A 57,671-nucleotide genomic window follows, 5' to 3' on the forward strand; every position below is an offset into this window, starting at 1 on the left:
CTCCTGATCTACGGATTACGCAAATCCTATGCGCTGCAATTTTTTTAAAAGAGACTGAGCCGCGTCTTATTTAGTGATGTCTTTTTCTTCGACTGCCAGCTTTCTAATTTTCATGGTAGTTCAACGTACAACGGCAGCCATCAATTTTCGGTTGCCGTCATATTGTGATTGAACAACTGTTCTCTCGCTAGCGTAATTCCGAGATCTCTCGAGCAGACCGAGAGGTATAGCCCTAATGTTTTAATATGGTGTTGTATGATGCCACAGTCCTCTTCAATAAACCTCTTAAAATCTAATCATTCCACATTCTTGTTACTTCTTCTAATTCTAATTCCTCGAATTGCATTTTATAGATATCTGGTTTCTTTAATTGGTTCAAAAAATCAAAGCCAAAAGCTGGATCAAAATAATTCATCATCAAAGTCATTACAAGACCATGAGTCCCGATTGCTATTTTCTTCCCTCTGTGCTCTTTTATTATGGGTTTTAGAACTGAGATTGATCTTTTCTGACAATCAGCATTAGACTCTCCGCCCGGCAAGGTATGATTAAGGTCATTAAAACTTTCTCTGATACTAGACATTAACTCTGCATTTTCAATAATATTAGATGCAAAATGACGTTCTCTAAGATCTTCAAATACATTAATATGTAAATTTAAGTGCTCGGCCAATCCCTCAACACTAAGAATTGCTCGAGTATAAGGACTTGATATAATCATGTCAATTCCTTCACCTATAAGTAACTTCGTTGCTTTTTCAATATCAATCTTTCCTTTTGGGGTAAGCCCTCTTGTTCTTTCATTTCCTTCATTGTATGGTGATTCTCCATGCCTAATCATATAGATAATTGTCTTCATACAGGGCTCCTTTAAATGCTTTCATTAAGTATCACACTGTGATTTCACATAACGTTATATTCACAAAGTTTATAAAATTATCCAACTCAGAAAATATTCAAGAAACAGTTTTCCTTTAGCTCAACGCTTATCTAGTACCCCTAATTAGTACCAATTCGGCCAATTAGCATAACCACAAGCTCTATAAGTACGGGACAATAGTTTTTATCCTATAGTAGCCACTCCGTTTATTAATCCCGAAGCTTGAGAAGCCCCAATGCTATATTGCCCAGGCAAAAATGTTGCATATAAAGCTGCCAATACGCCTACAGTATAAATAGCGGTCACAAAACAGTTGATAATCATTAAACGTTTTGGGAGACCACCTGTACGGAGACGCTGAACCATCTCCCACTTCGGCAATCGAAAATGATAGAAAGAATGCTGAATGACGTCAACTCGGAGTGCGTTTTGAATCAATTTCGGGACTGATCCGGCTTTCTCCAGATGTGCTACCATACGTCCAGATAATGCTACAAAAGTAGGAAATAATGCAATTGCAAGTAGAGTACCAAGGGAAGCAGCAGATAATATAATCCTAAAATTCCCAACAAGGTTAAACTCTAAATGCTTTTTAGCAAAATCAACGACTTTTCCGGTCATCGTTCCCTGAGCAATATTTGACGTTCTTGAAATAAGAACAATCATACCCGTTAAAGAAAGTGCAATTGCTAACTTTCCTGATCGAATTTCCGCCATTCTCACAGCGTATGAGAGTGTTTCAGCTGAATGGATAATCAACGTAAGTAACGATATTAAAATGATACGCTCAGTCATTGAGAACAGGAACAGCCTCCAGTTTGTTGCTTTTTTTATAAATCTCTCTCAACATTAACTTCCCTTACATATAATAACTTAGCTATTTCTTCCAAAAAAGAGAAACTCGCTTAATATTTTTTTCTTATTTTGATCTTAACGCCAACAATGTTATCTAGGGTCTTGTATTATGAGGTCTCCGCATCTTTTTATTAGATCTTAAACTTCGATAAAAAAAGCAGGATACCGTGGCACCTGCTCATTGATAGTCTTATTAAACAAACTTCTTTCGTTAGCTCAACAATTGATTTCTACATATTGCTTACCTTAACTTCTTGAACAAGATAAGGTAAGACATTATGTTGATTGAGCTTCTCAATCGTGGGTTCAATCCAATAAAACTCAAGATGCGATTCCAGGGAAACTTACGGACGGAAGGGTTCTGGTTAATTCGTAGCTGTGAAAGTTGAGTTAATAACTAAAATGGAGCCACACATGTTTCGCGGGCTCCGTTTCTATTTGCATGCTTTAGGATTTCTTAACTTCTGTAACGCCCTTCTGAAGAACATTCAGCAGAAACTTAATCGTTTCGGCACGAGTTAAAGTGTCCCCGCCTTGATAACCTTCAATGGTAGCGGACGTCTTCCCATCGGAATAGTGCCTATTTAGCAGATACGCAATCGCATCGTCGCCTGTAAGAGACTGGCCATCGATCGCTGCAATAATCTCTGCTACGCGAGTTCTCGTAAGTTTGGTTTCTCTCGCTGACTGATTGGAATACCCCAAGAGCGGGAGATTATACTTCTTACTAATGACATATAAACCGTCAGCCCAATGGTTATTTTGTTGCAAATCAAGACCTGTTTTGTCCGTTTTCAAGGCCCGAAGCGCGAATGCAATAAACTCGGCTTCTGTTACGTCACGGTTGGGCTGGAATGTTTTATCCTCATACCCTTGAACCAAATTTTGACTGATCGCCCATGCAATCTCTTTCTCTGCCCAATGACCGCTCAAATCTTTCATTTGTCGGCTGATTGTTTGATAGTCGGACGGAATCTCTGTGCTGCTGATACCGTCTCCGTTTACATCTTGTGCTTGCTTCAAGTTAGGATTCGCAGGATCAATGGCAGATAGACTGACCGTCGTTGAGGCGCCTCGATAGGTAATTGTGATGGTTACATTGCTTACTGCCCCAGATGCTGTCACAGTCCCATTTTGCACCGAGATATGACTGTCTGAAGATTGATATTGAGCTTGAGACGTTACCTCTTGATTGCCGTTCACATCCGATACCGCCCAAACACGAAGCGACTGAGACTTCCCTACCTGTAAACTCAACTTTGAAGGAGATGCTGTCAGCGAACTGAGCGTTTCGGATCTCGTTGTAAATGTCCATTCTTTCTGGATCGTAGTGCCGCCCGTCAAACTGCCTTCAAAATGTACCGTATACGTTGTACTCGGGTTAAGAGGTGTTTTGGGCGTGAGTACGACGATGCCTTTCGACGAATTCGAAGCGTCTGTTTTGTAGTAGTCAGTGTTGTTGCCGGAACTATCTGTAATGGTAGCTGAACTGAAATTGACGTTTTTGAATTCAGTAGCGGATATTGTAATCGGATAGCCTACTAGAGCGCCTTCTTTTCCAAAAGGGGCTAGAGGATTCGGTGTCTCTGCTGCATACCAGCTTGTCGGTACATTCGTTTGTCCGGAATAAGGGTAGTAGTATGCCGTCGGGGTGTTTGAACTAGCCTTATAACCAATATTAGAAACTGTTATTTTCGGCGCACTTGAGGCTATTCCAATTCCGAACTCAATCGCAGTAGGGTCAAGCATAAGACTTCTATGATAGGGAGCATCGATAAGACCTTGAATTCCACTATTATTCGTGTTATCAACATAGTTTACGACTTCGCCATACCCTGAGATTTTATAACCCACATAGGTCAGACGATCAGCAATACTTTGACCTGTAAACCCCACTTCACCTGGGAGTTCAACGTGCCCTCTAGATGATGCGGCTTGTGAGGAGCCTGTGCCATGCAGATAGTTCGCATGATTCTATGCTGCTCTTGTCAGTAATTGATTTTCAGTTAGCGGAGATGAACCCATGGCCGTCCGTATATTGTTCCAAAGCATATAACCGCTCGACCGCTGTGGAATCGCCTGCGGGTCATCTGTTCCGGAAACGACAGCGGCATTCACAACATTCACCGTAGACATCGCTGTGACTGAGCCAAAGGAAGCTGAAATGATCGCGGATCCAGATTTCAACGCTTTGATACCGCTTTTGTCGACTTGAACAATATCCGGTGCGCTGGACGAATACGTGACTCTTGAACTGTAGTCGAGGTCGTCGCCAAAATAAGCTTGTCCAGTCAATGTAAAGGACCTTTTTTCCCCCTGATTTAGCGCGTATTGATACGAATCGAATTTAAGGTGATAAGGAGGATTGACTTGGACGTTTAACGTCTTCGTCACCCCGCCGTAGGTGGCAGTCAGCACAGTTGTGCCTAAACTCAAGGTGGAAAAAACGCCTTGTGAACTTACCGAGCCTATCCCAGTATTTGAGGATGAAAAGATTGGATTGGGAGCGACGGATGACGTATTGTCACTAAGCATAATCCTCATTCGAAGATTAACTTCCTGACCTAACGTTAGGGTGGTTATCGTTCGCTCTTGATTGTCAGTTATATACGACTCGACGACACTCACGGCGTTTACTGCGGGCATAAGCATAAGGGATAAGACCATGAACAACAGCATGATTTTCAATTTGGATTGCATACATGTTCTCCTCTTCCATCTGATATATTCCTATTCAGCTTACCACATTCTTCTTTTTTCGACAAAAATTTTGGGAATAATAAAAGTAATCGAAGACGCAAAAAAAGAAGCCCCAGGAAGAGAAACTTTAACAAGAAGAAAACATAGCAAATTGCACTAGGCTCTTTTTCTTGCTGAAAATTCCGTCCATAGGACTTCTAACTTGCGGATAATTTAGTAATACACTATCACGCAGGAACGCTTATATTAAATATAACGCCGAAAATGGTCGCGCCGACATTCTTTAATTTGTTGGCGCGGCCGCAGCGCTACGTTATACAAATCGCCTACCATGTTATCTCAAAACGTAGGATATCTTCTTGCGCCAGTTCATTCCCAATCAGCACCTCCATCAGTTCAAGCGGAGTAACCGCTTTGATGCCATGCTTGACGCCGGCAGGAATTTGTAAAACATCCCCTGGAAGAAGTGTGTGCCGTTTATCATCCATGAAAATTTCAGCGGTGCCTGACGCAATCGTTACGATTTCTTGCCGGTGGAGATGCTGATGATAACTCGTACAGTTCCCTTGCGAGAGTTGTACTTTCTTGACCATGACTTCAAACCCGAATTCATTTTCCCAATGATTCAGGACCTCATACGTACCCCACCTTTTCTCTCCATACCTTGGGAATAGGGCTCCCTGTGGGAGCCTTTCCTTGATTAAATTGGCTTTCTCCTTGTGAGCGATCAAGATGCCGTCGGAACTTGCCGCCACGATCATATCTGAAATGCCAATAACTTCAATAGGGTAGGGAAGCTCGTTAATGAGATGGGTGTTGGCAGAATCATCTGATATTCGGCCTGATCCAATAACGTTATCCTCAAAATGCTCGGTAAGCGCACTCCAGCTCCCCAAATCATTCCATAAGCCATCATACCCAATAACAATTACAGGCTGCGTATGCTCGACGATTTCTCGATCAAAGCTTGTATTGGCAAGTTGTACGTATTGATCAAGCCATGATGCCACTTTGACAGGGTGCCCTTTATCCTTCAAACAGGACAGCATGAATCTCAAAGGGAATGCAAACACACCGCAGTTCCATAAAGCTTGGTCCTCCATTAAACGACTAGCGGTTTGCTCATCAGGCTTTTCGATGAATTGACGGACGAAAGCGTAATCCTCATTTTCCTTGGGCAGAACGGGAACAATATAACCGAACTGATCAGACGGCCCAGCAGGCTTCGTTCCGAGGAGCGCAAGCTCCGCTTTCGATTCTGAAAGGACATCGGTAAAGCGATGAAGCAGCCGGAAAAAGGCGGTATCTACATAAGTATCCACAGGGAGTATACAAATGGTTTCATTTGGATCCACTTGCATCCTCTCATGGAGATAACTGGCAGCTAAAGCGACGGCTGTGAAAGTTCCTCTTTTATAAGGTTCGGAGATGATCGGGATGTGTTCGCCGACATAGCTGCGTGTGATTTCAACTTGGCTGTGATGAGTGACAATACAGGTAGAGTGAAGCAGCCCGACTTCATCTAATTGTCGACATATTCGTTGAATCATCGCTTCTCTGCCGCCACTCGGGGATTTCAACAGCTTAAGAAACACCTTGGAGCGAATTTCATTGGATAAGGGCCATAGCCTTTTTCCCGATCCCCCGCACAATAGTACAATACGCAAGCCTAATACTCCTTTCTTGGAGAACGTCACCCAGACCCTTTCTTCTTCGCAAGAATAACTTTTTCAATCGCCTGCTTCATACGCATTCCTGCACGATCCCACGATAAATGCGTCATATCTCTTCTGCCTTGGCGTCCCTTCTGTTTGCACAGTTCGGGCTGCTCATACGCTTTCCTCATGATCTTCCTCAAGCTATGCAAATCCGGTTCCGCCCACTGCTGCCCCTTCTGCGCAAACAGATTGCTGAACTTTCGGGAGATGGCATGCTGACTGTTCATGCTTACGGAAGGGTTCTTTAATTTATATGGAATCAGGAATGAATTTTTGGTCGTAAGAAAATCCATTTGTCCGCCCCAGCCTGTTGCAATAACCGGTATGCCGCTTGCCAGCGATTCTAAAAATGGCAGTCCTACGCCTTCGCCACGCGTGGGAAGAACGAAGGCATCCCCAAGCGTATACAACCCTTTTAGCTGGCTTTCGCTGAGTCGGCGGCCGATGATGACAACGGGGGCAGTATCCTTGCCAATGCCGAGTCTTTTTTTGTATTGAGAGATTTTTTGCCTAATCCATTTCTCATTCTCATAAGCTGCGTATCCGTTTGTTTTAATGACGAGAATAACGTTATCTTTAGAGGAAAATTCTTCCCAATATGCTCTTAACAAGCCTTCCGGGTTTTTGCGATGCTGGAAGCCGAATACAGATACGAAAGTAAATTTGCCAGCGGCATTTGGCATATGCAGCTTCTTATTGTTTGGATGAAACTCCTTGGTGTTGACCCCATGAGGAGCAATGAAGATAGGGACTGTTACACCACTATTTCTCAGTGCCTTTTTATTATGCTGAGAGGGTACACAAATCGCATCAAATTTGTTCATGTTGGCAAGCCAGCCCTTGGGCGTCTTACTTGTTTCCCAAACGGTATTTAAAATAACGGGATCGTAAACACTCCGTTCCTTTGTCATGTGAATGCGGCTCGGAAGATAGTGATAAATAAGCACCTTTTTCCCACTGACCGGACTTCGGCCATGATTCGAAGCACCTATGCGGATGGTTACACCTTGCCGCTTTAGCGCACGAGCATACGCTTTACTTGCGCGCCCAAGACCGGTTGCGTTGTGGATAGGTCCTTTCCAGACCACATGATAGGGTTTCATCTAGCTATCACCTTGACGGATTTATGATAGTCTTTGCGTTTGTGAAGAGAGATGGACCTGTATGTCTTCGCCAGGGAAGACATCTTTGACTGTGAAATCTGGGAATTGCTCCAATTCAAGCTCTTATTTCTTGCAGGTTTCAAGATCATCCTGTCAGGCGACGACGAATACAGGAAATTGCCATACGTTTCAAATTCAGAGAAAGCAAACTGTTTGGTTCTATTCATGCTCCTCATAATCGCTGAGTACCAATTTCTGTTATGTTTGGTCTCAATCGTTTGTTTCAGCTGCTTTACCTTTGATTTTTCGAGCAGCATATAATGGGTAACGAAGGATAAGCGAGCCTTGCGGTCTTTGCCCATCAATTTTTTATACGTATTGAAATATTCGCCTTGACTCCAGTTCCTGCAATAAAATACAGTTTTGTTGCCTACTTTGAAGACGTGTGGACGAATGAGCACTGTATCTGCATCAATGACCATATAATATTCTGAAGAGCATAGCGTATCACCGCTCAGCTTAAGCAACTGCTGGTAGAGCCACCCGGACCGATTCCACGTCTTGGATTGATAATGGATGTCCTTCTTCGTTATAGGGAGAACGGTATCTTCATGAACGAACCTGCATCCTTTTTTCGAGCAAAGATCAAGAATTCTTTGCTTCTTAGGAGCCACAATGATGATTTCCTTAATAGGGTGCTTCACATATTTCCTCACGGCATCAATGACAAGGGGAAGTGTCCCCAGATCCTTCTCAATCGCCGGGATTAGCACATCAATTGGTGTTCTGCTGCCAGACTCCGCTTTTATTTGCATGGACATTTGCTCATCTCCATTAATGTAAGGTATGGAATAGTATATGTCAGGCGAATGAAAGGGAATGGGTTTAATGCGTATGAAAAATGTACAAAAGAGGGAGGGGGTCTGAGCAAGTGGGGCGAGGCTGTTCTAATAGGTTAAAAAGACCGTGAGGAAAGCCCCTTTTTTGTGGCATATGCAAATTCATGTGGTCACTCGGAAATTAATAGACTTTTAGCAGCCGATTATTTGTTCTCACGGTTCCAATCTCCTTGTTACTCACTTCAGTTTGCACTGAGCCAGGTCGCCTGTGCCTTAATAGTATCCCTTTAACTCAATAAATAGGTGAATAAATTTTATCTGTATCAGTGTCTATTACAAAATCAACCTCAACATCGCTATCACTCGTGATCCGTTCAAAGTTGTGAAGCCTACAAAATACATTAGCAATATCACTTATTTCATATGTTATTTCTTTGGCTTTAAGATACTTTTCCTTTAATTGTTGTTTAGAACACTTTTTACCCGTTAGTAAAACATTCAATGTATAACCGTCAATTTCTATTATCATTATCTTCACTCCTGGTCGCTAATCAGTCATATAGCTTAGAATTTGTTAGCTGAATGCCTAAAAGTATATATTTTGGTCTTGTCGGCAATCGGACTATATTCTTGTCACTCGACAACTTTGACTAACTTTAGGGATAGCCTCGTTATGTAATAAAGGTTGCCGATGTTCTCGGCAACCTCAACAGGCAAAAAAACTCAAGCGCAAATCGTGTGAACCAATTTCCGCCTATGCTCATTTTTCTCTGAACAGCCAGAAGCTGTCCCCGGAATCGGTATTCATAATCAAGCTGTCGGTCGATGTTCGGGACATTGAGTTGTAAGCCCAGAACCGGTTAGCGCTTCCTGGAGCAAAAAACGAACGGGTCGACTCTGGAATCGTCAACAGACCGCTTCGCGCTGCAGCCTCGGGACGAATCCGATTTAACGTAAAGAACCCGTTGCCGCGGGCATGGCCGGGAGCATTATAAAATTGCAGCATATCTAACGGCTTATCATGAACCTTCATCGTCACTTCCTTAAAGATCACATAAAGCCCATCCGGCCCCCGTTTCAACCACGGCTCTCTGTCACCAAGCAGGAAATCTGCGTATAGGCTTCGCGGCGCCCCTTCTTGTTCCGGGGGCACATCGACTATGATCATCCGGTGCATCGTCAGCTCCGCCAGATCCCCTGCAGCGACAGGCTTATCGACAACATTAGCAAAGCTCGTATACGGAATCAGCTCATCATCAAACGTCACATGTATATAACGATTCTCATAATACAGCTTGACATCGTCTGTGGACATCTGCTTCGGGTGCTCCGGTCCGAGATACATCGAATCCCCCCGTTGCAGGCCTTCGAGTACCGCCTCCCGAATCGTCATGTTCAGATCACGCAGCTTTACAAATCTCGTCGGCTTCGTCTCATCATGAAAATTATAATAAATTCCTGTATCCGGCAGCTTCGCCAGCGGCTCCAGACCAGCAAAATCCATCTTGCTGCTCAAACCGATCCCGATCAACTTGATATACTTCGGGATGGCTCTCCCCTCCTCACTATTGGGTACCTTCAAGTAACGGTAGGGCGTCAAGCTTGTCGCATTCGTTCCCGTCAAGCCTACCTCGCGCAATTCATTCAGCCCAAGATAGTCCTCCGCGCGGGTGCCTTCCACCCGCTCATATCGCAGCAGAATCGCAGCCAACTCCGCTCTGCTGGCCGTCTCGTTTGGACGCAAGCTTCCATCCTCGAAGCCGTTAACCAGCCCAGCCCCTCTGGCGAGTGCCAAATAAGGAATCTGCTCCGGCGTGAAGCCGCCCCGGTAGCTTTCCGGTGAAGGCAGCAGCGTATGGGCAGTGTCGACGAGCGCTTGCCGGAAACCGGTGTCTGCCTGCGCCAGCCCAGTAGCCATCCATTTCATAAGCTCGAATCGTGTGACCGGAACGTCCGGCTGGAAGCCTTGATCGTAATCTGCTGGGGAGATGAAGCCAAGCCGAATCAGCTTGTCCACCTCAGCGCGGCTCCAGTGGCTATCTACACCGGCTATGGAAGCGCCCGGTTGGCTCGTCTCCTTCAACCGCGTGACACGGCTGAGCATACTAGCCGCCTCAGCGCGCGTTACAGCATGATCAGGACGGAAGGTTCCGTCAGCGTAGCCTTGCACCAGTTTCTGTGTCACAGCCGTCTGAACAACCTCTGCCGACCAGTGTCCTTTTAAATCTGTAAAGCCGCTGGCTTGCGCAGAGGCTGGCTGGCTCAGAATGGAAATACCCAGCAGCAGCACAAGATTGAGCGTCCATATTTGTTGCTTATTCATTTTTCCTACTCCCTTCCAAATTCACGACAAACACTATTCTACCAAAGATTGGAGTACTTTTTCATCTTTCAGGTTAAACTCGTATTAAAACTTCGCATTATAGCTCCAACCTTGCTGATAGATTCTTGTGTTATTGACTTACCAACTGGCTGCCCAATTATACTTATTTCTACAAAATCCTAATTTCGCTTACAAAGCCCCAATCTCCACAATTCTGTTTTCCAACCGGGAACATTCTGTAGAAAATCCGATTAGATGCCCATATACGGATTTCTCTAAAGAAGTGCTTGATATCGAAGGCTTTTCCCCTCGCAGCACACGCACGAAATCATTCACAAGCAGTAAATCTCCCCCGCCGTGACTGTCATTGGTTACATTTACGGTTACGCGCTCCTCTGTGTATTCATGCCCAGAACGGGCATCGGGGTGTCTGACTACAAATGAACCATCTTCCAAAGTTCCCTGAATCTCTCCCTTCGTCCCAACGATGAATAACGTTCTACATGGTTTGGAAGTCCCCCCGATCATATTGTGCGTAGCCGTTGAGCCATTCTCGAATTCCACGATAACGGATTGGCGATCGACGACATCGTTGTCGCAATGCCAGACGCATCGGCCATACGGACTGCTTGTGCGCAGGATATGTTGGTCTTATTTCGCCCGTCATCCAACTAATAATATCCAAGTCATGGCAGCATTTCGCCATAAGCATAGATGATTTGCATGTTTCTTTGGAGTTCCACTTCCCTCTAATAAAGGAAGCCGCCATATGATGATAACTAACATGTTCCGCCGTTTGAATATTGACGACTTCTCCGATGACGCCAAAGCTGGCTTATAATTATAATAAAACCTCCTATCAGAGCAATTATTTCTAGTTTGCTACTAATAGAAGGTTTTAGACTTATTAATTCAACTCTCGTTCCCAGTTACTTCAAAAGATTTTGGTAATTAGGGAGGAAATCATCCTTATTGGGTCCTCTAAGATGTTCAAAATTTTTAAGCTCAACTCCAGCCAGTGAGATCCGATATGTAAGTTCATCTTCGCCGACAGGTATATGAGGACCGACTATGGGTTGAGCATCAATTGTGATTAAAAAATCAAAACCACGGAAAGCAGCTACCCTTTCAAGACTTTTCACATTTACATAACCTGGATGAATAACTGGTGGTACTGTAATTACATCTGCGTATACCTCAGCAAGCTTCTCTTGTATATGCGGAAGTAGACTTATGACAAGCATATCTTGTAATTGCAGTTCCTTTGAGTCCTCAAGTGGCTTATTGCCAGCTGGATTTGAAGTTTGCTCTGAAAGAGCCTTTTCAGCAACATAGTGAACATCTATTTTATGTTTGTTATCCGTCTCAGGAGAGGCTTGTGTGTATTTTACAAGAGCACCACTGCTCTCAGCGAATAAACGAAGAGGCACATATGCCTTGTTATTATAGTTAAGCACCTCTTCACCTTCTTGCAGTTGTACTTCTTTGGAGAATCCGTTAGCTAGAAAAAAAGTAACTTTACTTGGAAAGCTTGTTGTTTCAATCACACTCGAAGCAAATACAGAAGTTGTTGCCATTAAGAAGGCACCACACAACACACCTGCAATAAAATGTTTCTTCAATTCGTCCACTCCTCTTCAAATGTAAATTCTATTCATTTGACGAAGCGAATGTACTTTTTGATGCAAACACGTTATATATTAAATATCGCCACCATACATGTAATTCAAAGGAAAGGTAAGTTGCGTTATTCTGCCCGTTCGTATTTGACACAAACCGACAATGGCTGAATTCCTTAAAAGATTCGTTTCTTATAGCTTTTCCATGAAAGCTAACAAATGTTCTTTCACCTGTGCTTTTTCTTCCTGAGTCATATTGTTTAATTGTAAATTCTTTGCATGATCAGGGGTAATAAGGATTGTGGAGGGTTCTTGAATTGTTTCTTTAAGGGTATTTCCTTTTTCAGTGAGCAACAGCTTAGATTTGTTTGAATAGGAATGAATTATTTCTGTTTGTAAATAATTACCTTTCATATCATAAAGATCCTTGTTCAGCATATTTAGATTAGATTACTATTATACCATATTATGGGTAATTTTAGTTATTGAAACTCGTTGTTCAACGGCAGCCGATCGTTTGTCAGCTGCCGCCAAGTAATGATTAAACTATAGTTCTCCGTTAGAACTTAATCTCATTTGCCCTTGATGACATTATTATCAATTAAAAATTCATCCGACATACTCTTTTGAAGAAAGTCGATTTACTACCCCCCAATTCCATTATGACTAAGCAGAGGCCCAGCTTTTTTTAAAAAATTGTTTTCTGGGTCTTCTTTAATTTGCCGTTTTTTAAGAACCAGAGCTTTTTAATTTTCATGGAAGTTGAATGACGGTTTGCAACTTATCATTTAACATACTTTTGAAAGATGGGCTTCGCTTTGGCGACCACTAGACCGCTACCTCCACGTCCTTTCACATCTTCAACCATCATCGAAATCAATAATCGAGGCTTTTCTGTATTAAACCCCACAAACCAGCCGTTTTCTTGGCCATCTTCACCCTTTTTCAACTTCAGCTCAGCAGTTCCGGTTTTACCGGCAATGGGCACATTCGGCAAATAAGTACCGTGACCGAATCCCTTCGGATTTTGAACAACTTCAAGTAAATCCTTCTGAATCAAATCTGCATTTTCTGGGCTGGTCACCGCTTCTCTCCAGACGTTGCCCTTCTTATCTTGTTCACTCAAAGCTGGATAAAGAAGATTCCCCTTATTAACAAAAGGGATATAAGAAAGCGCCACATGAAGTGGTGTCATCAGGACTTCGCCTTGACCATAGGCGGAATCGGCTAATTGTACATCACTCTTGATTCCGCTATTCGATAATGTGGCTACATCTACTGGATAGGCGATCGGGAGTTTCTCCCCAAACCCAAATTTTTGAGCTTCACGCTCAAACTTTTCTTTTCCCATATCCAAAGCTTCCTGTGCAAAGAAAATATTATCTGAGTTAACTAATGCATCTCTCATACTCTCATCAGAAACATCACGGACTCGTGTCACATAATAATTCCCCCACGAAGCATCTTTCGTCCAGCGTAGGCCTTCAATATGTCTTACACGCTGTGGCACCGTTACCTTTGTGTTTAGTCCAGCTGCAGCTGTCACCGATTTAAAAACGGAGCCTGGAGCATATAGCTTCGTAAATCGGTTCAGCAGCGGCTTCTTTGGATCATCATTCCACTGTTTCCATTGCTTATCAGATACACCGCTAATAAACGTATTCGGATTATAGGCAGGGCTGCTAACCAAGGATAAAATCTCCCCGGTAGAGGGATTGAGGGCAACAGCCGCACCAGCGTCATGATTCATCTGTTCGTATATGGAAAGTTGCAAATCAGCATCAATTGTTAATCGGATGTCCTGTCCAGGAACCGCTTCACGTTCAGCCAGCGTGCGCTTTATTTTACCAGTGGCATCCGCAATGTCAATGCGTCCGCCATCTTTTCCCTTTAGCTGTTCCTCATAAATTTGCTCCAATCCGGCTTTTCCAAGTAAATCGCCCGTCACATACCCTTTTACCTTAAGCTTGCTGAGCTCTTCCGCATTAATTTGTTGGATATAGCCCGTTAATTGAGCCGCAGCTTCCCCAAGCGGATATACACGCATCTTCTGCTCCTGGGAACTAACGCCCGGCAAACTCTCCAGACCTTGTAAGAGCTGAACATCTGGCCGACCAAGAGGCACAAAATAGCCCGTTTTGATCCATGATGCGCTAAGTTTCTTGTTGATGTCTTCCAGACTTAAGTTCAAGGCTTCACTTAGTCGGATTTTCGTTTTCTCTGCATCCGGACCTAGTTGATCTGGAACCACTCCTAGCATAAGTACTTTTCCGTTAATGGCCAGACCTTGACCTTTACGATCTATAAGATTCCCGCGAACCGCTTTGAAGGATTGAGCTAACACTTTATCTCCATCCTTCATGTCAGGGAAAATAAGCGACGGATTCCACTGCACTCCCCATGGATGCTCTTTTTGACTCTTATCATGGACAAGAAAAACCTGTTGAGTGAAGGAAATGGGGCCAGCCTGAGTGTCCATACTGGATTGAAACGTAAATGAGTCTGGTGCGCTCCCCTTTGTACTTTCCGAAAATTGTTTATTAAGGAGAGTTACCTTGAGATTAGTAGCCCCGATCCCCGAATAAATATCACGGTACCGCTTAACAAACGTTTCCTTTCCAATTTTCTGCTTGGCATCCTCTGACAAAATGTCATACATATCTTCAAATCTCAACTCATTCCAAGCTTGTAAATATGCCTGAAAGCGCTCCTCCGGAAGCTCCTCCTGCTTACATCCTGTTAAAAAAACGAAAACACATAATACGCCAACTATCCAAAGTTTCATGAAGACTTTCCTTTCTAAAGGCCTTTTAATTATGAATAGATAAGTAAACATTCAAAATAATCAAGAATTCTTTCTATATGGTCTATAAGCTTCATCCGATTATGTTAACTTACTACCCTTTGTTCGACGTAATAATGAAAAGACGAGTTCATTTCTATAAGGTGTTCTACCTTTACAACAAGACCATCTTCTTTTGCCGAAAATTTCATAATAAAGGGTATCATATTATTATTCAACTAACCTCCCCGTTACTCAATAACAAAAGAGGAGCTGCTGCGAAGCAAGCCCCTCAACTTATGGCCAAGTTATTCCTCCTAATTCCCAAAAGTCCTTCTTTTGTATACTGCCCAATAGCTTAATAGCAAATGGAGCAGCTGCCGCGGCAATCTGCTCCAGGTTTGTTTGAACTAACGTTCACCGTTTGCTTAATGACTATTTTTTTCAACGCTTGGATTCTAATAACGCCATTTTGTTTGCCAACATCTTTGAGAGAAGGTTTTGAAACTGGTTCTACGACGAATGCAAGGTTAGCTGACAACTATGAACGGGTAGTGATTTTATCTCCAATGCCAAAGGGTTTCGGTTCGATTCTGGGAGCTGCGGAGGATGCTGCAGCAATGAGCGTGAATGCAAATGTAGTTCTTGTCACACCTGATGAGCAAAGCATCAAAGCCATCGGACCCAATCCGTATGATCCAACAATCTGCAGTGCTGTTGCAATCGCCGGACGAGCGCAAAGCAAACAAATCGTTGACGCCATTCTTTCCATTTGGTAACGCAAAGTACCATTCTTTAATGGCGATCGAAATCTGCCCGTTAGTCATCCATTGAAAAATGTCACTAGGCTTATTTGCCGATTTCATGCTCATGCCTGCTATTATAAACTTTTCAAACTTGCGGATTACCGGTTACGCTCAATTTTTTCCATAGACTTGTGATTCAAATAAATCCTGTTGGGTCGAAGAAAATGACGGCTTATTGATGTTATTTAGCGGCAATAACGCCGACGATATTTCACAAGTTATTAACCCAAAAAATGGATGTACCCTCGGATTTGCCATTAGTCCTGATTCTTACCATGCTGTGAGTAGAATTTATGATGGAGAGAGATATCCCTTAGTCTATTCTTTTCATGCTGCTTAGTTATTGCAGACATAAAATGACCAGTACAAGTTAATACTTGTCTGGTCATTTTTTATCTTTCCTAATCTACAATCCCCATTCACCTACGTTTACCACAGCCTCCACTTCGGCTTTCCCACATCAATATAAATGCTTTCCAATCAATCTAATTCAGCTCGTGAAAATAGGTCTTTTATTAATGAGTCATCTTCACATGCTTCCTTAAAGGCTATTGCAAAACTAAGTATTGCTTCTCTATTGTCTGAATAAGCAGCGAACATATCGGCTTCAGGGTCAAATCGCACGATATCAACTAAATGTGGCATTTTTTCTTCAAGAAACACGGCTGCTAATGAACCCCAATCATAGCCATTGCCCTCAAATCCTTCTTCGGCTCGTGTTTGAAAAATTTCATACTTATATTTGCCAGCACTTAAAATCATTGATATGCTTCCATTATTATGCGAAACTAGCCCAAATGGGTTTATTTTTTCATTAACTTCTAACAAACCCTCATCCTGTTCAAAGTTAACTATATGAATGGTTTCATTTCCTGCACTACCAGAGGCGTTGCGGCTCATTTCTAAAAACCTCCTGCCATGTTTATCTTCAGGGTCTAGTGCTACAGCTTGTTCAAAAGCAACTATCGCTTCCTTATACCGTTTAAGGTAATAATAAGCATATCCTAAACGGTAATGCCAAAGAGGGTCTCGCTCGCCTTGCTTTTGCACAGATAAAAAATATTTGATAGCTTCATTATAATTTTCTTGATTATTCAATGCTCTTGCCAAATGGCAAACTAAGTCATAGTCCCTGTCTGCTTCGGGTATTTCTATAATTTTATTAATGATTTTCTTATGCTGGTTCTTGTTATGCCAAAGAGTGAGCTGTTTCAATAGATCCTTATCCATCCTTGTATTCTCTCCTCTAACTTTAATTAAAATCAGGAATCATGAAACGTAGTGGAACACCTACGTTAAACGACTGTACATGCCGTAACCATCGGGAGGGCATGTCGCTGGCTTATCCGTACTAGAACGTGCCCCAGCAGCTGCCGCGGCAATCTGCTCCCTATTTATTTCTAAAATTGCACTAACCCAAAAACGATAAATCTTTTATAAACCAAGCGTCCGTAGCATTATGCTCTGAACCATCTAGTGCTCTTTCAAGTTGTTGGAAACCTAATTTGATGTAAAGGAGATTTGCTGCTTGAAGTTTCTTCAATGTTTCTAAGTAACAGTGTGTATAGTGTTCCTTGGCGAAGTCGAGTGCTACTTTCATAAGATCCTTCGACAGACCCATACCTTGAGCTTCGGGTGTAATGTATAGCTTTTGCAGCTCGCAAATTCCCGGTTCCTGCCCAAATGGTGCAATCCCCACACCGCCAACCACTTCATTTTGTTCATTCACTGCAACCCAATACTTTGAATTTGATTGTTCCTTGTAAAATTGTGCCAAACTGCTCAGTTGAGGGTCAAAATATGCTGTTCCCGGAATGTTTAGGTTAAATGATTCTAATGAGCGTTTAATAATTCGCTCTATTGTTTGATTGTCCTGTTCTTCAATTTCACGTATTTGCATGGTTTCATTCCCCCACTATCAAAATAATTATAATTTATTAACTCTAATATTATTCACAAAATTATTCAACCTATTCTAGTATACTGCCCATCCCTCGGAGTAAAGGGCTGATGCGGCAGCCCTTCATCAGATGTTCAATTATCGTTTAACTTTAGTAGTTCATGTATTACACTCTCAATATAGGTGGTTCATAGTTTGTAAAGAGATACTCTGTCGCTACATTTCGAGATTTACTCCAAATCTACGACACCTCCAGTATGAGAATTGTTTACCGTATGAAAAACTCTATCTTTTATCCTTTATGAAAGCAAATAAATAGAAATCGTGTGAAGATCATTTTTTAAGGGCCCGTCCCTGATTTATCGAAAATCCATCCTAATTTTGTTTGTTTAACATAAATATAACTCGAACTTAGATCACTAGCATAGAATAAGGATCCTTCGGATCCCCTTTTTCCTTGATTTTTTAATTCAGTTGTAACAGCAAGTAATGGATGTCCAGTAAGTAAGATGTGTTTTCTTACTTCAATATTTGCTGAAGGAGAAGGAAAAAAGCAAAATAGTATAACTAGTCCTAAAATTGTTATGAAAATTACTCGCCCTTTTTTGCTCACTATTATCAACTCCATGTTTAAGTATTTAAAAAACGATCACCTAGAGGAAACCATTTAATGTCTATTAACATAGGGAGTGGTTTCAATAGCCGCTTTAATTCGTCGCATGCAATCCAAATGGTAAAGTTCCTCTCGATTATGGAAACTGAACATGCCCCGTAAGTATTTAACTCTCAAGAATGGTTCTGCAATTAAATCATTCATTTTTCCCTCACACGCTTCAATAATGTCATCTACCTGCGATTTCAAGTAGTTAGTAATCTCGTCAACCGACGGTGGTGCTTCAGACCAATTGCTTGGTCTGGTTCCTTTAGGGAACAGTCGATAATAGTTGCTCGGCATACGAGTTGACTCATTGATCTTAGGGAATATTCCATAGTCCCAGGCAACAAGAATGTGTCCCAAATTCCACCGAATACTGTTACTAAAGCCTAATGGGACAATATCAAGAATATCTGGTGTAGCGGATTCTACTAACGATATTGTTTGTTGACGCAATTCACGAAATTGTATAAATGCCTTGTTTTCTTTCACTCGGTTCCCCCCCAATCAAACTAATAATTTGTATTTCGATATTAATGATAATTTTCCTTTTTTTTACTTAATGAGTTCCTCCGACATTGTGCTAACCTCGTTACTTTAATAAAAAAAGAGGAGCTGCTGCGAAGCAAGCCCCTCAACTATCGTTCTGCGTTTAGTTGAGTAAGGATAGGAATCAATTTTATTCATCATAGCTTTTTCTTATAACTAAATGGGATACTAGTTCCACTTTATCTAGAAGAAAAATCCAATATACCTTCTGGATACAACGGCTTTTGTTTCAATTGCTCGAAGGTACGCCAAGTTAATTTTATTTCTTCTCGCTCGCTATGATTTAAGGCCTCCTGAATCAGAGCATCATTAATTGAACCCCAATGTAAGATGGTACAATCATGTCTCATTTTGCCGTCATATTCAACAATGCTTTCATTAAGACATGCAAGTGAGCTAATATCTGATTGTAAATCAAACTCCTCAATTAATTCTCTTTTGATAGCCTCTACGGCAGTTTCACCAAATTCAACACTTCCACCAGGAAAGCGATAAAATGATTCTTCTTTATCACATTGAACTAATACTGCTAACCCATCTTTGCGGAGTATTATTGCTTCAGCTCTTAGTATTGGTCGGTTCAAGTAAATCCTCCTTTATACTCTGTAATTCAATTTATTCCATGCTACATTGCGTTATCCTTGCCTAGCGATTTATTCATTGGTTATGACCTTGCTAATTCGCATTATGATCAAAACTATTTTTAATTAAAAATTAGTAGATGTTGTAATTTCATGGATTCGATCTAAAAGCAATCAAAAATAAGTTTAGTGAAGCTAAAAACGAGTGTAACTCAGGACTTGTAAGGTCCTAGAGGGCACTCGTTTCTCATTAATATGTGTCCAATAACTTTATTTCAGAGCGGAATTTGTATTCAAGTTGCATTTGTCTAGGGATAATCTCAACATTGACTACAGATTATGATTGATCTTCGTCAAAAGTTGTTGAAGAACTTGCTGATCGTCTTCGTTGAGATTCTGAACGATCTTCTCTTCTACCCGTTGGAAGGATAGTTCGAAGTCATTGATCAAGGCTAGGCCCTTGGGCAGAACGTAGATGTTCTTCTGCCGTTCGTTATGAGCGGGGATCTTCCGTTCGATATATCCCTTCTTCTCAAGTCCCTGAAGCATGCTTGTGATGCTTGCTCCGCGCACATGGAAACGTTCGGAGAGATCTTTCTGAATAAGGCCTTGCTCCTGATGTTCATGGATGAAGGCTATTAATTTTCCCTGCTGAGAATTCAAGCCCAGTTCTTTAATGCTCTCATCGGCTTGTCTCTTTAATTTAAGTCCGATAAGCTGCAGCATTTCCAGAAACGGGGTGTCGGGGTTGGTATCCATGCTGGACTCCTCCTGTCTAACGATTAAATTTCTAATTGTAAGTAGTAAAACTATATAGGAATGAATGAATAGTGTCAACGGATCAGATAGAAGTCGAACAAAAAAATATTGACTGTTAGAATTCTAAGTATTAATGTTTGAACAAGTGATTTCCCAACTTAATTACACACCAATACACAAGAAATCAGGAGGAATTAGACATGAATTCGTTGAATGGAAAAGTAGCGTTGATTACAGGATCTTCTAGAGGAATTGGACGCGGCATTGCCGAGCGGTTATCGGAATTGGGGGCCAAGGTGGTCATCAATTATTCGAATAGCGCAGAGGATGCGTTAGCTTTGGTGGATACGATCTTGAGCAATGGAAGAAAAGCGTTGGCGGTTCGCGCCGATCTCAGCAGAGTAAATAAGATTGAGGAGATGTTCGCCAAGACGATGGCTGAGTTCGGCCAAGTGGATATTCTGATCAACAATGCGGCGGTGATCACGAACAACCCTCTGTCCGAGGTGACTGAGAGGGAGTTCGAACATCAATTCTCGGTTAACGTCAAAGGGGTCTTCTTTGCTTGTCAGCAAGCATGGAAGCATATGGAGAGCAACGGGAGAATTGTGAATATCTCTACAGCAGGAACGAAACTAACCTTCTCTGATATGAGTGTCTATGCGAGCACCAAGGGTGCGGTTGAACACCTTACTCGTCAGTTAGCCAAGGAATTCGGTTCCAAACAAATTACCGTCAATGCAGTAGCACCTGGCCCGATACAAACAGATCAATTCTTCGTTGGCAAGTCAGAAGAAGAAATAGAGTTCATGGAGGGCATGAACTCCCTTGGCCGCATGGGTACTCCTCTGGATATCGCCAATGCCATTGAATACCTAGTGAGCGATAAAGCCGATTGGATAACCGGTCAGACCATCCATGTTAACGGAGGAATGAATTGAATCATCGAAACCTTATGATGACGTCCTTGCTCGACTGCGGCTTCGTCGGCACTCTGCCGCGCAATGGCTAACGACAGGCTACCTTCTGACGCTCGGCATCCTTATGCCGATGACCGGATTGTTGCTGCAGTGGTTCACCTCCAGGCAGTTGTTCATCAGCTCGCTTGTGAGTTCGATAACCGGCACTTTGATCGCGGCGATGGCGTTCGGTTTCGAGATATTATTGGCAGCCCGTGTTCTGCAGGCAATCGGCATGAGCCTGCTTCTTCCGCTCTTATTCAATATGATCCTTGTCGCTATCCGCCTGAGAAGCGAGGCGCGGCGATGGGCTCGTCATCATGTTCGCGCCTGCCATCGCCCCCTCCTTATCAGGGCTGCTGATTGAATACTTGTCCTGGCGTTACATATTTTGGTTTTCCATGCCGTTACTAGGGATAAGGTCTGTTAATAGGACTGAGGTACTTGGAAAATGTAACGAAGCGTACGAAGCCGCCGATCGATTTGTTGTCTATCGTATTATCCACTCTCGGTTTCGGCTCTGTCGTATTCGGTTTTTCTAAGGCCGGCGAAGCGGAGGCGGGGTGGACAAGCATGGCGGTTACGGTATTCCTTCTCATCGGAATCGTATTCCTTGCGTTGTTCGCGCTTCGGCAACTAACCATACGTCAGCCATTGCTGAACTTAAGCGTCTTCCGGTACCCGATGTTCACAGTGGGGCAATCAATCATTCTGATCGGCATGTTGATTATTGTGTCCAGCATGATTATTTTGCCCATATATTTGCAGAACAGCTTGAAGTTCTCAGCGTTCACGACGGGCCTCCTGCTACTGCCGGGCAGCGCATTGAACGGAATTCTATCCCCTTCGATGGGGCGTTTATTCGATAAGCACGGTCCGAAGCGGCTGGTTATCCCGGGTTTCTTGGTCATTGCGTCAACGTTAGGGTTCTACTGCTGGATAACGGCTTCTTCCTCAGCGGGATGGATCGTCGCCCTTCATATCGGACTGATGGTTGGAATCTCGATGGTGATGATGCCTGCACAGACGAACGTGCTGAACCAGTTGCCGCCTGCTCTGCATCCGCACGGCACAGCCGTCATGAGTACGCTTCAACAGGTGACAGGCGCGATCGGAACGGCCATTGCCGTCAGTCTCCTATCACAAGGAACAGGTGCGCGCTTGCAGGACTCCATGTTGCCGAATTCTCTCGATAGAATGGCCGACGCGATAGCATTCGGCTCCCGGAACGCGTTCTTCTTTTCGCTAATCGTCTCGATTATAGGTTTGATTATCGCCATCTTCATCCGGCGGGTTGTCGTTTGTGATGGCTTCAGCAATGACGTACAATGAATGTAAACCAACCTAGAAACTTTATCAGAAAGGACCGATCACTATGCAACTGAAGCTGATAATTATCACGCTCAGCCTGTAAAAGATCTATTTCTCTTGTCCTTGGTGTCTTTTGCAGGCTGAGCCTCTAACCAAGGGGACGTGATAATTTGAAACCGACACGAAAAAATCGAAACCAAGCATTCGTTCGTCATCAACGAAAGGTAGCAATTGCGCGTAAAAAAAAGATCGCTAAACAAACACACTGGCTTGTAACTAATGAGCGATACGGACGTTTGTCCAAAAACAAAGTGCATTGTTCTTGTCCGCTCTGCAGCGACAAAACTGCTTTAATTGGGTTTCCAAAATCCCAAATTATTCGACTGCAAAGCCAAGCCGAACAATGATGGGATTGTCAAAAGGGAGAGCACTTGTGCTCTCCCTCTTTTGTGTAAAAAGTTCTGGACTACCGCTTCATCCCTATCCTCCCGTCCAACAAACAAAGGCAGCCCATGGCGCGGCTGTCTACATAAAGTGAATTAAATATTCCTTGACAGGTATATACCTAAAAAGGTATATTCAACGCATGAATTCGATCTGGAGAGCAAGAGATTCGACAAGATCAGGGTTATATCGCAGGAAATACAAAAGAAGGAAGTGAAGAGCGTTAGGCTGTAATCCTGTAAGTATAGTCGTTCTCGTAAAACTAATTCTTTTGAACTTAAGGAGGATGAAATGCAATGAAAAAAATTATAATTCCTTACTGGATTTTTACTGTTCTAGTTGTGTTATTTATGGGTGTGGGTGCGGTTACTGATACAATAAAAGCAACTGATGCTGTTAAACTTTTCGAACACTTGGGTTATCCTGATTACCTTCTTCCCTTTCTTGGAATCGCCAAGATAGTTGGAATCATAGCGATCCTTATCCCCGGCTTTCCACGAATCAAGGAATGGGCATACGCAGGGTTGCTTTTTGATTTGACAGGGGCAATGTATTCAACCATCGCTGTAGACGGTTTAACAACTGGATTTGGTTTTCTACTTGGTTATATTATGATCGCAGGATCCTATATTTATTATCATAGAAAATTGAAATCTGGCTTGAGAACCTAACCTTAAAAAAAACCGGTATACGTCATACGCATACCGATTTCTCCACTATCTCTTCAACTCAGGGACAAGGCTTGGAGGAATTTCCCCCTGCAAGCCCTTCACCAAATTATTCGCAGCAAGCATAGCCATATCGAAACGCGTCTGATGAGTAGCCGATCCGATATGCGGCAGGGTTACGACGTTAGGCATTTGCAATAACTTGTTATCCGGATCTACTGGTTCTTGCTGGAAAACATCAAGACCTGCTCCGCGGATGCTTGCTTTCTCCAAAGCTTCAATTAGTGCTTCTTCATCCACAGTTTGCCCACGGGACGCATTGATAAAGATAGCTGTCTTCTTCATAAGGGCTAATTCTTCACGGCCGATGAATTGAGTTGTTTCAGGTGTTAATGGCGTCATGACCACTACAAAATCAGACTCTTGCAACAGCTCCTGCAAGGAGCGGTAGACAACGCCAAGCTTTTGCTCGGCTTCCGTTTTTCTGCTGCGATTGTAGTACACGACATCCATATTGAATCCGAATTTCGCCCGTCTGGCAATCGCTTCCCCGATACGTCCCAAACCAATTATCCCAAGTTTAGCATGATGAACGTCTATACCGAAAATGTGCTCTTCGCTTCCCTTTTTCCATTTGCCAGCTTTTACGTAAGCATCGAGCTCCGGAATTCTTCTCGCTGTGGCCAAGATAAGTCCAAAGACCGTATCCGCCACCGTTTCATCCAATACACCCGGAGTATGAGTCCCCATTACGTCCCTAGCCTGCATTGCCTCTATATCGAAATTATTGTAACCAACCGAGACATTGCTAACAATTTTAAGCTTCGGTGCATGCTCCAACAGTTCCTGATCAATGCTTCCGCCAGATATTAAAAGTCCATCCACATCGGACAGCTCCTCTAAAAGCTGTTGACGAGGAATTTCCTCTTTCCTGTCCCACATCCGATAATCGCAGTGCTGAGCAATGTACGCTTCCACTTCACTTGGAACTTGCTTTGCAAGAAATACTTTTGGCCGCATCTCCAAAACTCCCTTCCAGTCTATGCATGCATCATACCAAAAAATCAATATTCATAGAAGTTCTTTTTGCCGATCATAAACGATGTACCATCTCCAAGTAGAAGGTCAGCCAGCCGCAACCTTGGTTTGTAGCAAACTCTCATAATTTTATTTTTATTAATGCAACTACGCTCAGTTATCCAAATGCTGGAGGAATTCGAGTACACGCTGCAACAGCAGCGTCGTTGCGATTGCGTCATATGACGGCAAACTTCTATCAGCGAACAAGTGCTGATCTCCTCGGTACAAAAAGAGTTCGGCATGATCGGCCGTAGTCACGAGCTCGCGTGCCGCCTCAATGTCGCCCTCATCAACGAAATAGGGATCCGCGTCCATGCCGTGAATCTGCACCGGCAGTTCCGCCGGCCAGGGAGATCCGAACATCGAGGCTGGAACGCAGGAGTAAAACAACAATGCACCACGAGCGCCTTCACGAGTCTGAGCGAGCTTCTGAGCCGCAACCACACCGAGCGAAAACCCCGCGTAGATGATCTCACGTGGAAACTCACTGGCAACACGTATACCTCGCTTGGTTATCTCTTCAAAACCAATCTCATTGACATAGGTCATGCCATCCTCGATCGTGGTAAACAAATGACCGTCGAAAAGGTCAGGAACATGAACAGTGTGACCCGCCCCTCTGAGCTCGTCGGCAAAAGCATTAATACCCTTTGTCAGTCCCAATGCGTGGTGCAACAAAAGAATCACTGCCATTTCTATTCTCCTTCCAAATTGATCCTCATTCGATTTCGCTTCCTTCCTGTCGTTATCCTGCCCGTTAGAAATATTTTTTAAATCCTTTACTAACCAATCCGTCATATCCTTCTCGTTCGAAGAACTGATGACAATTTATGGATTTAATTCTCGTAGAACCGAACTCGATACCTAATGAGGTTCTACCATTCTGAATCGTACTTATAATTCACCATTCATTTAAATTAGCTTGCCATTTACCAATACCAGAGGAACGCGAAGACCCATAGGCTTTACATTCATCAAAGAATGCATTCCTACGGGTCACGTTCACTTTCCAAAACCACTAACTACATCGTTTTTTCGCTTTGTGCGCTAGCATAACGCTCATTTCTCCGGTACGAATTCTGTAATAAGAAGAAACCGATAAAACCGCAGATCGTGATGCCAAAGCAAATTCGGTACAATACGGCTGCTCCTAGATTCTCGAACATCCAGCCGCCGAGTATCCCTGCTATGATTCCGGATATACCTCCCCATGTCAGACCATAAACCGCTTGCCCGCTGGATCGGTATTCACCGGGGACAAGGTGCGAAGTAAGCTGTGTCCCAACGTAGTAGTAGCCACCGAATGTTATGGCATGCAGCAATTGAATGAATATGACCTGGATAGCCGAACTCGCGACAGACATCAATAACCAGCGAGCCGAAAAGAGTAGGCTGATCACGGTCAACCAGCCCAGCATGGTGCGCGAATTTTTCTTCAAATACCGGTCCAGCAGCAAAAATACGGGCACTTCCAGAATGGCTGTGGCGAAGGCAGCCCAACCGACAACCGTATTGGTTCCGCCTAAGCCTCTAATGTAGATACTGAGAAAGGTCGTGTTTATCGAGTTGGGAATCGATATTAGCACGCCCAAACAGACGAAGATCAGAAAATATTTATTTTGAAATACCGTGAAATAGCCTTTGTTTGTAAACTTCGCTTTCTGCTCCCTTTCGTTGCCGCTGGGCATCAGGAAGGTAAAGAATATGGCGAATAGCAGCATCGCATCGAATACAATCCAGAGCTTGTTAATTCCCAGCCAGCCAATGATCGGACCAGCAATGACCGCAATAAGCGCCCATCCCAGCGACCCCCACGCACGGAACTCTCCAAATTTGCGATTAGTCCCCTCAATGACGTTAAGGATCAAGCTGTTGCTTTGCGTGAACAGCGGGCTTTGAAACGTGAAATAAAACAGCATCAGACTGTAAATCAACGGGTAGGATTCCGTCATAAACACAAATTGCATGACACTAAAGTTACCGATTAGGCAAATAATTAGAATGCGCTTGTTGTTGCGAAACCGATCCGCACAGTACGCCCAGAATGGATTAGCTACCAGTCCGATGAGCGGGCCACCGGCTACCAGAAGTCCGATCTGCACATTTGAAAACCCGATATCCTTCAGATATAACGCGAAGAATGTGCTATAAATAGCCAGGGCCCCATAGAGCACAAAGTTGAACACCTTCAGCATTCCAAGCATATTGCGGCTAATCGTATGATCCGACATGATTGCTTCATCCCTTACAATTTGACATTGGTTGACTCCGAATACGCGATGATCTCCTCTGCTGTTACTTCACGTCCCAGTCGGTCGGACAGGTACACGCCTTCACTGATTAGCATGGTCTGCAACGCAATCTCCGCAGTCGGCAGAAGGGGTACTCGTCCCTGCAAGGCCGCGATCCAATGATGTTGCGAGGAGCTGTACGCATCGTAATCCGCTTTGAGCCTGCCCCAACGGAGCTCCATGTCGTCCAGGTTCACGGTGCTGTCCATATCCATGTCTGCCATGGTCGTATGAAAGCTGAGAGCACCGGTCTGAGATATGGATGAATACGAAGGGAGCCGTATTCCGCCCTTGCTGCCCATCATACTTGACCCTTCGAAACCTCCCATATGGATCGACCATGCCTCGATGAGATCAAGCGTTGCCCCGCCTTCGAATCGGATAAACCCAACACCCAGCTCTTCGACGTCGAACTCGGATTCTATTCTTCTTGCCTTGTCCATATCCATCTCTTGATAAACTTTCCCGGATACGCTCTTCACCTTCGGAAGATCCAGAAGATATAACATCTGCGCAATGTGATAGACCCCCATGTCAAGTAAGGCGCCTCCTGCAGCGGTTTCTTTCCGGTTGAAAAACTTGGTGCCATAGCCATCCACGAACGGACGTCCTCTGCGGCGAAACCCTGTTGATCTGGCATGGTACAACTTGCCCAAGCTTCCTTCTTCAATTAACACTTTGGCTGCTTTGGTCTCTTTCTTATACAGTGTGTTCAGTTGGATATGAAGCATCTTATTGCAAGCTTTAGCTGTCTCCAGCATCGTATTGCCGTCATAATAGGTCCCGGCAATCGGCTTCTCGCAATATACATGTTTCCCTGCCTCAAGAGCTTCAATGGTGACTGGAGCATGGAAGTTGTTATGGAGGCAGACATCGATCGCATCAATGTCCGCCCGTTTCAGCATCTCCCTAAAATCGGTGTATATATCCTTGATTTGAAATTGGTCGGCTACATGCCGGACGGCTTGCTCATTAATATCACAGACAGCGACAACCTCAGCATGCTCGATCTGAGCATAGTTTTTCAGATGTGTAATACCGATCAATCCTACACCGACAATACCAATTCGAATTTTACTCATTTGTATTCGCTCCTTTGGCTTCTCTTAATTTACATGCGATAATACTTTTTTCATTGCGGCAACTGCCCACTCCACCTGAATATATTGATTGCCAGGCGCATTATCCTCAATTGCCCAATAATCTTTAAATCCTCTGTCATGCAACGTTTGTGCAATACGAATGGCTCGATCTTCCGCAGCCAGCGTTTTGCCTCCAAAATGAACATGGCATGCCCATGGTGCGATAATGGAATCTCCTTCCTCTGGATCAACCTTCCAGCGGTCAACGTGCAGCAAAATACCGAAATTAGGATGGTTGACTGCCTCAGCGATCTGCTTCAGGAAATGAGGATTAAGTGAAGGCCCCATATGATTCTCCGGGCCAACCTTACTGCCGAAATCAGCTGCGATCCGGCTATACTCTTGATATCTTTGTACGATATGCTCAAATTGTTCTTGGCTCATCTCGAAGAAATCGCCTTTTGGATCATTCGAATACGAGCCGCCTGTATCAATTCGCACCGTCTTAGCACCTAGTATGTCTGCAGCACGCAAATGCTTTAACGCATTGTGATATTGCAGCTCGCGTTTCTCCTTGTCCAGATCCCATAGAGAAGCGGTATCAATGGCAAAGTTAACGACTGTCATTTCCTTCTCATCCAGGGCTTCACGAATTTTATGAAGATAATCATCATCTGCCAATTCCCACACTGGCTTGCTTTTGTCGACAAAGAAACCGTTATACAAATCAACCGTGTTCAGACCGTAACGATATTTCACCGTTTCCAAATAACCAAAAACGTCCATTTTACCTTGTACAAATGTGTTTTGGAACGAATACCCGCCGATAGATATCTTCATTTCGCTCATCTCCCTGACTTTTTGTTTTTTGCTGCCCATTCATCCAATTGCTTCTGCTTCTCAGCGATGACCTTATCTATCCCTGCCGCATGAAGAGCAGCATTGAATTTAGGAAGATTGATTTCTGGATCCAGGGCGCCATTCTCTAGACCGCTTTGGTATTGACGAACAACGTTTGTAATCGCTGCTAATTCGGTTTTTACCGGCGATGGGTTGTAGCTGAAACCAAGGGCTGCAGACTTTTTGGATTCTCGATTGTATTGATCCATCTCGTTCCACAGATCAGGATTGTCTGTTATCCAAGTGTGAGATAGAAGCTGATTGCCAAACATCCACCCTTGCCGCATGTTGTAGCCGCTGTTTGTTGCATTGACGCCAGGCGGGAAATCAATGGATTTGCCAACCTTTACATAGTGCTTGCCCTCAATCCCCCAGTCGATGAGATTAATCAAATCTCTATCCGAGTTAAGCAAGTTCAAAAACATCATGGCCCGCTTCGGATCTTTGGAATTGGCAGGGATACCTAGCATAATAGCTGTAATATTGGTTGTGCTTGTGACTTGTTTGCCGATATTGACCAGCTCAAGCTTCGTATTAGTACGCGTTTCAGTTTGGGCAAGCGCACCTGGCTTGCCTTTTTGAATGACGCCGAAACCGACGTTAGCCTTGATTAAATCGACTGCTGTTTCTTTGCTTGTCGAAGCATCTTTGCTAATATAACCTGCTTCATACCAGCGTCTAACCGTTTTTAACAGCTTCGCGTACTCCGGCGTCTCAAATAAATTGACGACCTTGAGATCATCTAAACTATTTAACACGCCAATATTGTCACCGAGAATGTCCCAACTGCTTTCCAATATACGATTTAAGATAGGCGCAGAAGCACCTGGCTTGCCAAGCGGAGTTATCGTAGGCTCATTCTTGCGAATCGTTTCCAGAATCGGATCCAAATCGTCAAACGATTTCACCTTACTTGCATCTAGTTGATATTTATCCAGTAGATCCTTGCGCATCATAACGTTGGTATTGGAGGCAAAGTCTCTAATACTTGGAATGGCATAAATTTTCCCATCAACTTTGGTTGCTTCCAGGATCTCCGGTTGGAGAGCTTTAAGGATGTCTTGCCCTTGGGATTTAAGCAAATCGTCAAGCGGCAGCAATTGTTTTTGCGCTACTTGCCTTGAAAATTCCGTGCCTCCTGTTACGATTAGATCGACTTGTTCATTTCCGGTGAGCATAAGTATGGTTTGCTGATCCCAAGCGGCTGGTTCAATTCTTTCCAGTTTAACTGTCGCATTGATTTTTTTGAGCGTGATTTGGCTCATCTCTTTTTCAACCAATTCCAAATCCTTTTGAGCCGGTCCATAAAATACTAACTTAACCTGATATGGCGGCAGCTTCTCATCACTGGCTTTAGTCGTTCCCTTATCTCCCTCAACCGCAGTGGACTTGGTCGATTCTCTGCTGCAACCTGCCAGTATCATCGACAACAATGTCATGATCAAAAGCATAATATTTACCCTATTACGCATAGTAGATCCTCCCATTCTAATAGTTGCGACCCTTTTGGAACTCATTATCGCTTTATCCTTTGACTGCACCTACAGTAAGTCCCTTTGCAAAATACTTTTGAAAGAATGGGTAGGTCACTAAGATAGGAATCACGCCGATGGCGGCAATCGCCATTTTCAAACCATTATTAGGAATGCCGTCTGGTGTCCCCATGTCAGCAACAAAATGCGAATTACTAGCCAAGTATTGCGCATTCAATAGAATGGTGTTGAGCAATACTTGAATACTATACAGCTTGCTGTCCGTTATATAGATGAGCCCATTAAACCAGTCATTCCAATAATTGATCAATTGGAATAGGCCAACCGCTCCCAATACCGGGGTAGATAACGGCAGAACGATTCGAGCAAAAATTGTGAATTCGCTGGCGCCATCCATATAAGCTGACTCAATCACCTCGCTCGGAATATTCATTGTGAAAAATGTGCGAATCAAAATTACAAAGAATGCGCTTACAAGTAATCCAGGAATCAAAAGTGCGAATAGCGTGTTTTTGATCTGGAACACATTCGAATACATTAAGTAGGTAGGGACAAGTCCTCCATGAAACAGCATGGTGAAGAAAATAAAGAAAGAAATTGCGTTTCGCAGCGGCATATCTCTTCGTGAAATCGGATAAGCGAGTAACGTCATCACGATCAAACTAGTCACTGTCCCGATGACGGTTACAAAAATCGAGATACCATATGCTCGAATCAGCATAGCCGGCTCCTTGAACAAGTACTTGTAGCTCTCCAGACTGAATTCTGTCGGAAACAACGTGTAACCGTTCTTGATAATCGAATTCTCGCTCGATATCGATGAGGCAACAAGCAGGATGAAGGGGATTAAGCAAAGCAAGGAGATTACGATAAAGATACCATTCATCACCCACTGTTCCGTTTTCCTAGGCATCATTTCATCTCACTCCTTTTTAGAACAGGGAATTATCCGGATTAATTTTCTTAACGACATAGTTCGAAATCAGGATGATGATAAACCCAACAATGGATTGATATACCCCTGCCGCAGATGACATGCCGATGTCTCCGTTTTTGAGCAGCGCCCGATAAACATAAGTATCGATAACATTGGTTGTTGGCATCAGGACACCGGAATCAAGTGGGACTTGATAGAACAGACCGAAGTCTGAATAAAAAATACGGCCTATTTGGAGTAAGGTCATGATGATAATAACTGGCATAATCAGGGGAATTGTAATTTTGAAAATTTGCTGCAGTTTATTGGCGCCATCGAGCGTTGCTGCCTCATAATACTCCTGATCAATACCGACTACAGCCGCGAAATAAACGACACTCAAGTACCCTGCTGTGCTCCATATTTTGACCAATGTTAAAATGTACGGCCAATACTTGGGATCGTTGTACCACATAATTCCATCATGTCCCAGGAGCGGAAGGATCGTGTTGTTAATGAGTCCCGTTTCCATACTGAGCAACGAATAGACGAGATAACCAATAATGACCGAAGACATTAAATAAGGAAGCAATAGGATACTTTGATAAAACCGGGGTAAGAAACGATTTTTCAATTCATTCAATAATACGGCCAATGCGACGGCGACAGCCAGATTAAGGGCAATAAAGACCAGGTTGTACAAAATGGTATTCCTTGTAATGATGTAAGCATCTTCTGTTTTGAACAAATACTCAAAGTTTTTGAACCCGACCCACTCGCTGTTCATAATACCCTTGGCGAAGTTAACATCCTTAAAGGCAATCGTTACTCCGAACATGGGAACGTAATTATTGATGAGCAAATAGAAGACTCCCGGTATTAACATAAGATAAAGCATTTTGTATTTCTTCATCTTCTTTAAGCTCGCATTGCTTACCCATGATGACATGGTTGTGGTCCTCCTTTCCGCAATGTAATGGTAATTTCATTGCTTGATTACATTGTAATCTTGGAGTCCCCTGCCGAGCCACTACTAAACTGACTTGTTAGTAATACAATTCTGACCTTTGGGATTTACGATACTGATTTGGATTCATGTGTACCCCATGCTTAAATATCTTTGAGAAATAAGAAAAATTCGAATAGCCTACACTCAATGCAATGTCGCTTACGGACATATTGGTGGTCACGAGCAGCTCCTTGGCCATCGCAATTTTCTCTTCTACGATAAACTCCACAAGGGATTTGCCTGTCTCTTTTTTGAACCGTCTGGACAAATAGTCCGGATGCCAATTGACATGCCTTGCAATATCCTCTCTAGAAATGGCCTCGTCAAGATGCTGCTTGATAAAGGTTAAGATTCTATCCATGACCGATTGGGTATCCTCCGTTACATAACAAAACTTGATCGTCTGATCCAGCGCATACTTCACCCAGATCTGCAGATCAGTCACAGAGCGTATAGCCTGCGACATTTGCTCAATAGCTATCGCTTCCCCTAGAACCTGATAGGCTTGCCATTCTTTGAATTGGATAAAAGAATAAATCATCTGTAAGAAATTCTGGAAAAATTGTTCCAGAACCTCTGCTTTCAATCCAACGACTTCCTTAAGCGAGTTCAAATAGCGTTCTGCTTCGGCAAGAATGGCGTCATAGGCGCCTTGCTCGAGCATCTTTAACCAGACGTTCATTTGCAGGACATCGATCGATTCCGAGCTCTTCAAATCCTCGCTCAAGAAAAAAACGTGGTTACTCCGATTCAGGTTGCTATCCTTCATACAGATCAAGCTGTTATATCGGATCGCCATCTCATGGATCCATCCCTTCTCGCCCACATAACACGAAAGATCGCAGCGGAAATATCTGTTGCACGACTCGATGTAGATTTCGCACAGCTGTCTCATATCCTCCATAAGATTTCCGGTCTGTTCACGTAGAGGAAGGAGTGCTACAAACACGTCACTGCTCATGCGTACCAATTGGCCATGTTCATCGCCGTGAAGGATCATATGGTCCGCGGCATTCAGCAGCGCATATTCCATAAGTCTCTTATCTTGAGCGTTCAACTTCTCCGCCCAGCGCTGAACGAAGATCAGGATCGGCAGGAAGGATTCCGTCTCTCGGATTGGCAGGTTCTTTCTGTGCAGAACATCCCGTATCCGCTCCGGACTCGATACGCTCTGATCCATCACCTCCTGCCAGAACCTCTCCATTAAAATAGAGCGGTTCGTATGCCATAGATTGGCAAAATATTGGTTCTCTATCATGCTGATTTGTTGATCTCTTTTTTCATTAATCATCTCTATCCCTCTTAGAACAACTGCTCGCAGTTCATTGAACTTAACAGGCTTGAGCATATAGTCAAGGCTTCCCAATTGGAGAGCTTCCTGCGCATAGGCAAAGCTTGAATGACAGGTTAGAAATATGGATTGCGTTAACGAATGTCGCTCTCTTACCCATGACAACAATTCAAGTCCGCTGCTCTGAGGCATCTCAATATCGCAAATCATAATGTCAATGAGATGTTCATCAAATATCCTCATCGCTTGCTTCGTACTATGAGCTACATGAATATGGGAGATTGACAGTTCTGCCCAATCCACTCCAGCTTGAACGGCTCTCACCGCATGGATCTCATCGTCAACGATCAGTAATTGATACATGTCTTTCCTCCTCAGGTCTCATTTTCAAGAACGAACGGGAGCTTTACCACTACGCTTGCTCCCCCATCCGGATGATTGGATATTATCAATTGAGCCCTACTTTGGTAGATCAACCGCAATCGACGTCTGGAATTCCATATGCCAATATACCCGTTGTTCTCATAGGCTAAGTCAACTTCTGATTGCCACTTCACTAACGCCTCTTCTGAGAATCCTTTCCCCGTGTCTCGGATTACGATGCATAGATAGGGCTCCTGATCCCCGCAAAGCTCCATGTCCACAGTTAACTGGATCGGTTCCTCCATCGTAATGGCATGTTTGATCGTGTTCTCTACGAAAGTTTGTATGATCAGCGGAGGAATCAATGCCTGGGAAAGCGATTCGTCACTGTTAATCTGATAAGTAAACCCATCCTGAAACCTCATTGCCTGGATCTGCAAGTAGTTGCGGGTGTGAGCGATTTCATCTTCCAGCTTGACGAACTCCAAGTTGTTCTGAAACATGAATCTCATATAGGTGATTAAGTACTCCGACATATCCTGTATTAATTGATAGTTTTGAAATTGGGCAAGGTTATAAATTGTATTCAGCGCGTTCAGAAAAAAGTGCGGATTGATTTGCAGTTGCAAATATTTAAGCTCCGCTTTCTGAATGAACAGTTGCTCTTCATAGACGGTGATTTTTAATGCTTTGATCTCCGAAACCATGCTATTAAACACATCATTCATCAGTTCAAACTCAAACGAAACAGGATATTGCTTAACCCGTTGGTCCAGATTGCCGTCGCGTACTCGTCTCATGACCTCTACGATCCGGTTAATAGGAAGTAAGATAATATGCCGCAGGAAGATATAAAAAATCGGCAAAATGATCAGGGCTCCTAAGATCACTAGGTACCAAAGGCGCTGAAGAAACGGGAGATGTTCCAAGATGACGCTATAAGGGATCAAGAACAACAGGGAGAAATTACCTTGCTTGGAATGTGTACTGACTTGTAAATAATCATTCTTGTTAGCAATGGAAGTATTGTCACTCATCGGTTTGAGATTTTCTGTGACAAGCAGAGATTTCCCTTCTGGCCCCATATCCAGCAAGCCGAAAGGAATCATCAGCTTCGATGCCTTCACCCATGCCCCGACATACACATCCCCAATTTTTTGTATTTTAACGATATAGTAATCTTCGTTAATTTGGTATGGAAACCATTTTTCGAAGTCCTGCTTCTGGAAACTTTCCCTCTCCCGAAGCATCTGAATTATCCCTGACTGGATCGTTTTCAGTTGTTCCATCGTCGCGTCGGACGGCTGATTCGTAATAAGTTCTTTATTGACCGATGAATAAATGAATAGATAATCCATCTCTTTGTAAGTATGGATATCTCTTTCCAATTTATTGAATAGATTGATCTTCGCCAAGAGATAGTCGTCGCTGTTCACTTTTGCAGATATATCCAACTTAATTAAATCGTTCTCAAAAGCGACCATTGTTCGTAAATATTTATCGATCTCCTCCAAATTCCGGTCAACTTGATCCATGTATAATGCGACCAAATGGCGATTGGAATTGGCTACTTGCTCACGAACAACTTTCATCCCGTAGTAATTATCGAAAATAAGCAGAAGCTGCAAAGGAATGACAAGCAGAAGAAAGCCCACGATCAGCTTGAATCGAATGGACTTATTCGAGAGTCTATGTATGAATGGCATGATTCATTAACCTCCTAAGGCAAGGCGCCTAAATTCCAGAATTCGGAATATATTCGATACAAGCGTCTGTTTCCCCTCCCTCCCGTTAGTGCAGCTTCGTTCCGAAATGCAAATAAGCGATGGATCGGTTCCATCACTGTGCTCTTATATTACGTTAGCTTTATTTGTAAATAACTGCTGCCGATCCTTAGGATTCTCATGAAAATCACGCTTAGTTTTCAATATGAGTTATTTAGTGAAAAGATCGTCTATTGCTTGTACAGCCAGTTCCAACGATTTAATTCTTCTTTCTAAAAGCGTTCTTTGAGGGGAACCGTCTTTTGACTTAGTATAACTGTTTTTAATTGATGGAAATAAACCAGTAATAACATAGCGGGCATCTGCTAAATCTTCCTGAGGGTAATGATTAGGCGCTTGATTCCAAACGTGTTCTAGCACGGCTAAACCGATGTAAATTGCTCTGAGTCTTTTCTTTACAAGGGAAGTATTCGCCCCAGTTTGAGTCATCTTGGACAAAGCATTCTCGAGTTTATGGATTGTCGATTGTAAAGATTTTATTGATTCCAATTTAACCACATTAGATACGTTTTCCATGTTAGTAGGGTCCTTTCATCGTTTTTATGCTTCTAGTGAAATTGTATCACATTTATGCAAGAAATAAGGTACGTCTGTTCTATCACTTGATTTAGCGATATTAGCTCAAGAAAAGCTTAGAACGTCAGCACAAAAGGCTGCACGCGGCAGCCTTTTTAGGTTTGTTCAACTATCGTTCTCCGTTAATCGAACCCCCTAATGTAACGATGAGGAATATGGAAGGGACAAATGTTCTATATACTTATAACACATCTATGCTAAAATTCAATTTGATATCTTTCATCGAGAGGGTGTTGTTATTTTGATTAGAAAAGCGTTTCTGAGAGATTCCCAAGAGATCGCTAGGCTTTCAAGCCAATTGGGCTATCCAGTGGATGTCTCCCAACTTGAAGAGAGATTCCAATATATCTCTAATCACAACGACCATATTGTTTATGTGATGGAATCAAACCATGTTTTGCTCGGATGGATTCATGCTAATGTCCGTTTCTTAATCGAATCGCCACCATTTGTTGAGATAGCTGGACTTATCGTCGACAGTGCTTATCGAGGAAATGGGATTGGCAAACAATTAGTACAAGCATGTGAGCAATGGGCAGCAGAATCCGGATTCACAAAAATTAGAGTGCGTACCAATCAGACTAGATCAGATGCCGTCCAATTTTATAATCGAATTGGCTTTACAACTAAAAAATCGCAGCATGTGCTCGATAAAGAAATTTAGCGATCGCCACCACTCGTTGCTTTTTGATGACAAAAATAAACCAAACCTTGCGAAAAACCGCAAGAAAAATGTTTCTACAGAAAAAAAAGCCTGACTTCTCAGGCTTATTACTTATAAGTTATGTAGGCACATTTGTGTCATTGGACATTCATGTTGTCTGCACATAATAGTCGACTTCGTTCTTTTTAGGGGTCTCGCTAAAATCTCACTCTTTGCGGCAAAGATGAACGTTGCTGACCGCGGACGTCACTTTAAAGCCGCCATGACACCATAAAGAGAATTCCGCATTCCACCCTTCTGGGACTGTGGGGAACACACGAATGACCGGCTCTTAGAAATTACACAAAAATAACCCCCGGTAAATTCCGGGAGCTAGCTTCGTTAGAACAAATATGAAGTAGGAATCTCATATTAGTCATTAATTCAAATTAACTTTCATAACGTACTAAGTCGTAGCTCATAAAAATACTGCACAATTGGATGCTTTAACTTCATCTTCTCGGCCATGTTTATAATTCGCTTTTTTCCAACTCTTCTGTCAACCAAAGCTAAAATATTCAATAAGATATCATTGCTCTCTAGGCTTTCCTCTATAGAAATAGATAAAAACTTATTGGCTACAACAATAAAATTGGATTTACTTAATGCTGACTGTTCTGATAAAAGCTCCTTTGCATATTCTGATATTTTTCTATTTCTTGCCATTACTTGGAGACGATCCTCCGGAACTATCCCCTTGGTATCTTTTCTGACAGCTTCAATTTCTTCATTGTTGATCGGAATTTGGATATCTGGATCATTCTTTATTTCCAGCTCCGTATGATACCATCTGATTAAGGTAGTTATATCACTCATATTGAGTACGTTCTTTTTATCTACTGCAATATAACAATGTCCTGCTTTATCAGGTAAATAACGGTAGCTAGTTGCACGGTATTCGAACCTTCCATATAGTGCAGGACAGAGAAAGCTCTCCAGAAGTTGCTTCAATTTGCTCCAGGCCATGTAATCCTCCTATTTAACGAGTGAACTTGCCATCTAACACCTTGAATTCCATAAAGGCTTCTATATTCTATTGAGGCAAGTCGTTCTATTATCCATAATACAATAACCAACACTTCGATCATAGTGAACCTCCTCCACTTACTTGCTAGCACAATAGGAAAACCGGCAGCGGATCTCTGATCTGCTGCCGGTTTATTGTTATTTTTGTGACCTTCTTCATTCATCTAACGCTATTTTGTGAAATAATGTCCTTGCTCCAGATATGCGAGGTGTGGAACTCTACCTTCCTTAATAATGGACAAATGTCTATAAGATTCGCTTCTGATGCCTGATGTAGAGTATAGTAGGAATAGTTGAAAAAATATTCTAGGAGGCTGCAGCCATGTCACAGGAGATTTGGATTAACCTGCCGGTCAAAGATGTTGAGAGGTCAACTGCCTTTTTCAATGAGATTGGATTCCATGCGGTGAGCTTTGGTAACGAGAGAGCCAGGCTTGCCATAGGCCAAACAACGATTTTGCTGTTCCCAGATGAGGCGTTTGAGAAATTTACAGGTTCAAAAACCGCAGATACTTCCCATAGCGCAGAAGTAATATTTTCCATTGGCGCTGAAAGCAGAGAAGAAGTAGATGCCTTTATTCAAAAAGTAGAGTTTGCCGGAGGAAGCATCTTTGGCAAGCCGAGTGAAACTGACGGCTGGATGTACGGCGCAGGATTTGCCGACCTGGACGGTCACCGCTGGAACTTGCTGTACATGGATAAGAGCAAAATGCCGAAACGCTAATATGGAAACGCCGGTCACCTGTTTAAGGTCATCGGCGTTTTTTTACAATTAACGGTAATTATTAGACCCTGTTAGAGCCTCGCAAACGTGATGTAATCGACTTGGGCTGGCTCTGCCGAATCGATCCGAAGTCCCCGGTTGATCTGTCCCCGATGATATTGCCCATGTAAGAGGACCTGCAACAGGATGTCCCGGACGGACGTTCGGAATGGAACCCCGTTCTGGTTCGCATAGTCGATTATCTCGTCCAATTCGGATTCCTCGAGCCCTTCGATATAGACGCGATATTGCTCGGCGTTTTCTTCGAACATTGTCCGGATCGCCGTCAGGTTTTCCGCTTCCTCCCACAACGAATATTGCGCGCTTCCCTTGCCCTGCAATCGGGACAGCCAGACTCGTTCCGCGACCGCGACGTGCCGAATCAGCTTCAGAAGGTCCTTATTCTTCGTCTCACTCTTCTCAAGCGCGTCCAAGATGCGTCCGTCCGCCCAGTACAAGTGGTCCATCATGCACTTGATCGTCTTCATTTCGGTTTCCCCCTCTTCGTCTCATTGATGACTTGAACCTACTGTTATCCGTTATTTTAATCATTTGAATGAACTAAAACAACCTTTTTCACAGCAGCTGCCAGTATTTAAGCCAAATCAGATGAGGCGCTTTATAGTTTAGGGAGGGTCCGTTTCTCAACAAACTGCCTCGGCGAGCAGCCGAAGTGCCTTTTGAATAATTGATAAAACTGGGCTGGACTGGTAAACCCTACTTTGCCGCTAATTTCAGTTACCGACCACGCCTCTGTCAGCAAGAGCTGCTCTGCTCGTTTCATTCGGCGCATCTGGACATAGGACGTAAACGTCATCCCCATTCCTTTTTTGAACATCTTGGCAAAATAGCTGCTATTATAGTTCAGCTTGCTGCTTATATCCGCAATTTGGAAAGAGATTTCCAACTGTTGTTCGATATAAACAAGTGCAGGACGCAATTTCTCCGCTAGCTGTGGATCCATCGGTTTGATGATGTGCGCATCATCAATCTGAATTAACGTGTACATGAGCTTTTTCAAGCTAGCATTTATAGAGAGCTCGTAGCCCCGCTGTTGTATCGTCATATCGAGCAGCATCTGATGGATAAGTTGGTGAATGACCTGTATGCTTGCCGGATATTTGCGCAGCGTCTCATTGAACTGTGTTAAATTGGCCGAGCGGCCCGTAAATGCGGCGAGATACGAAATCAAAGATGGATCCATAAAAGCTGCCATATCAACATGGCAGACGATATACAGCAGATCGTCATGTCCATGTTTATGGGATCTGTGCACTTCATTGGAACCGAGCATCACCACATTACCAGCTTGCAGATGATAGCTGAGATGTGTTGTTTCCATCGTCAGGGTACCTTGCTGCACAGCGATCAACTCCACCTCTTCATGATAGTGCCAGGGTCCATATTGAGCGGATGGTTGGCTAGGATGATGTAGGGTCCATATTTTCATCCGGAAATCTGGATCTTCATAATCCACATGTTCTTTATCGTAAGCTGTCAGATTCACTGGCACGGGGATCCTCCTGCACTTCATTGTTATTCCCATCATATCATGAATGTCCGTTTTCAAGATAATTGAAGCTTATATCAAGAGGCATTTTGGTATGTACTCTTTTAAAATAAAGAGAAGTACCTACATTCCAAAGGAGCGATAGACAATGAATGAGATCGAGACACTCCAAGGTGACCATGATCTTAGACTGCCTGCTTGGGGACCTTATACCAAACAATACATGGGTATCTCCCATATCAGCGATCAAGCGCAAGGCTTGCGTTTTGATCTTAGTTTAATGCCTGGTTTCTATAGGAGAAAAATGGATGTTCCCAGCGTGCTATGGGAATCTGGCTATCATCCATGGGAGGCAACGGCGGATTACAGCTTCTTCTCCCACCGCCATGAGCTTGAATGGAAAGATCGCGTCTATACCGACATTTCCTTCAGCCGTATAGCCGATCAGTGCCGTCTGATTCGAGTATCCTTCGTGAACCAATCCGAGCAGCCGCAAAACTTGGTACTGCACTGGATGGCTTCGCTTCAGCCGCCTCGCCTTCTCGGGCACGGCGACGTACAGGTATGTGCAGATGCACAGCTGCCCGAGGGCGCTGTGTGGGTTGATGCGCTAGATTATAGCGAATTGAATTTCGCACGCCCACGACCGTCAGACGGCTTGGTCTATGACGGTTTTCTTAGGGGTGAAATTCGAGGCCAGCATTTTACGGGAGGGTCCGCAATAGGAGGCAACTTCGGTGCCGATCAAGGGGACTTGCTGCGTTATGAGATAAACCTCGCAGAGCCTTTAATTAACGGCGTGTTTGTACTGCGCTACCAAACGGAGAAAAACGGGGAGCTTGAGCTTCAAATTGGACATCAGACATACCGATTTGATATAGAGGCTTCCAACTTCCTCAGGGTTGCCCATCTACCGATCGGGATGCTTGCAGCAGGAGACTTCACGCTCTCCTTATCTGCTTGCGGCTCCGCCCCCTTGGTGCTGGACGGCTTTACCCTACTCGAGCACAACGCTACCCAGGAGGTTGTCTTTGTCGACCGGCCCTGGCACATCGAGCCTGAATTACTGGAAGGGCCTGTTCCTGGCAGCCTGATCCTCCGATATAAAGATTGCCCGTATCATTACGGCCTTTTGTGGAGCTACCCCCATGTCGAGATACGACAATACAAAAACGACGAACTGGATCGGTATGCCCGTCATACGGTGCATAATCACGTTGATGCGGTCTTGCAGGGTAATGGAAAGGGTCACTTTACGAATGTGTTCATGCGTCCCATTTATGTCGTACCCGCTTCATCGAAGATCCTTCATGGCATGGTCTGTTCTGGGACGTACGAAGAAGTGCTTGCCTCCTTAACAGCGGTTTCGCTAGACTACGACCAATGCGAAGCCATTTATAAAGCTGAACGTGCGAAGTTAATTCCGCCTCCCTCCTATGCTGCCGGTGACACCTATGCGTTTAGCCAGCAGCTTATGCGGGCTACGCTGCTAACCAATACTGTCTTCCCTGTCTACACCAAACGCAGGTATATTCGCCACAGTACGCCAGGGCGCTGGTGGGATTCCCTATATACATGGGATTCAGGGTTTATCGCACTCGGGTTCTCCGATTTGGATACAGGGCGCTCCATAGATTGCTTGAACGCGTATATGACAGAACCTGGTGACCGCCAGGCTGCCTTCATTCATCATGGCAGCCCTGTGCCCGTGCAGCATTATGTGTTTCTTGAGCTGTGGAACCAAGGGCAGTCTCTCGCCTTCTTGCATCATTTTTATCCGCGATTGCGTCAATATTACTTGTTCCTAGCCGGGAAAATGAGCGGGTCTACTACTGGCCTACTGCGCTCCGGACTGCTTAAGACATGGGATTACTTCTATAATTCCGGGGGGTGGGACGACTATCCGCCGCAAACATATGTGCATGCGCAAATGCTGGAAGCAACAGTTGCCCCTATTGTGACAACGAGCCAGGCCATTCGTATTGCTAAAATCCTGAAAATGGCTGCCACAATGTCGGACAATTGGCAGGAAGACATAAGCGAATACGAGCAGGATATAGAACGATGGAGTCATGCTTTGGAGAAGTATGCGTGGGATGAAGAAGCCGGTTATTATGGTTATGTCGTGCATAGCGAGCAGGGTGAGCCAGAAAGCCTTCTACGGCACAGCTCCGGGGCCAATTACAACATGGGGATGGATGGGCTTTACCCGCTAGTAGCCGGCATCTGTACCAAAACGCGTGCGGATCGGCTAGTAGCCGCGCTATTTGATGATAAACGTTTATGGACGCCAATCGGCCTGTCCACCGTTGACCAAAGCGCGCCTTATTATCGGGCGGATGGCTACTGGAACGGTGCGGTTTGGATGCCGCATCAATGGTTTTTCTGGAAAACCATGCTCGATTTGGGTTACTCCGATCTTGCCTTCCGCATCGCGGACACCGCTTTAGACTTATGGAAGCGTGAGACCGAGGCCACCTACAACTGTTATGAGCACTTTATCGTGCAGACAGGTCGAGGCGCAGGATGGCATCATTTCGGCGGTTTGTCGGCTCCGGTCATCAATTGGTTTGCTGCTTATTACCAGCTTGGCAAAGTTTCCACTGGTTTTAATGTATGGATGCTGCAGCAGTCCTTTAACGAAAGCTATACGGCGTATCAGGCGGAATTTAACTATACAAGTAAAGCGGAACAAGCCTTCAGCATCGTGGTCAACATGGCAGAAGGCGTACACTATGAAGTAGAGGGAACAGGGTGTACCGTGCAGTGGACGATTAACAAGTGTGGTGGTGTAGAAATGTACATTACCGATTGCATGCCGCAGGCCGCTGTGCGGATCCGAGCATGCTAAATGATTTTTACGCAACAGAACCCGCCTATCTTTGGCGGGTTCTATTTGTTTTATTTTTTCATATCGATGGAATCTTAACAATCACTGTCGTTCCAATACCAAGTTGACTCTCTATCTCTACCCCGTAACCCTCTCCAAACAGCAACTTTATCCTATTATTAATATTGGAAAGCCCTATATTTTTACCTTCCAAACTGTTTTCCACTCTCTCCGAATAGGCCATATGCAGTTTCGCTTTCATACGTTCCAGTTCATCTTGACCTATCCCTTTCCCCGTATCCGCTACTTGAAAACAGATATCTCCATTCTCATCCATATTGCCGCTTACACAAAGTTGTCCACCTGCGTCCATACTTTCGAGTCCATGATAGACGGAATTTTCCACAATGGGCTGCAATATCATTTTAGGTGTTTTCATACCTAATAACTTGTCATCAACCTTAACTTCCAAAGAAAACTTGTTCTCATATCGAATGGAAATAATATTGAGATAGGCCTTAATACATTGAATTTCTTCGCTGATTAAGACGAGTTCGCTTTTTTCAATACTATATCGAAAAATCTTTGACATACTCGAAGTAATCTGCGCGATTTCCTTACTGCCGTATTCTAGACCGATACTACTAATGCAATTTAAAGTATTATAAAGGAAATGCGGGTTGATTTGACTTTGCAAGGCAGAAAACTCCGCCTGTTTTTTGCTCAATTCCGCTTCATATAATCTTGCCTGGGTACTAATAACATGACTCGTCATCTCTTCCATATTGTCAATCATCCTATTAATATCATAAGCCAGAACGCCAACTTCATTGGTTGAACGTACCTTTACCCGAAAGCTCCTGTCGCGATTACCAATTTTTTTCATATCTGAGACAAGCCCCATCACAGGTCGAGTCAGATTGTTTAAGAAAAAGTACCCCAGAATCATCATACTTATAATGATACCAATTCCTGCAATAATGCTAATATTCTTAATTGCCTTCATGTCCGTTGTCAGTTCATGCACCGGTATCATACTTACGATCCGCCACTCGTCCGCCTGCCTCAAGCCTTTTGCCTGTACGATGACATCTTCCCCATTGATTTTGGTTTTTACCCCATTCGTTAAACTTTGACTATCTATCGAAAGAATTTCCTTGAATAAATTGCCATGCAATTTTGCATGATTTGACGCAATGACCTCATTTCGGCTGTTAAGGATATACAAAGCTGAATTAGGCGTCAATTCTGTGTTTTCCACAAGATCTTGTATCTTATCCATATTCACCATTACGGAACAATAGCCTGTCTTTTTAGAAAATTGAACCCCGCCAATCGCCTCAATAATGGGTGCTATATAAAAGAAATAGTCATTTCCTGTTTTTTCGTCCTTTAATAAGTTTGTAAATGTCCCTTTAGCACCTGTCTGACTCTCATTTTTAAATGAATTAATAAAATGAATATACTGATTTGAAAACGTAATATCACCGTTGGTCGTCGCTAAACTGGAAACTCTTCTTCCTTGATTATCCGTAATCACAATGCCATTCAAATAAGAATTAAATAACCTCATATATTCAATGAGATCAATGACATAAGTGCCAATTTCAAACCCCCTCTTATAATCATCATCTGCAATGGTAAACTCCTGTACCCATTTATTATCAACAGCTATGTTCGTACTGACTTTAATATCGTTAAAAACAGAATCGATCTTTTGGCGAGTTTGTTCTATGATCGTATTCCCATAATTTACAGCTCTCTTTTGGGTTAAATTATAAAAGCTATAGTAGGAATAGACTTCCATGATGGTAAATATGAAAACCGAAAATAAAAATATCAGTAAGATTTGATGTTTAAGTTTTAGCCTACTAATCTGCAAGTCTCCCCACTCCAGTCAACTTTTTCTGAATTTCGTAGGCGTTATCCCACATTGTTTCTTAAATACTTTATTGAAATAATAATAGTCAAAATAACCTACTTTGGTTGCTACTTCTTCAATGGACAACTCTGTATTTTTCAATAGCTCACAAGCTTTTTTAATTCTCAAATCGGTTACATAGCCCGAAAAGGTTTTGCCCAAAACTTTTTTGAACAGTTGGCAGCAGTACACTTGGTTGATCAGAAATTTGACAGATAAATCTTTCAGATATAACTCGTCCTGATAATGATTGTCGATGTATTTCACCATCTGGGTAAAATAAGCGTTCTTATCGCTTTCATGCATGGACTGGCTGTTTAGTTGCTTTAAGTAGTTAAAAATGTCATGTAAAAAGCTGCATAAGGACTCAAAGTTTTCAAATCGCTCTTTCAGTTCAGAGTAATTGAGGAAATCAAGCTCCATGTCCTTCAACTCTTCGTAATAGGTGCCAACCAAGCTGCTAACGACTTGATTCCATAAATAAACGACTTCTCCCATACCTAAATGATGAAAGGAGAAGAAAACCTTCATTTTCTGAATGATGTCATCCATGTCTTCAAACTTTTTCTCTTTCATACTAGAAGCAATGCCATCTATAAACGGATTAACCAAGCTAAGTTTTGGCTCATATTCAAATATCCCTTTTTCTTCATTCAAAAATGTTTGTGAAGCTGCAAGATCGGATTCCTTGATTAGCTTGGCCATTTGATCGTAATTCGTAGAAATGGAGCTAATTCCTATTGATTTTATATTCGAGCCGGTGAATATTGCAGCATCCAATTGAATATCCAACTCTGATCTCTTATCACTCTTGAGAATGTACAGTGTCTTTCTTGAGCCAAATTCAACTTCTAAGGTATGCTCGATATCGCCAAACTTAATGGCTTGACCACCCTTTTTCTCACTATCGGAATACACGATAACGACACGCAAATACTCGTCCGGTGTACGATCAAAAAATGGCGTCAAACGTTTTAAATCACTTTTATCAGATGCGGTAAGCGCCTCTAAAATAAGGTTATTTCGAAGACTTCGCTTCTTGGAGAAATGCAAGGCCAGCTTTTCAATTAAGGGATCTGCCAAATCAATATCTAAGGGCTTGAGACAATAATCCAGCGCGCCATATCTTATCGCCTCTTGCGCATAAGCAAATTCAGCGAAACCGCTTACAACAACGTAATCAACATCCAATCCCATCTCTTTCGTCATCCTCATAAGGTCAAGGCCGGAAATCTCAGGCATTCTAATATCTGTAAAGACTAAATCAGGAGATTCCTCGGATATGAACTTAATTGCCTTATGGGCACTTGTAAATTGACCTATGATTTCGAACCCATATTGCTGCCAGTTAAAGGCATTCCGTATTCCTTTTATCGCCCAAGGTTCATCATCAACAATAATTACACGATACATAAGTACCTCCATGATCGTTGGTCATTGCAAAAATTTTATGTTCCCACGCATATAAACAATATCATCAAAGGAAAAAACCTAGGCTGGAGCCTAGGTGTAAAGCTTAACTTGCATCAGTTTGGTACTAGTTTAATATAATCAAGCAACAAATGGTAGGCTGAGCTTGAACCATTTTTACCTGCAACATTAAACTTGAAAGATTTATTGCCTGCCGAGCTGAAGGTTATATTGGCCACATTCAGTTCCGTATAGTTTAATCCAGTTGCATATAGATCCTGAATCGAACCGTGATTTACATCGTTTACCGACAGCTGGAACTGCCCCCTGTTGGGTCCCTTTTTCACACCGACCCTTACACTATAGCTGCGTGCCTCAGGCACATTCACCGTGTATGTCACATAGTCATTGGCTCCATTGGCTTCCAGCGTAGTTCCATATCCACCGCTCAGATTAAGGTCTCGCCCGGTTCCATTTCCGAACATGGTGTGTTTGACGCCCGAAGTTGCGCTAATACTTAAATTTTCTGTTTCATATTGACTGCTTTGTACAGAAATATTATCAAATTTTGCAGCTGAATCATAGGTCCTAACTCCTATACTACCCCCAATATAGGTTGAATCCGTCACACTTATCTTAGGTATAGTCATATCATCAACATAAACCTTAATGGATTCATCTTGTGCAACAATTTTAACATGATACTGTGCATTAGCCGTTAAGCTCATAGAAGCAGTGGCGAGCGATGTCCAGTTGTTGTTTGCCTTCCCAATCAGCACCCTTTGATTGGGAACATCGAGTCCAGCATAGTAGCCTTGGTAAGCATCACTACCTGTTCCTGGATTTGATACCCTAAATACCAAACCCGCATTGCCGGTTGAACCTGGTGTCACATCAGCTTCATAAATCATATTTGAGAAATTGGTGTCCAGAAGAGCCTTGGCACCTGGATTTGATGCTACATGATACTGACCGCCTGATACTGTCCATGTCCCGCCATATTTTGTCCACCCTGTATCATTACCGTCATCAAAGTTGTCTTCCACTGCCATTTCGACTGGTATAATCGTATTATCTGCATTAAACTCGAATTTATCAAATGCCAGTACGCGTTGTGGACTATTCAGATAACGCTTATGGTAAAAAATGTACCAATCATTGGTTGTAGGTGATTTAACAATACCATTATGACCAGGTCCATCTGCTGTTGTAGTATCCGTATGCAGCATAATACCTTTTGGTACAAATGGTCCTGTTACAGAGCTGGAAGTTGCATACATGACCTTATAAGATGAATCTGCCCATACACCGGCAGCATAAGTCAAATAGTATATCCCGTTCCTCTTGAACACTTTAGGCGCTTCAAAATAATCATTATCGCCCGTTTTAGTGGGAGTAACTTTTTTATAGACGGTTCCGTCAGACCATGTTCCCAGAGACTTCATGTCAGCGTTAAGCTTTACAACATTACACTCGCCCCAGCTGCCATAATACATATAAGCCTGGCCGTCATCATCAAAAAATACATCTTGGTCCATTGGACCTGCGCCATTTCTTACAACATTGATAAGTGGTGCGCCAATCGCATCGGTATATGGACCTTGTGGATTATCAGCAACTGCAACACCTATTCCGCCTAATTGTCCATCGCCATTGATTGCGTTAGCAGCAAAATAGATGTAGTATTTCCCATCGCGATAAGCCCCGTTTGGTGCCCACAAGGAATCTTTTAACCATGATATATTGGCAGAACTTATGACATTTGAGTATTTTGTCCAGTTGACCATATCTGTTGAAGAAAAAATGTCCATAGATTTTGCGCCAGTGCCAGACTCACCAACTTGAGTCGCCCGAGTCGGATACACCCAATATGTCCCATTGTAATTCTGTACATCGGGATCTGCATAATAGCCATCCACAAATTGTGGACCAGAGTGAATCGGAGCCGCATAAGCCAGTCCTGGTAAAGATACAAACAAGCAAATGACAATTGAAATGCATAACAATACCAAATTAGATTGTTTGATTTTTCCCATGAGACAACCTCCGTAAATGTTCTTCCAATTACTTCTTATTTGCTTGCATTGCCTTGTAGATTTTCACATTTTCATCCGTAACAGCCTGCCCGCCTGCTGCCAGGTATTCTGCAACCAACTTCTCATACAAAGCATCAAATTCTGAAGGCTTACAGACAATCAGTTTATCCGTCATTAGTTTGTTCATATCCCCAAGTGTTTTGCCAAACTTAATATTGGACTCATTTGGCGTATCAAAGAAGAAACTGGTGTACGTATCCGTCGTATTGATTTTGTATGATTTTTCTGCAACATCTTCAAGTCCAGGAGCCGATGCAGCTAAAGCCTTAATATTTTTCTGAGGGTCGCCAAGCTCCACACCATTTACAACCAGTGTATAATCAAGATTTAGATAACTCGGTTGCATATTGTCCCCTGTTTGATTAATAACCTGCGGAATCCCATTCACCATCTTGTGGTTAATTCCTTCTTGACCATATTGGAGGAAAAATAAATTTTTCGGGTCGGACATCCAATTTAAGTATTTAATAGCCAGCTCTGCATTTTTACTAGTCTTCGGAATAATGACATTGACGCCATTTTCGTTATAGGCGATTTTCTTATATTTGCCTTCGTAATTTTGAAAAATGTCAATGGGTACATAGTTTGCGGTAGGCACATTTGCTTTTAATGGCTGACTGATATTTTGTCTTAACGGATAATCCCAGTTTGCACTGAAAAATCCGATTTTTCCGTTTGTTAGATCAGCATCCGCTTGCTTGGCTGTTTTGTCTAAAGCAAAATCAGGGCTAATTAATTTTTCATTGTAGAGCTTGTTCAGAAACTTCAGCGCATCCTTGTTTCCAGGTCTTAACCAGCTGAACGGAGCTGTAACAAATTCTTCCTCCGACTGTTTCCCCCAGAAAGATTCACCTAAATTTCCGTAGTTATAATTAAAACCAGTTGCGGCTAATCCCCACGGAATAACGCCACTCACGCCTCCCGGATTTTTATCTCGGAATGCAACTAAAGCATTATATAATTCATCCCTCGTAGTAGGAACAGGCATCCCTAATGTATCGAGCCAATCCTTTCTGATAAACATACCAATCCAGGCCAGTGAAGTTCTTTTAGCGGGAATTGCCATCTGTTTTCCATCAAACAGTCCATAAGAAAGAACGGTCTTACCCAAATAATTCGTTAATTCTTTGCCATGCTTAGCCAATAAATCATTCAATTGAACAATACCATTCACTTTAGCGTATCTGGATACGGTTGGGCTGTCATAAGTAAATGAGATATCGGGTGCCTCACCTGCTGCCATCAATACATTGAGCTTGTCAATTTCTTGAGATCTAGGTACCGTAATAAATTTCACAATCGCATTGTTCTGTTTACCAAAATTATCATTGATATACCTAGTCCACGTATTATTGTTCAGATCTGGCTGTCCCTGTACGCCTCTGTCAAATACTTCAACCGTTAGTGTAACCGGAGGACCTGAAGGTGTAGCAGCAGTTGAAGCTGCTGGTGATGCTGATTGGCTTACTTTATTACTGTCGCTTCCACATCCTGCCAAAACACTTATTAATAGTGTCGAAACCGGTAGTAAAGCCACCATTTTTTTAATTTTCATTTTTATGACCTCTCCTTTATCGTTTTTAACCAGAAATCCGACTTTTCCGCAGTGCGCATACAATCGAGAACATTCCTATCCATCCTACCTAATTGGTTCAAAAACCACCACCCTTCAATCTGCCCTATTATCCCTTAATTGCCCCCGTCATGACGCCATCCACAAAATATTTTTGAAGTTTCGGGTAAACAACTAAGATTGGAACGGTTGCAAACATAACACTTGCTGCTTTCAATGACTCAGGAACAATATAAGCCCCAATACTGCCTTCGCCTTGCTGAGCATCTAGCTGTTGGTTCGCAGTGATGATTTGGTACAGCTTTAATTGCATCGGATACAGATTCTTATTTGTGATATAAAAAAGCGCATCCTGAAAACCGTTCCATCTGTCCACCGCGTAAAAGAGGCTTAACGTTGCTATAGAAGGCAAAGATAACGGAAGAACAATTCGTACGAGGATCCCAAGTTCATTACAACCGTCAATTGAGGCCGATTCTTCCAAGCTTTCTGGAAGTGATGCAAAAAAGGTTTTTAGAATGATTAAATTGAAAACACTCATAGCGCCTGGCAAAATTAAGCTCCACATCGAATTCATCAAATCCAGATTTTTGACAAGCATATAGCTAGGTATTAAACCTCCACTAAAATACATGGTGAATACCAGAACTGTTAAAATAAAGCTTCTTCCCTTTAACCTTTGCTTGGTAAGTGGATATGCTGCACAAATAGTTAAAAACATACAAACTAGTGTATAGACAATGGTCAGCACAATCGTGTACCCAAGTGTATAAATCATTTCAACATCGCTTAGAATCGTTTTGTATGTTTCCAGGGTGAAGCCTACCGGCCAAAGTGTGACCTTCTGAGAAATAATTGCCTCATTCGAGCTAAAAGAAAGCGATATCATATACAAAAATGGAATTAAACAAGTAATTGATACAGCTGTTATGAATAAAACAATACTTATATCCGTGAAATTGACTCTTTTTTTTCTACTCAACAAACTCACTCCTTACCAGATTCCCTGCTCACCAATTCTTTTGGCAATGTAATTGGCTGCCACCAAAAAGATTAACCCTACAACCGATTGAAACAGTCCAACAGCTGTTGCCTGCGAAAAATCGCCAGATCCAATTCCAATCCGATACACATATGTACTGATGACATCTGAGTACTCACTTACCAGTGAATTCCCCATCACGAATGGCCGATCAAACCCGATTGAGAGCATCCTGCCGATTTGTAAAATAAGCAAAATAATAATCGTAGGCTTAATCCCAGGCAAAGTAATGTGCCATATTTTACGAAGCCTGCTGCATCCATCGATATCTGCCGCCTCATATAATTCCTTATTAATACCAATGATGGAAGCCAAATAGATAATGGTACCCCATCCAACGCTTTGCCATATCCCAATAGCTATATACATGATCAACCAATTTGTTTTTTGAGAAAGAAACTCAATTTTGCCAATCCCGATGCTAGATAAGACCGTATTCGCCATCCCACCTGATGAAAATAGCAGATATACCATACCGCCAATAATGATCCAGGATAAGAAGTGCGGTAAATATAGAATGGTTTGGGTCACTTTTTTAAATCGGACATACCGGATTTCACTCAACAATATAGCCAAGATGATGGGTGCAGGGAACCCCGCTACCAAATCCAGAAGGTTCAACACAAGCGTATTGGTAAGCGCACGGTAAAAACTATTTTGTTCGAAAATGAATTTGAAGACATCAAGCCCAACCCACTCACTGCCGCTAATTCCCTCAAAAATGTTATAATCCTGAAAGGCCATCAATACGCCATAAATGGGTGCATATCGAAATATGAGGATATATGCCATTGGCAATAGTAAGAGTAGATATAAGAGTGAATCTCTTTTTAAGCTGTGTAGCATACTGTTCTTTTTCTTTATTTTGATATTCTCTCTATAGTTTTCTAAAACCGCTTTCATTTGTATCGTCCCTCTCCTACTATTTTTAACAAAATAACCTCCTACGAAATAATTTGAGCAAAAATCTTATAATGAGATCTCATGTAAAGGATTATACGCTCATGAATTTTTATTAAAATGTAATTTTATAAATTATTTTTGTAATAAATTTATATTTAAAACTTAGGAAATCCTTATTCGTTACTTGAACGCTTCATCAAACGCGCTTTCCATTTACTGGGCCTCCGCAGATACGGCAAAAATTTTCGACTAAATTCAAAAAAAACACCGCCCATTTCTGGCGATGTTTTCAAAATACCACTCGGCTGTCGAATCCACACATCAAGGTCGCTTCTCAGGGATCGGGCACTGAAGTCTTGTCTTCGACGATGACTCTTAGAATCTAGATAATCGGCAACATTCCAATTCATTCATCTTCACGCCGTCTATAATCTCATTTGCAGCCAAGCGGCTAACAATAGGAGCAAGCGTAATGGCTGCATGCATAACTGAAAGATATAGACCTTCTATCTGTTCATGAAATCCAACAATAGGGTAACCGTCTTCTGGCATAGGTCTCATTCCTACCTGAATACTTTCCAACTCCAAATTCTCACCTCCAATTAATTGGTGGCGAAGGGCTTCAAATGCTCTTTTTCCGATTGTTTCTGGGCCGTTTTCTTCAGACTCATCTATATAATCTTCCGCAGCTAGTATAATATCATTTGTTAGTTGTCTTGCTTCAAATTTTGAATTAGAAATTAAAGTATGAATTAACTTTTCTTTTGATTTCATGCGAATTATGATTGAAGGCGAAGGAGCAACAGGAACATCGAAGCCTAATGGTTTACAGAGCTCAGGTAAATCTGCACCAGTAGCTAATACAATAATATCTGATTCTATAAAACCAATTGAGGTGTAAACACCAACAACCTTAGAACTCTCTTTTTTGATTTGCGTAACTTTTGTATTGTAAAGTATATTCGCTCCATATTCTTCTGCTTTTTTTAACAAAAGCTTTGTTGTTAATGCAGGATCTACTGCGCCTTCTCCATAAGCAAAGCTAGCCTCTTCTGGATATTCCTTTAAATTAGGTTCTAATTCTATGATTTGTTTCCGATTCAGTTTTTGTATATGAGATTTCTCCACATTTTCAGGAACTCCCCATGTCAGTGCTCCGTTCCAATTTATCTTTAAATCAGGCAGATCTTTTTCTAATGCATGATATTCGGCTAATGTTGCATCGTATAGATGTCGAAATTTTTTTGAAACTCGACCTGAAGGATGAATCCAAGCGAAAGATTTTTCAGTAACTTCACATGCTGCTGTTGAATTGCACTCGATCACAGTAACATCCTGATTCCGCTTTGATAAGTTATATGCCATTGATGCACCAACAATCCCTGCACCAATCACTACTATTTTTTGTTTCCTGATCATGCACGCCTCCTCTTGTCAACCAGTGCTTACTAACTACCTTCCGCAGAGTTCGTGATATCAACTCTGACTTCCACTCCCGTTCCCATATGCTATCATTTAACATGAATGACCTGAGTTCACTATTTAAATACTGTAACATATTGCTCTAATCTATCAGCAAGAAAAAATGCTTATAACTAATCATTACTATCCAATTTCTCAACCTCTCCCTGACCTGCAAGGAAAAAACGTGGTAATAGAGGTATTGATTGTAAGAAGTATATATACGATAATTAAACTGTAAGATCCTTTTTTAGGAGTGGATGTCATGCTAAATCATCAAATTTAGATAAATCCATAACTGCATTTCATACGTTGTTTTCGGTTTATAACGGATTGTCACATTTCCATTCATTAACTAATATTCCGAAATTATCTAAATACTTAGCGAGTTGTTTCTCAAGATTTTTGATTCCGACAATGTCTACTTCATGAACAGAGTTAAATAGTTCGTCATCGGAAACATCCCAATCATTATCTATATATTTTGAAGGTACCTCATATTTTCTCAAATAAAATCTAGCCGAGTTAGGCTCTATCTTATTTAAGTATTTCTGTTTATTTATAACTTGTACTTTTACGAAAGCACGATTCAATTCAGAGCCAGCCTCAACTTCACAAGCTAGGCCATTCCCCGTCAATAAATTATTAATTTGACGTGTATCAAAGACCTGCACTCTCCTCACTTCCTCCGATTCTAATTTTTTCACCTTTTGATTCCCCCCACCTTACAGTCTTATTGTTTCACATCTACATCCATGCACATAGGAATGAGGATGCTGAATTTAGTACCTATCCCCTGTTTGCTCTGAACACGAATCGTTCCACCCAAAGCTTCAATAATTCGGTAACTGACCATAAGTCCGAGCCCCGTTCCTTTTGACTTCGTCGAATAAAATGGATACCCTAATCGCAGAAGCTGCTCCTCATTCATTCCGATTCCAGTGTCCATAATTTCAATAACGGCATGGTTATTTTGAGCAAAGGCATGAATCGTTATTTCTCCGTTTTTCTCTATCGCTTCGGCCGCATTTTTAATTAAATTGATCATGACCTGAGTTAACTTTTTCGAATCTGCATACACATACAAATCGTCCAACTGGCTATCCACAATATGCCCTTTTGACGTAATATAAGGTTCGGTAATGCTTATTACGTTGCTCAAATGAGCTTTAACATCAATTTTTTCTACCTTTTCAGCTTGAGGCTTGGCATACATGAGGTATTCGGAAATAATGGCTTCCGCCCGATCGATCTCTTCTAGCGCTAGAATAGAGTACTTAAGATCCGTTTCATTTTGCGTCCGGGACTTTAATAATTGAAGAAAACCTTTGGATACAGTAATCGGATTTCGAATTTCATGAGCGATAGTTGCGGCAAGTTCACCTAATACGCTAAGTTTTTCAGACCGGTATATCTCATCCCGCATATGTATGTTGTCTCGCATCGTTTCAATGAAAAAGAAAGTGATCCAAGAACAAATCATAAGAAGAACACAGTAATAAGCAAAGAAAACCTCATGGTGAACCATATCTTTATGCAAATGAATGGCGCTCCATATGGAGACAGACAATGCTGACAATAGTGAAAACAACACGCCCATTACAATATTTTGTTTTCCTGTTATTTTTTTTCGGAGCTTCAGAAATATAAGGACAATAATGAATATAGGAATATAAGATAAGGCGGTTACTACAAACCCACTACCCCCGAGATAGAACCGATAAAGGAGCAAAATAATGGTCACGAGCACCCCTGAACGATAACCCCCGTAGATAAGTGCTACAAGAAAAGGAACTATCCTTAAATCATAAATATATCCTGGGAAAACCGTAAAAGGAAAAGACATGCAACATACTACAGATATACTGGAAAACGCACCGATAATTAATTTGAAATGCTTATTCTTATATAATCCAAAAGCAAAGTATGAAAGGGCACCTACCAAAATAAATAGAAAGTTTAAGAGTATGTAATCTAACATAAGCCCTCCCATACATAGTTATTCAATCTTGATTATGCATGAAAAAGGTCACTTAGCAAATAGCCAAGTGACTTTTTCGTGATTGTTGAAATTTTAATCTTGCTTTTTTGGGGATTACTAGAAAAATTAAAGAAAGATGGAACGGTTTGGATGTGGGGACTTGATCACTTCAACAAATTAGTCGACAAACCGCAGCAAGTTGAATTTAGAAGTTATTAGAAAACAGACCAATTTCCAGAACCATCAATGGCCTGAAAATTGGTCTAGCTGTGTTTTAAACCTTGAATCTATTCTTCGTTATTTGCCATCCATTGAAAATGAAAACTTCCCTCTTTATCAACTCGCTCGAACGTATGCGCTCCAAAATAATCTCTTTGTGCTTGTAGCAAATTAGCCGGCAATCGCTCTGTACGATAGCTGTCGTAATAAGCTAAAGCGGAAGCGAATCCAGGAACCGGTATCCCTCTCGTTACGGCAATCGCAACTACTTTTCTCCAAGCATCCTGATAGTTTGCAACAATTTTACCAAAATATTCGTCTAACAACAGGTTTTTCAGAGCTGGGTTCCGATCGTAAGCGTCTTTAATATTTTGTAGAAATCTTGCACGGATAATACAGCCTCCTCGGAAAATCATCGCAATGCTGCCATAGTTTAAATTCCAATTGTATTCATCGGAAGCAGCTCTCATTTGCGCAAAGCCTTGCGCATAGGAAGCAATTTTACTGGCGTACAAAGCTTTGCGAACGGCTTCGATGAATTCCTTAGGTTCTCCGTCAAAGCTTGATACCACTGGACCACTCAGTCGCTTGCTAGCGGCTACACGTTCTTCTTTCATAGCTGAGATAAAACGCGCGAACACGGATTCAGTAATAATGGATAAAGGAACGCCCAAATCCAATGCACTTTGACTTGTCCATTTTCCGGTTCCTTTTTGTCCCGCCGAATCGAGAATGACATCCACCATTGGTTTGCCTGTATCCGGATCTGTCTTCGAGAAAATGTCAGCCGTGATTTCGATCAAATAACTATCCAACTCACCATTGTTCCATTCGGTGAAAATCTCATGCAGTTCACCAGTATTTAAATGGAGTACATCTTTCAGTAAATGATACGCTTCGCCAATGAGCTGCATATCACCGTATTCGATGCCGTTGTGTACCATTTTGACATAATGGCCTGCGCCATCTTCTCCAATATAGGTCGAACAAGGATCGCCGTTTACTTTGGCCGAAATGGCAGTTAAGATTGGCTCGACCCGTTCATACGCGTCTTTTTGCCCTCCAGGCATAATTGCAGGGCCATTAAGGGCTCCCTCTTCTCCCCCCGAAACACCAGCGCCGATAAAGCGGAATCCTTGGGCTTGCAGGTCTTTATTTCTTCTTTGTGTATCAGGGAAAAAGGCATTTCCACCATCGATGAGAATATCCCCTTGACTGAGGTAAGGCACAAGCTGATCAATGGTATCGTCTGTCGGTTTTCCCGCTTTTACCATGATTAATATTTTACGAGGCGTCTCAAGTGATTGGACAAATTCTTCAACACTATATGTTCCGATAAGGTTCTTTCCTTGCGCTTCCGCCACTAGTTCATTTGTTTTCTCTGGTGAACGATTATATAAAGCCACCGAGAACCCTTTGCTTTCAATATTCAAGGCTAAGTTTTTACCCATGACGGCCAAGCCGACTACGCCAATTTGCTGTTTTTTCATTTTACTGCCTCCCTGTCATCGATACCCGGCTGATATTTCGCCGTACGTATATGTGATCTTAATACCATTCAGCTTTTTACTGCTTTTTTCCAATCAGCTGCGAACTTCTCAAGCCCTTGATCCGTCAACGGATGTTTGGAAATTTGTTCAATGATGCTGAAAGGGACCGTTGCGATATGTGCTCCAGCCATGGCTACGCGTGTCACATGATCAGGATGACGCACAGACGCGGCGATGATTTGAGCATCTAAGTTGTGGATTCGGAATAGCTCCGCGATTTTGACGACTAATTGTACGCCGTCTTCCGATATGTCATCGAGACGACCTAAGAACGGAGAAACATAGGTAGCGCCTGCTCGAGCAGCCAATAAGGCCTGATTTACGGTAAAGATCAAAGTCACGTTCGTTTTGATACCTTTATCGGCTAAATAACGGCAAGCTTCTAAACCATCCAAAGTCATTGGCAATTTAATCGTAATGTTTTTATCGTAATTGTTAATCTTGATA

General features: G+C 42.6%; 53 protein-coding genes and 1 pseudogene (1 of these 54 running past the window's edge). 8 read left to right on the forward strand and 46 right to left on the reverse strand.

The window, feature by feature from the left end; genetic code table 11:
- Positions 1–292 precede the first annotated feature (292 nt).
- From HQN90_RS07000 to HQN90_RS07060, 14 genes are all read right to left on the reverse strand, one after another.
- The gene (locus HQN90_RS07000) at positions 293–859 is read right to left on the reverse strand and encodes a histidine phosphatase family protein (protein ID WP_173217085.1); all 567 of its coding nucleotides are present in this window, start codon (positions 857–859) and stop codon (positions 293–295) included.
- A 204-nt stretch (positions 860–1,063) separates the two neighbouring features.
- Positions 1,064–1,675, reverse strand: coding sequence for a lipid II flippase family protein (locus HQN90_RS07005; protein WP_173217086.1), 612 nt, complete (start codon positions 1,673–1,675; stop codon positions 1,064–1,066).
- Positions 1,676–2,182: 507 nt separating this feature from the next.
- Positions 2,183–3,631, reverse strand: a complete 1,449-nt coding sequence (locus HQN90_RS39545; protein WP_173217087.1) for an S-layer homology domain-containing protein — start codon at positions 3,629–3,631, stop codon at positions 2,183–2,185.
- A 78-nt stretch (positions 3,632–3,709) separates the two neighbouring features.
- On the reverse strand, positions 3,710–4,435 hold the full coding sequence (locus HQN90_RS07015) for a hypothetical protein (protein WP_173217088.1): 726 nt from the start codon (positions 4,433–4,435) through the stop codon (positions 3,710–3,712).
- Between the two features lie 326 nt (positions 4,436–4,761).
- A complete protein-coding gene (locus tag HQN90_RS07020) occupies positions 4,762–6,102 on the reverse strand; it encodes a sugar phosphate nucleotidyltransferase (RefSeq protein WP_173217089.1) in 1,341 nt (446 codons plus the stop codon).
- A gap of 26 nt (positions 6,103–6,128) precedes the next feature.
- The gene (locus tag HQN90_RS07025; RefSeq protein ID WP_173217090.1) at positions 6,129–7,256 is read right to left on the reverse strand and encodes a glycosyltransferase family 4 protein; all 1,128 of its coding nucleotides are present in this window, start codon (positions 7,254–7,256) and stop codon (positions 6,129–6,131) included.
- On the reverse strand, positions 7,253–8,077 hold the full coding sequence (locus HQN90_RS07030; protein WP_173217091.1) for a DUF6492 family protein: 825 nt from the start codon (positions 8,075–8,077) through the stop codon (positions 7,253–7,255). Before HQN90_RS07030 ends, HQN90_RS07025 begins: the two co-directional genes overlap by 4 nt.
- 310 nt (positions 8,078–8,387) lie before the next feature.
- Entirely contained in the window at positions 8,388–8,624 is a 237-nt protein-coding gene (locus HQN90_RS07035) for a hypothetical protein (RefSeq protein WP_173217092.1), read from the reverse strand.
- A gap of 231 nt (positions 8,625–8,855) precedes the next feature.
- Positions 8,856–10,418, reverse strand: a complete 1,563-nt coding sequence (locus HQN90_RS07040; protein ID WP_173217093.1) for an S-layer homology domain-containing protein — start codon at positions 10,416–10,418, stop codon at positions 8,856–8,858.
- Positions 10,419–10,607: 189 nt separating this feature from the next.
- A complete protein-coding gene (locus HQN90_RS38565; protein WP_246362125.1) occupies positions 10,608–10,874 on the reverse strand; it encodes a hypothetical protein in 267 nt (88 codons plus the stop codon).
- 43 nt (positions 10,875–10,917) lie between these two features.
- Positions 10,918–11,187, reverse strand: coding sequence for a hypothetical protein (locus HQN90_RS38570; RefSeq protein WP_246362127.1), 270 nt, complete (start codon positions 11,185–11,187; stop codon positions 10,918–10,920).
- Positions 11,188–11,347: 160 nt separating this feature from the next.
- The gene (locus tag HQN90_RS07050; RefSeq protein WP_173217094.1) at positions 11,348–12,040 is read right to left on the reverse strand and encodes a DUF3888 domain-containing protein; all 693 of its coding nucleotides are present in this window, start codon (positions 12,038–12,040) and stop codon (positions 11,348–11,350) included.
- Positions 12,041–12,229: 189 nt separating this feature from the next.
- Complete coding sequence (locus HQN90_RS07055) at positions 12,230–12,451, reverse strand: hypothetical protein (protein WP_173217095.1); 222 nt, start codon at positions 12,449–12,451, stop codon at positions 12,230–12,232.
- Between the two features lie 370 nt (positions 12,452–12,821).
- Complete coding sequence (locus HQN90_RS07060) at positions 12,822–14,822, reverse strand: penicillin-binding transpeptidase domain-containing protein (RefSeq protein ID WP_173217096.1); 2,001 nt, start codon at positions 14,820–14,822, stop codon at positions 12,822–12,824.
- Positions 14,823–15,439: 617 nt separating this feature from the next.
- Here HQN90_RS07060 and HQN90_RS07065 point away from each other — a divergent pair.
- Complete coding sequence (locus tag HQN90_RS07065; RefSeq protein ID WP_173217097.1) at positions 15,440–15,598, forward strand: hypothetical protein; 159 nt, start codon at positions 15,440–15,442, stop codon at positions 15,596–15,598.
- Positions 15,599–16,105: 507 nt separating this feature from the next.
- Here the strand turns inward: HQN90_RS07065 and HQN90_RS07070 are convergent.
- From HQN90_RS07070 to HQN90_RS07095, 6 genes are all read right to left on the reverse strand, one after another.
- Positions 16,106–16,855 carry an Imm51 family immunity protein gene (locus tag HQN90_RS07070; RefSeq protein WP_173217098.1) on the reverse strand — a complete coding sequence of 250 codons (750 nt, stop codon included), beginning with the start codon at positions 16,853–16,855 and terminating at the stop codon, positions 16,106–16,108.
- Positions 16,856–17,036: 181 nt separating this feature from the next.
- A complete protein-coding gene (locus HQN90_RS07075) occupies positions 17,037–17,525 on the reverse strand; it encodes a GNAT family N-acetyltransferase (protein WP_173217099.1) in 489 nt (162 codons plus the stop codon).
- Between the two features lie 340 nt (positions 17,526–17,865).
- The gene (locus HQN90_RS07080; protein ID WP_173217100.1) at positions 17,866–18,138 is read right to left on the reverse strand and encodes a hypothetical protein; all 273 of its coding nucleotides are present in this window, start codon (positions 18,136–18,138) and stop codon (positions 17,866–17,868) included.
- A 54-nt stretch (positions 18,139–18,192) separates the two neighbouring features.
- A complete protein-coding gene (locus tag HQN90_RS07085; RefSeq protein WP_173217101.1) occupies positions 18,193–18,672 on the reverse strand; it encodes a DinB family protein in 480 nt (159 codons plus the stop codon).
- 236 nt (positions 18,673–18,908) lie between these two features.
- Positions 18,909–19,313: an NUDIX domain-containing protein gene (locus HQN90_RS07090; RefSeq protein WP_173217102.1), complete on the reverse strand. Its 405-nt coding sequence runs from the start codon at positions 19,311–19,313 to the stop codon at positions 18,909–18,911.
- Between the two features lie 327 nt (positions 19,314–19,640).
- Positions 19,641–20,069 carry a MarR family winged helix-turn-helix transcriptional regulator gene (locus HQN90_RS07095; RefSeq protein WP_173217103.1) on the reverse strand — a complete coding sequence of 143 codons (429 nt, stop codon included), beginning with the start codon at positions 20,067–20,069 and terminating at the stop codon, positions 19,641–19,643.
- A gap of 200 nt (positions 20,070–20,269) precedes the next feature.
- On the opposite strand from HQN90_RS07095, the gene HQN90_RS07100 reads away from it, so the two are divergent.
- From HQN90_RS07100 to HQN90_RS07115, 4 genes are all read left to right on the forward strand, one after another.
- Positions 20,270–21,010, forward strand: coding sequence for a glucose 1-dehydrogenase (locus HQN90_RS07100; RefSeq protein WP_173217104.1), 741 nt, complete (start codon positions 20,270–20,272; stop codon positions 21,008–21,010).
- A 462-nt stretch (positions 21,011–21,472) separates the two neighbouring features.
- The gene (locus HQN90_RS39860; RefSeq protein ID WP_476739322.1) at positions 21,473–22,360 is read left to right on the forward strand and encodes an MFS transporter; all 888 of its coding nucleotides are present in this window, start codon (positions 21,473–21,475) and stop codon (positions 22,358–22,360) included.
- A gap of 149 nt (positions 22,361–22,509) precedes the next feature.
- Positions 22,510–22,746: a hypothetical protein gene (locus HQN90_RS07110; protein WP_173217105.1), complete on the forward strand. Its 237-nt coding sequence runs from the start codon at positions 22,510–22,512 to the stop codon at positions 22,744–22,746.
- Between the two features lie 333 nt (positions 22,747–23,079).
- Positions 23,080–23,454, forward strand: a complete 375-nt coding sequence (locus HQN90_RS07115) for a DoxX family protein (protein ID WP_173217106.1) — start codon at positions 23,080–23,082, stop codon at positions 23,452–23,454.
- Positions 23,455–23,499: 45 nt separating this feature from the next.
- On the opposite strand, the gene HQN90_RS07120 is transcribed toward HQN90_RS07115, so the two are convergent.
- The 11 genes from HQN90_RS07120 to HQN90_RS07170 form a co-directional block, all read right to left on the reverse strand.
- Positions 23,500–24,471, reverse strand: coding sequence for a 2-hydroxyacid dehydrogenase (locus HQN90_RS07120; protein ID WP_173217107.1), 972 nt, complete (start codon positions 24,469–24,471; stop codon positions 23,500–23,502).
- A 171-nt stretch (positions 24,472–24,642) separates the two neighbouring features.
- Positions 24,643–25,329, reverse strand: coding sequence for a dienelactone hydrolase family protein (locus HQN90_RS07125; RefSeq protein WP_246362128.1), 687 nt, complete (start codon positions 25,327–25,329; stop codon positions 24,643–24,645).
- Positions 25,330–25,553: 224 nt separating this feature from the next.
- A complete protein-coding gene (locus HQN90_RS07130; protein ID WP_173217108.1) occupies positions 25,554–26,762 on the reverse strand; it encodes an MFS transporter in 1,209 nt (402 codons plus the stop codon).
- A 14-nt stretch (positions 26,763–26,776) separates the two neighbouring features.
- Positions 26,777–27,904 carry a Gfo/Idh/MocA family protein gene (locus HQN90_RS07135; RefSeq protein WP_173217109.1) on the reverse strand — a complete coding sequence of 376 codons (1,128 nt, stop codon included), beginning with the start codon at positions 27,902–27,904 and terminating at the stop codon, positions 26,777–26,779.
- A gap of 24 nt (positions 27,905–27,928) precedes the next feature.
- The gene (locus HQN90_RS07140) at positions 27,929–28,744 is read right to left on the reverse strand and encodes a sugar phosphate isomerase/epimerase family protein (RefSeq protein ID WP_173217110.1); all 816 of its coding nucleotides are present in this window, start codon (positions 28,742–28,744) and stop codon (positions 27,929–27,931) included.
- 5 nt (positions 28,745–28,749) lie between these two features.
- Positions 28,750–30,276 carry an ABC transporter substrate-binding protein gene (locus HQN90_RS07145; RefSeq protein ID WP_173217111.1) on the reverse strand — a complete coding sequence of 509 codons (1,527 nt, stop codon included), beginning with the start codon at positions 30,274–30,276 and terminating at the stop codon, positions 28,750–28,752.
- A 52-nt stretch (positions 30,277–30,328) separates the two neighbouring features.
- Positions 30,329–31,213 carry a carbohydrate ABC transporter permease gene (locus HQN90_RS07150; protein ID WP_338042288.1) on the reverse strand — a complete coding sequence of 295 codons (885 nt, stop codon included), beginning with the start codon at positions 31,211–31,213 and terminating at the stop codon, positions 30,329–30,331.
- A gap of 16 nt (positions 31,214–31,229) precedes the next feature.
- The gene (locus HQN90_RS07155; protein ID WP_246362129.1) at positions 31,230–32,162 is read right to left on the reverse strand and encodes an ABC transporter permease; all 933 of its coding nucleotides are present in this window, start codon (positions 32,160–32,162) and stop codon (positions 31,230–31,232) included.
- A 97-nt stretch (positions 32,163–32,259) separates the two neighbouring features.
- Positions 32,260–33,876, reverse strand: coding sequence for a response regulator transcription factor (locus HQN90_RS07160; RefSeq protein WP_173217112.1), 1,617 nt, complete (start codon positions 33,874–33,876; stop codon positions 32,260–32,262).
- A gap of 11 nt (positions 33,877–33,887) precedes the next feature.
- A complete protein-coding gene (locus tag HQN90_RS07165; protein ID WP_173217113.1) occupies positions 33,888–35,582 on the reverse strand; it encodes a sensor histidine kinase in 1,695 nt (564 codons plus the stop codon).
- 228 nt (positions 35,583–35,810) lie between these two features.
- Entirely contained in the window at positions 35,811–36,176 is a 366-nt protein-coding gene (locus tag HQN90_RS07170; protein ID WP_173217114.1) for a hypothetical protein, read from the reverse strand.
- Positions 36,177–36,477: 301 nt separating this feature from the next.
- On the opposite strand from HQN90_RS07170, the gene HQN90_RS07175 reads away from it, so the two are divergent.
- Positions 36,478–36,900 (forward strand): GNAT family N-acetyltransferase, encoded by a 423-nt coding sequence (locus HQN90_RS07175; RefSeq protein WP_216855241.1) that lies wholly within the window; start codon positions 36,478–36,480, stop codon positions 36,898–36,900.
- Between the two features lie 435 nt (positions 36,901–37,335).
- On the opposite strand, the gene HQN90_RS07180 is transcribed toward HQN90_RS07175, so the two are convergent.
- Complete coding sequence (locus tag HQN90_RS07180) at positions 37,336–37,905, reverse strand: SF0329 family protein (RefSeq protein ID WP_173217115.1); 570 nt, start codon at positions 37,903–37,905, stop codon at positions 37,336–37,338.
- A 382-nt stretch (positions 37,906–38,287) separates the two neighbouring features.
- Here HQN90_RS07180 and HQN90_RS07185 point away from each other — a divergent pair, with 382 nt between their 5' ends.
- Entirely contained in the window at positions 38,288–38,689 is a 402-nt protein-coding gene (locus HQN90_RS07185) for a VOC family protein (protein WP_173217116.1), read from the forward strand.
- Positions 38,690–38,760: 71 nt separating this feature from the next.
- On the opposite strand, the gene HQN90_RS07190 is transcribed toward HQN90_RS07185, so the two are convergent.
- Positions 38,761–39,216 carry a DinB family protein gene (locus tag HQN90_RS07190; RefSeq protein WP_173217117.1) on the reverse strand — a complete coding sequence of 152 codons (456 nt, stop codon included), beginning with the start codon at positions 39,214–39,216 and terminating at the stop codon, positions 38,761–38,763.
- A gap of 131 nt (positions 39,217–39,347) precedes the next feature.
- Complete coding sequence (locus tag HQN90_RS07195) at positions 39,348–40,241, reverse strand: helix-turn-helix domain-containing protein (RefSeq protein ID WP_173217118.1); 894 nt, start codon at positions 40,239–40,241, stop codon at positions 39,348–39,350.
- A gap of 145 nt (positions 40,242–40,386) precedes the next feature.
- On the opposite strand from HQN90_RS07195, the gene HQN90_RS07200 reads away from it, so the two are divergent.
- Positions 40,387–43,089 (forward strand): MGH1-like glycoside hydrolase domain-containing protein, encoded by a 2,703-nt coding sequence (locus HQN90_RS07200; protein ID WP_173217119.1) that lies wholly within the window; start codon positions 40,387–40,389, stop codon positions 43,087–43,089.
- Positions 43,090–43,147: 58 nt separating this feature from the next.
- Here the strand turns inward: HQN90_RS07200 and HQN90_RS07205 are convergent, their stop codons facing one another.
- The 12 genes and pseudogenes from HQN90_RS07205 to fsa form a co-directional block, all read right to left on the reverse strand.
- Entirely contained in the window at positions 43,148–44,950 is a 1,803-nt protein-coding gene (locus tag HQN90_RS07205; RefSeq protein WP_173217120.1) for a cache domain-containing sensor histidine kinase, read from the reverse strand.
- A 15-nt stretch (positions 44,951–44,965) separates the two neighbouring features.
- On the reverse strand, positions 44,966–46,402 hold the full coding sequence (locus HQN90_RS07210) for a response regulator (protein WP_173217121.1): 1,437 nt from the start codon (positions 46,400–46,402) through the stop codon (positions 44,966–44,968).
- A 113-nt stretch (positions 46,403–46,515) separates the two neighbouring features.
- The gene (locus tag HQN90_RS07215; RefSeq protein ID WP_173217122.1) at positions 46,516–48,435 is read right to left on the reverse strand and encodes a family 43 glycosylhydrolase; all 1,920 of its coding nucleotides are present in this window, start codon (positions 48,433–48,435) and stop codon (positions 46,516–46,518) included.
- A 28-nt stretch (positions 48,436–48,463) separates the two neighbouring features.
- Entirely contained in the window at positions 48,464–50,050 is a 1,587-nt protein-coding gene (locus tag HQN90_RS07220) for an extracellular solute-binding protein (RefSeq protein ID WP_173217123.1), read from the reverse strand.
- A 127-nt stretch (positions 50,051–50,177) separates the two neighbouring features.
- On the reverse strand, positions 50,178–51,050 hold the full coding sequence (locus tag HQN90_RS07225) for a carbohydrate ABC transporter permease (protein WP_411830189.1): 873 nt from the start codon (positions 51,048–51,050) through the stop codon (positions 50,178–50,180).
- Positions 51,051–51,062: 12 nt separating this feature from the next.
- Positions 51,063–52,013 carry an ABC transporter permease gene (locus HQN90_RS07230; protein WP_173217125.1) on the reverse strand — a complete coding sequence of 317 codons (951 nt, stop codon included), beginning with the start codon at positions 52,011–52,013 and terminating at the stop codon, positions 51,063–51,065.
- A gap of 375 nt (positions 52,014–52,388) precedes the next feature.
- Positions 52,389–53,432, reverse strand: a complete 1,044-nt coding sequence (locus tag HQN90_RS07235) for an NAD(P)/FAD-dependent oxidoreductase (RefSeq protein ID WP_173217126.1) — start codon at positions 53,430–53,432, stop codon at positions 52,389–52,391.
- A 365-nt stretch (positions 53,433–53,797) separates the two neighbouring features.
- Positions 53,798–54,181, reverse strand: a complete 384-nt coding sequence (locus HQN90_RS07240) for a hypothetical protein (RefSeq protein ID WP_173217127.1) — start codon at positions 54,179–54,181, stop codon at positions 53,798–53,800.
- A 26-nt stretch (positions 54,182–54,207) separates the two neighbouring features.
- The gene (locus tag HQN90_RS38575; RefSeq protein WP_246362130.1) at positions 54,208–55,014 is read right to left on the reverse strand and encodes an ATP-binding protein; all 807 of its coding nucleotides are present in this window, start codon (positions 55,012–55,014) and stop codon (positions 54,208–54,210) included.
- Positions 55,015–55,035: 21 nt separating this feature from the next.
- Positions 55,036–55,467: pseudogene (locus tag HQN90_RS39865) on the reverse strand (LytS/YhcK type 5TM receptor domain-containing protein); the annotation flags it as partial.
- A 275-nt stretch (positions 55,468–55,742) separates the two neighbouring features.
- Positions 55,743–57,164, reverse strand: coding sequence for an NADP-dependent phosphogluconate dehydrogenase (gene gndA / locus HQN90_RS07250; protein WP_173217129.1), 1,422 nt, complete (start codon positions 57,162–57,164; stop codon positions 55,743–55,745).
- Between the two features lie 68 nt (positions 57,165–57,232).
- On the reverse strand, positions 57,233–57,671 hold the 3' portion of the coding sequence (fsa, locus tag HQN90_RS07255) for a fructose-6-phosphate aldolase (protein WP_173217130.1). Its footprint extends 230 nt past the window's final position; 439 of the gene's 669 nt are visible here — the last part of the coding sequence; its start codon lies off the right edge, out of view — the gene reads right to left on this strand; its stop codon occupies positions 57,233–57,235.

It is taken from the genome of Paenibacillus alba, from assembly GCF_013204855.1.
GTDB classification, from domain to species: Bacteria; Bacillota; Bacilli; order Paenibacillales; family NBRC-103111; genus Paenibacillus_E; species Paenibacillus_E alba.

Coding starts and splice junctions, on each gene's coding strand:
- HQN90_RS07185 (WP_173217116.1), top strand. CDS start 38,288: ATGTCACAGGAGATTTGGATTAACCTGCCGGTCAAAGATGTTGAGAGG.
- HQN90_RS07005 (WP_173217086.1), bottom strand. CDS start 1,675: ATGACTGAGCGTATCATTTTAATATCGTTACTTACGTTGATTATCCAT.
- HQN90_RS07210 (WP_173217121.1), bottom strand. CDS start 46,402: ATGTATCGTGTAATTATTGTTGATGATGAACCTTGGGCGATAAAAGGA.
- HQN90_RS07115 (WP_173217106.1), top strand. CDS start 23,080: ATGAAAAAAATTATAATTCCTTACTGGATTTTTACTGTTCTAGTTGTG.
- gndA (WP_173217129.1), bottom strand. CDS start 57,164: ATGAAAAAACAGCAAATTGGCGTAGTCGGCTTGGCCGTCATGGGTAAA.
- HQN90_RS07160 (WP_173217112.1), bottom strand. CDS start 33,876: ATGTATCAATTACTGATCGTTGACGATGAGATCCATGCGGTGAGAGCC.
- HQN90_RS07170 (WP_173217114.1), bottom strand. CDS start 36,176: ATGGAAAACGTATCTAATGTGGTTAAATTGGAATCAATAAAATCTTTA.
- HQN90_RS07200 (WP_173217119.1), top strand. CDS start 40,387: ATGAATGAGATCGAGACACTCCAAGGTGACCATGATCTTAGACTGCCT.
- HQN90_RS07220 (WP_173217123.1), bottom strand. CDS start 50,050: ATGAAAATTAAAAAAATGGTGGCTTTACTACCGGTTTCGACACTATTA.
- HQN90_RS07180 (WP_173217115.1), bottom strand. CDS start 37,905: ATGGCCTGGAGCAAATTGAAGCAACTTCTGGAGAGCTTTCTCTGTCCT.
- HQN90_RS38570 (WP_246362127.1), bottom strand. CDS start 11,187: ATGGCGGCTTCCTTTATTAGAGGGAAGTGGAACTCCAAAGAAACATGC.
- HQN90_RS07030 (WP_173217091.1), bottom strand. CDS start 8,077: ATGTCCATGCAAATAAAAGCGGAGTCTGGCAGCAGAACACCAATTGAT.
- HQN90_RS07120 (WP_173217107.1), bottom strand. CDS start 24,471: ATGCGGCCAAAAGTATTTCTTGCAAAGCAAGTTCCAAGTGAAGTGGAA.
- HQN90_RS07125 (WP_246362128.1), bottom strand. CDS start 25,329: ATGACGGATTGGTTAGTAAAGGATTTAAAAAATATTTCTAACGGGCAG.
- HQN90_RS07100 (WP_173217104.1), top strand. CDS start 20,270: ATGAATTCGTTGAATGGAAAAGTAGCGTTGATTACAGGATCTTCTAGA.
- HQN90_RS07035 (WP_173217092.1), bottom strand. CDS start 8,624: ATGATAATAGAAATTGACGGTTATACATTGAATGTTTTACTAACGGGT.
- HQN90_RS07190 (WP_173217117.1), bottom strand. CDS start 39,216: ATGAAGACGATCAAGTGCATGATGGACCACTTGTACTGGGCGGACGGA.
- HQN90_RS07040 (WP_173217093.1), bottom strand. CDS start 10,418: ATGAATAAGCAACAAATATGGACGCTCAATCTTGTGCTGCTGCTGGGT.
- HQN90_RS07155 (WP_246362129.1), bottom strand. CDS start 32,162: ATGTCATCATGGGTAAGCAATGCGAGCTTAAAGAAGATGAAGAAATAC.
- HQN90_RS07130 (WP_173217108.1), bottom strand. CDS start 26,762: ATGTCGGATCATACGATTAGCCGCAATATGCTTGGAATGCTGAAGGTG.
- HQN90_RS07165 (WP_173217113.1), bottom strand. CDS start 35,582: ATGCCATTCATACATAGACTCTCGAATAAGTCCATTCGATTCAAGCTG.
- HQN90_RS07215 (WP_173217122.1), bottom strand. CDS start 48,435: ATGGGAAAAATCAAACAATCTAATTTGGTATTGTTATGCATTTCAATT.
- HQN90_RS07135 (WP_173217109.1), bottom strand. CDS start 27,904: ATGAGTAAAATTCGAATTGGTATTGTCGGTGTAGGATTGATCGGTATT.
- HQN90_RS07150 (WP_338042288.1), bottom strand. CDS start 31,213: ATGATGCCTAGGAAAACGGAACAGTGGGTGATGAATGGTATCTTTATC.
- HQN90_RS07230 (WP_173217125.1), bottom strand. CDS start 52,013: ATGAAAGCGGTTTTAGAAAACTATAGAGAGAATATCAAAATAAAGAAA.
- HQN90_RS07145 (WP_173217111.1), bottom strand. CDS start 30,276: ATGCGTAATAGGGTAAATATTATGCTTTTGATCATGACATTGTTGTCG.
- HQN90_RS07025 (WP_173217090.1), bottom strand. CDS start 7,256: ATGAAACCCTATCATGTGGTCTGGAAAGGACCTATCCACAACGCAACC.
- HQN90_RS07055 (WP_173217095.1), bottom strand. CDS start 12,451: ATGAAAGGTAATTATTTACAAACAGAAATAATTCATTCCTATTCAAAC.
- HQN90_RS07065 (WP_173217097.1), top strand. CDS start 15,440: ATGAGCGTGAATGCAAATGTAGTTCTTGTCACACCTGATGAGCAAAGC.
- HQN90_RS07060 (WP_173217096.1), bottom strand. CDS start 14,822: ATGAAACTTTGGATAGTTGGCGTATTATGTGTTTTCGTTTTTTTAACA.
- HQN90_RS07070 (WP_173217098.1), bottom strand. CDS start 16,855: ATGGATAAGGATCTATTGAAACAGCTCACTCTTTGGCATAACAAGAAC.
- HQN90_RS07000 (WP_173217085.1), bottom strand. CDS start 859: ATGAAGACAATTATCTATATGATTAGGCATGGAGAATCACCATACAAT.
- HQN90_RS07015 (WP_173217088.1), bottom strand. CDS start 4,435: ATGCAATCCAAATTGAAAATCATGCTGTTGTTCATGGTCTTATCCCTT.
- HQN90_RS07075 (WP_173217099.1), bottom strand. CDS start 17,525: ATGCAAATACGTGAAATTGAAGAACAGGACAATCAAACAATAGAGCGA.
- HQN90_RS07095 (WP_173217103.1), bottom strand. CDS start 20,069: ATGGATACCAACCCCGACACCCCGTTTCTGGAAATGCTGCAGCTTATC.
- HQN90_RS07235 (WP_173217126.1), bottom strand. CDS start 53,432: ATGATCAGGAAACAAAAAATAGTAGTGATTGGTGCAGGGATTGTTGGT.
- HQN90_RS07140 (WP_173217110.1), bottom strand. CDS start 28,744: ATGAAGATATCTATCGGCGGGTATTCGTTCCAAAACACATTTGTACAA.